Annotated in this window: 67 protein-coding genes and 2 pseudogenes; 40 read left to right on the forward strand and 29 right to left on the reverse strand. The window is 41.7% G+C overall.

The window, feature by feature from the left end; genetic code table 11:
- Both V7L05_RS18640 and V7L05_RS18645 read left to right on the forward strand, forming a co-directional pair.
- Positions 1-526, forward strand: a 526-nt coding sequence (locus V7L05_RS18640) for an SDR family oxidoreductase (protein WP_335166138.1), incomplete at its 5' end; no start/stop codon positions are given.
- Positions 527-609: 83 nt separating this feature from the next.
- Positions 610-834, forward strand: a complete 225-nt coding sequence (locus V7L05_RS18645) for a hypothetical protein (protein ID WP_335166140.1) — start codon at positions 610-612, stop codon at positions 832-834.
- A 10-nt stretch (positions 835-844) separates the two neighbouring features.
- Here the strand turns inward: V7L05_RS18645 and V7L05_RS18650 are convergent, their stop codons facing one another.
- The 4 genes from V7L05_RS18650 to V7L05_RS18665 form a co-directional block, all read right to left on the reverse strand.
- On the reverse strand, positions 845-1276 hold the full coding sequence (locus tag V7L05_RS18650; RefSeq protein WP_335166142.1) for a hypothetical protein: 432 nt from the start codon (positions 1274-1276) through the stop codon (positions 845-847).
- Between the two features lie 87 nt (positions 1277-1363).
- A complete protein-coding gene (locus V7L05_RS18655) occupies positions 1364-1489 on the reverse strand; it encodes a hypothetical protein (RefSeq protein ID WP_335166143.1) in 126 nt (41 codons plus the stop codon).
- A 98-nt stretch (positions 1490-1587) separates the two neighbouring features.
- Positions 1588-1869 (reverse strand): hypothetical protein, encoded by a 282-nt coding sequence (locus V7L05_RS18660; protein WP_335166145.1) that lies wholly within the window; start codon positions 1867-1869, stop codon positions 1588-1590.
- Between the two features lie 118 nt (positions 1870-1987).
- Positions 1988-2395, reverse strand: coding sequence for a hypothetical protein (locus tag V7L05_RS18665; RefSeq protein WP_335166147.1), 408 nt, complete (start codon positions 2393-2395; stop codon positions 1988-1990).
- Between the two features lie 107 nt (positions 2396-2502).
- Here V7L05_RS18665 and V7L05_RS18670 point away from each other — a divergent pair.
- Positions 2503-2841, forward strand: a pseudogene (locus tag V7L05_RS18670) (IS4 family transposase); the annotation flags it as partial.
- Positions 2842-2855: 14 nt separating this feature from the next.
- Positions 2856-3512 carry a hypothetical protein gene (locus V7L05_RS18675; RefSeq protein ID WP_335166149.1) on the forward strand — a complete coding sequence of 219 codons (657 nt, stop codon included), beginning with the start codon at positions 2856-2858 and terminating at the stop codon, positions 3510-3512.
- A 258-nt stretch (positions 3513-3770) separates the two neighbouring features.
- Here the strand turns inward: V7L05_RS18675 and V7L05_RS18680 are convergent.
- Positions 3771-4163: pseudogene (locus V7L05_RS18680) on the reverse strand (transposase); the annotation flags it as partial.
- Between the two features lie 486 nt (positions 4164-4649).
- Here V7L05_RS18680 and V7L05_RS18685 point away from each other — a divergent pair.
- The 3 genes from V7L05_RS18685 (at position 4650) to V7L05_RS18695 (ending at position 7491) form a co-directional block, all read left to right on the forward strand.
- Entirely contained in the window at positions 4650-4871 is a 222-nt protein-coding gene (locus tag V7L05_RS18685; protein WP_099103953.1) for a hypothetical protein, read from the forward strand.
- Positions 4872-5368: 497 nt separating this feature from the next.
- A complete protein-coding gene (locus tag V7L05_RS18690) occupies positions 5369-5656 on the forward strand; it encodes a hypothetical protein (RefSeq protein ID WP_335166151.1) in 288 nt (95 codons plus the stop codon).
- Between the two features lie 740 nt (positions 5657-6396).
- A complete protein-coding gene (locus tag V7L05_RS18695) occupies positions 6397-7491 on the forward strand; it encodes a phosphotransacetylase family protein (protein ID WP_335166152.1) in 1095 nt (364 codons plus the stop codon).
- A gap of 301 nt (positions 7492-7792) precedes the next feature.
- On the opposite strand, the gene V7L05_RS18700 is transcribed toward V7L05_RS18695, so the two are convergent.
- A complete protein-coding gene (locus tag V7L05_RS18700; protein WP_335166154.1) occupies positions 7793-8314 on the reverse strand; it encodes a DUF4188 domain-containing protein in 522 nt (173 codons plus the stop codon).
- A 99-nt stretch (positions 8315-8413) separates the two neighbouring features.
- On the opposite strand from V7L05_RS18700, the gene V7L05_RS18705 reads away from it, so the two are divergent.
- The 4 genes from V7L05_RS18705 to V7L05_RS18720 all read left to right on the forward strand — a co-directional run bounded on the left by V7L05_RS18705 (position 8414) and on the right by V7L05_RS18720 (position 10640).
- The gene (locus tag V7L05_RS18705) at positions 8414-8950 is read left to right on the forward strand and encodes a PadR family transcriptional regulator (RefSeq protein ID WP_335166156.1); all 537 of its coding nucleotides are present in this window, start codon (positions 8414-8416) and stop codon (positions 8948-8950) included.
- Positions 8951-9031: 81 nt separating this feature from the next.
- Positions 9032-9535 carry a DNA recombination-mediator protein A gene (locus V7L05_RS18710; protein WP_335166157.1) on the forward strand — a complete coding sequence of 168 codons (504 nt, stop codon included), beginning with the start codon at positions 9032-9034 and terminating at the stop codon, positions 9533-9535.
- A gap of 73 nt (positions 9536-9608) precedes the next feature.
- Positions 9609-10007, forward strand: coding sequence for an MAPEG family protein (locus tag V7L05_RS18715; protein WP_335166159.1), 399 nt, complete (start codon positions 9609-9611; stop codon positions 10005-10007).
- Between the two features lie 141 nt (positions 10008-10148).
- Positions 10149-10640 (forward strand): YajQ family cyclic di-GMP-binding protein, encoded by a 492-nt coding sequence (locus tag V7L05_RS18720; RefSeq protein WP_335166161.1) that lies wholly within the window; start codon positions 10149-10151, stop codon positions 10638-10640.
- Positions 10641-10814: 174 nt separating this feature from the next.
- On the opposite strand, the gene V7L05_RS18725 is transcribed toward V7L05_RS18720, so the two are convergent.
- Genes V7L05_RS18725 through V7L05_RS18735 form a run of 3 tightly spaced genes read right to left on the reverse strand, consistent with a single transcriptional unit; the run spans position 10815 to position 12004 of the window.
- The gene (locus tag V7L05_RS18725) at positions 10815-11372 is read right to left on the reverse strand and encodes a glutathione S-transferase family protein (protein WP_335166163.1); all 558 of its coding nucleotides are present in this window, start codon (positions 11370-11372) and stop codon (positions 10815-10817) included.
- A gap of 6 nt (positions 11373-11378) precedes the next feature.
- The gene (locus tag V7L05_RS18730; protein WP_335166164.1) at positions 11379-11843 is read right to left on the reverse strand and encodes a hypothetical protein; all 465 of its coding nucleotides are present in this window, start codon (positions 11841-11843) and stop codon (positions 11379-11381) included.
- Positions 11844-11854: 11 nt separating this feature from the next.
- On the reverse strand, positions 11855-12004 hold the full coding sequence (locus tag V7L05_RS18735; RefSeq protein ID WP_335166166.1) for a hypothetical protein: 150 nt from the start codon (positions 12002-12004) through the stop codon (positions 11855-11857).
- 382 nt (positions 12005-12386) lie between these two features.
- On the opposite strand from V7L05_RS18735, the gene V7L05_RS18740 reads away from it, so the two are divergent.
- Complete coding sequence (locus V7L05_RS18740) at positions 12387-13112, forward strand: tetratricopeptide repeat protein (RefSeq protein ID WP_335166167.1); 726 nt, start codon at positions 12387-12389, stop codon at positions 13110-13112.
- Between the two features lie 183 nt (positions 13113-13295).
- Here V7L05_RS18740 and V7L05_RS18745 read toward each other — a convergent pair whose 3' ends face one another.
- Both V7L05_RS18745 and psaM read right to left on the reverse strand, forming a co-directional pair.
- Positions 13296-13706: a hypothetical protein gene (locus tag V7L05_RS18745; RefSeq protein ID WP_334946309.1), complete on the reverse strand. Its 411-nt coding sequence runs from the start codon at positions 13704-13706 to the stop codon at positions 13296-13298.
- A 341-nt stretch (positions 13707-14047) separates the two neighbouring features.
- A complete protein-coding gene (gene psaM / locus V7L05_RS18750; RefSeq protein ID WP_040630342.1) occupies positions 14048-14137 on the reverse strand; it encodes a photosystem I reaction center subunit XII in 90 nt (29 codons plus the stop codon).
- A 188-nt stretch (positions 14138-14325) separates the two neighbouring features.
- Between psaM and V7L05_RS18755 the strand changes: the two genes are divergently transcribed.
- Positions 14326-15588, forward strand: a complete 1263-nt coding sequence (locus V7L05_RS18755) for an FGGY-family carbohydrate kinase (protein WP_335166169.1) — start codon at positions 14326-14328, stop codon at positions 15586-15588.
- 262 nt (positions 15589-15850) lie between these two features.
- On the opposite strand, the gene V7L05_RS18760 is transcribed toward V7L05_RS18755, so the two are convergent.
- From V7L05_RS18760 to V7L05_RS18775, 4 genes are all read right to left on the reverse strand, one after another.
- Positions 15851-15988 carry a hypothetical protein gene (locus tag V7L05_RS18760; protein WP_335166171.1) on the reverse strand — a complete coding sequence of 46 codons (138 nt, stop codon included), beginning with the start codon at positions 15986-15988 and terminating at the stop codon, positions 15851-15853.
- Between the two features lie 22 nt (positions 15989-16010).
- Positions 16011-16445 (reverse strand): nuclease domain-containing protein, encoded by a 435-nt coding sequence (locus V7L05_RS18765; RefSeq protein WP_335166306.1) that lies wholly within the window; start codon positions 16443-16445, stop codon positions 16011-16013.
- Positions 16403-17422, reverse strand: a complete 1020-nt coding sequence (locus V7L05_RS18770; RefSeq protein WP_335166173.1) for a DUF2357 domain-containing protein — start codon at positions 17420-17422, stop codon at positions 16403-16405. The genes V7L05_RS18765 and V7L05_RS18770 overlap by 43 nt, the downstream gene beginning before the upstream one ends.
- Positions 17423-17565: 143 nt before the next feature.
- Positions 17566-18222 (reverse strand): hypothetical protein, encoded by a 657-nt coding sequence (locus V7L05_RS18775; RefSeq protein WP_335166175.1) that lies wholly within the window; start codon positions 18220-18222, stop codon positions 17566-17568.
- 360 nt (positions 18223-18582) lie between these two features.
- Between V7L05_RS18775 and V7L05_RS18780 the strand changes: the two genes are divergently transcribed.
- A complete protein-coding gene (locus tag V7L05_RS18780) occupies positions 18583-19323 on the forward strand; it encodes a dienelactone hydrolase family protein (protein WP_335166307.1) in 741 nt (246 codons plus the stop codon).
- Between the two features lie 66 nt (positions 19324-19389).
- On the opposite strand, the gene leuD is transcribed toward V7L05_RS18780, so the two are convergent.
- From leuD to V7L05_RS18805, 5 genes are all read right to left on the reverse strand, one after another.
- Positions 19390-19998, reverse strand: coding sequence for a 3-isopropylmalate dehydratase small subunit (leuD, locus tag V7L05_RS18785; RefSeq protein ID WP_335166177.1), 609 nt, complete (start codon positions 19996-19998; stop codon positions 19390-19392).
- A 94-nt stretch (positions 19999-20092) separates the two neighbouring features.
- On the reverse strand, positions 20093-21496 hold the full coding sequence (leuC, locus tag V7L05_RS18790) for a 3-isopropylmalate dehydratase large subunit (protein ID WP_335166179.1): 1404 nt from the start codon (positions 21494-21496) through the stop codon (positions 20093-20095).
- Between the two features lie 271 nt (positions 21497-21767).
- A complete protein-coding gene (locus V7L05_RS18795; RefSeq protein ID WP_335166180.1) occupies positions 21768-22772 on the reverse strand; it encodes a pentapeptide repeat-containing protein in 1005 nt (334 codons plus the stop codon).
- Between the two features lie 101 nt (positions 22773-22873).
- Positions 22874-24349 carry a pentapeptide repeat-containing protein gene (locus tag V7L05_RS18800; RefSeq protein ID WP_335166182.1) on the reverse strand — a complete coding sequence of 492 codons (1476 nt, stop codon included), beginning with the start codon at positions 24347-24349 and terminating at the stop codon, positions 22874-22876.
- Between the two features lie 280 nt (positions 24350-24629).
- Positions 24630-25340 carry a pentapeptide repeat-containing protein gene (locus tag V7L05_RS18805; RefSeq protein WP_335166184.1) on the reverse strand — a complete coding sequence of 237 codons (711 nt, stop codon included), beginning with the start codon at positions 25338-25340 and terminating at the stop codon, positions 24630-24632.
- Positions 25341-25464: 124 nt separating this feature from the next.
- On the opposite strand from V7L05_RS18805, the gene V7L05_RS18810 reads away from it, so the two are divergent.
- Both V7L05_RS18810 and V7L05_RS18815 read left to right on the forward strand, forming a co-directional pair.
- The gene (locus V7L05_RS18810) at positions 25465-26655 is read left to right on the forward strand and encodes an FAD-dependent oxidoreductase (protein WP_335166186.1); all 1191 of its coding nucleotides are present in this window, start codon (positions 25465-25467) and stop codon (positions 26653-26655) included.
- 23 nt (positions 26656-26678) lie between these two features.
- Positions 26679-26861 (forward strand): histidine kinase, encoded by a 183-nt coding sequence (locus V7L05_RS18815; protein ID WP_335166187.1) that lies wholly within the window; start codon positions 26679-26681, stop codon positions 26859-26861.
- Here the strand turns inward: V7L05_RS18815 and V7L05_RS18820 are convergent.
- Positions 26854-28674 carry a tetratricopeptide repeat protein gene (locus V7L05_RS18820; protein WP_335166189.1) on the reverse strand — a complete coding sequence of 607 codons (1821 nt, stop codon included), beginning with the start codon at positions 28672-28674 and terminating at the stop codon, positions 26854-26856. The genes V7L05_RS18815 and V7L05_RS18820 overlap by 8 nt on opposite strands.
- A 512-nt stretch (positions 28675-29186) precedes the next feature.
- On the reverse strand, positions 29187-29489 hold the full coding sequence (locus V7L05_RS18825; RefSeq protein WP_335166191.1) for a virulence protein: 303 nt from the start codon (positions 29487-29489) through the stop codon (positions 29187-29189).
- A 95-nt stretch (positions 29490-29584) separates the two neighbouring features.
- Between V7L05_RS18825 and V7L05_RS18830 the strand changes: the two genes are divergently transcribed.
- The 17 genes from V7L05_RS18830 (at position 29585) to V7L05_RS18910 (ending at position 44706) form a co-directional block, all read left to right on the forward strand.
- Positions 29585-30262: a hypothetical protein gene (locus V7L05_RS18830; protein ID WP_335166193.1), complete on the forward strand. Its 678-nt coding sequence runs from the start codon at positions 29585-29587 to the stop codon at positions 30260-30262.
- A gap of 193 nt (positions 30263-30455) precedes the next feature.
- Positions 30456-30710: a SemiSWEET transporter gene (locus V7L05_RS18835; RefSeq protein ID WP_335166195.1), complete on the forward strand. Its 255-nt coding sequence runs from the start codon at positions 30456-30458 to the stop codon at positions 30708-30710.
- A gap of 21 nt (positions 30711-30731) precedes the next feature.
- A complete protein-coding gene (locus tag V7L05_RS18840; RefSeq protein WP_335166197.1) occupies positions 30732-32387 on the forward strand; it encodes a B12-binding domain-containing radical SAM protein in 1656 nt (551 codons plus the stop codon).
- Between the two features lie 110 nt (positions 32388-32497).
- On the forward strand, positions 32498-32686 hold the full coding sequence (locus V7L05_RS18845) for a CPXCG motif-containing cysteine-rich protein (RefSeq protein WP_012411100.1): 189 nt from the start codon (positions 32498-32500) through the stop codon (positions 32684-32686).
- 20 nt (positions 32687-32706) lie between these two features.
- Positions 32707-33156: an SRPBCC family protein gene (locus V7L05_RS18850; RefSeq protein ID WP_335166199.1), complete on the forward strand. Its 450-nt coding sequence runs from the start codon at positions 32707-32709 to the stop codon at positions 33154-33156.
- A gap of 291 nt (positions 33157-33447) precedes the next feature.
- Positions 33448-33651, forward strand: coding sequence for a chlorophyll a/b-binding protein (locus tag V7L05_RS18855; RefSeq protein WP_335166201.1), 204 nt, complete (start codon positions 33448-33450; stop codon positions 33649-33651).
- Between the two features lie 313 nt (positions 33652-33964).
- Positions 33965-34726 carry a beta-carotene ketolase CrtW gene (crtW, locus tag V7L05_RS18860; protein WP_335166202.1) on the forward strand — a complete coding sequence of 254 codons (762 nt, stop codon included), beginning with the start codon at positions 33965-33967 and terminating at the stop codon, positions 34724-34726.
- A gap of 96 nt (positions 34727-34822) precedes the next feature.
- Positions 34823-35803, forward strand: a complete 981-nt coding sequence (cofG, locus tag V7L05_RS18865; RefSeq protein ID WP_335166203.1) for a 7,8-didemethyl-8-hydroxy-5-deazariboflavin synthase subunit CofG — start codon at positions 34823-34825, stop codon at positions 35801-35803.
- A 128-nt stretch (positions 35804-35931) separates the two neighbouring features.
- On the forward strand, positions 35932-37257 hold the full coding sequence (locus V7L05_RS18870) for an ATP-binding protein (protein ID WP_335166205.1): 1326 nt from the start codon (positions 35932-35934) through the stop codon (positions 37255-37257).
- Positions 37254-38513, forward strand: a complete 1260-nt coding sequence (locus V7L05_RS18875; protein WP_335166207.1) for a tetratricopeptide repeat protein — start codon at positions 37254-37256, stop codon at positions 38511-38513. The genes V7L05_RS18870 and V7L05_RS18875 overlap by 4 nt, the downstream gene beginning before the upstream one ends.
- Before the next feature lie 128 nt (positions 38514-38641).
- On the forward strand, positions 38642-38980 hold the full coding sequence (locus V7L05_RS18880) for a DUF2281 domain-containing protein (protein WP_335166208.1): 339 nt from the start codon (positions 38642-38644) through the stop codon (positions 38978-38980).
- Positions 38973-39338 carry a type II toxin-antitoxin system PemK/MazF family toxin gene (locus V7L05_RS18885; protein WP_335166210.1) on the forward strand — a complete coding sequence of 122 codons (366 nt, stop codon included), beginning with the start codon at positions 38973-38975 and terminating at the stop codon, positions 39336-39338. The genes V7L05_RS18880 and V7L05_RS18885 overlap by 8 nt, the downstream gene beginning before the upstream one ends.
- Positions 39339-39430: 92 nt before the next feature.
- A complete protein-coding gene (locus tag V7L05_RS18890; protein ID WP_335166212.1) occupies positions 39431-39652 on the forward strand; it encodes a hypothetical protein in 222 nt (73 codons plus the stop codon).
- On the forward strand, positions 39630-39959 hold the full coding sequence (locus tag V7L05_RS18895; protein WP_335166214.1) for a type II toxin-antitoxin system PemK/MazF family toxin: 330 nt from the start codon (positions 39630-39632) through the stop codon (positions 39957-39959). Before V7L05_RS18890 ends, V7L05_RS18895 begins: the two co-directional genes overlap by 23 nt.
- Positions 39960-40118: 159 nt before the next feature.
- Positions 40119-41864, forward strand: a complete 1746-nt coding sequence (gene hflX / locus V7L05_RS18900; protein WP_335166308.1) for a GTPase HflX — start codon at positions 40119-40121, stop codon at positions 41862-41864.
- 404 nt (positions 41865-42268) lie between these two features.
- Positions 42269-43180, forward strand: coding sequence for a hypothetical protein (locus V7L05_RS18905; protein ID WP_335166216.1), 912 nt, complete (start codon positions 42269-42271; stop codon positions 43178-43180).
- Between the two features lie 536 nt (positions 43181-43716).
- Entirely contained in the window at positions 43717-44706 is a 990-nt protein-coding gene (locus V7L05_RS18910; RefSeq protein ID WP_335166218.1) for a hypothetical protein, read from the forward strand.
- 375 nt (positions 44707-45081) lie between these two features.
- Here the strand turns inward: V7L05_RS18910 and ychF are convergent, their stop codons facing one another.
- The 3 genes from ychF to yidD all read right to left on the reverse strand — a co-directional run bounded on the left by ychF (position 45082) and on the right by yidD (position 46883).
- Entirely contained in the window at positions 45082-46173 is a 1092-nt protein-coding gene (ychF, locus tag V7L05_RS18915) for a redox-regulated ATPase YchF (RefSeq protein WP_335166219.1), read from the reverse strand.
- A 63-nt stretch (positions 46174-46236) separates the two neighbouring features.
- Positions 46237-46458, reverse strand: a complete 222-nt coding sequence (locus V7L05_RS18920; RefSeq protein ID WP_335166221.1) for a hypothetical protein — start codon at positions 46456-46458, stop codon at positions 46237-46239.
- A gap of 188 nt (positions 46459-46646) precedes the next feature.
- Positions 46647-46883 carry a membrane protein insertion efficiency factor YidD gene (yidD, locus tag V7L05_RS18925; protein ID WP_335166222.1) on the reverse strand — a complete coding sequence of 79 codons (237 nt, stop codon included), beginning with the start codon at positions 46881-46883 and terminating at the stop codon, positions 46647-46649.
- 61 nt (positions 46884-46944) lie between these two features.
- Between yidD and V7L05_RS18930 the strand changes: the two genes are divergently transcribed.
- Positions 46945-47646, forward strand: a complete 702-nt coding sequence (locus V7L05_RS18930) for a diacylglycerol/polyprenol kinase family protein (protein ID WP_335166223.1) — start codon at positions 46945-46947, stop codon at positions 47644-47646.
- A 281-nt stretch (positions 47647-47927) separates the two neighbouring features.
- On the opposite strand, the gene V7L05_RS18935 is transcribed toward V7L05_RS18930, so the two are convergent.
- Both V7L05_RS18935 and V7L05_RS18940 read right to left on the reverse strand, forming a co-directional pair.
- Positions 47928-48146 carry a hypothetical protein gene (locus V7L05_RS18935; protein ID WP_335166224.1) on the reverse strand — a complete coding sequence of 73 codons (219 nt, stop codon included), beginning with the start codon at positions 48144-48146 and terminating at the stop codon, positions 47928-47930.
- A gap of 141 nt (positions 48147-48287) precedes the next feature.
- Positions 48288-48659, reverse strand: a complete 372-nt coding sequence (locus tag V7L05_RS18940; protein WP_335166225.1) for a hypothetical protein — start codon at positions 48657-48659, stop codon at positions 48288-48290.
- Positions 48660-48787: 128 nt separating this feature from the next.
- Between V7L05_RS18940 and V7L05_RS18945 the strand changes: the two genes are divergently transcribed.
- The gene (locus V7L05_RS18945; protein ID WP_335166226.1) at positions 48788-48970 is read left to right on the forward strand and encodes a hypothetical protein; all 183 of its coding nucleotides are present in this window, start codon (positions 48788-48790) and stop codon (positions 48968-48970) included.
- A gap of 722 nt (positions 48971-49692) precedes the next feature.
- Here the strand turns inward: V7L05_RS18945 and V7L05_RS18950 are convergent.
- Positions 49693-50616 carry an alpha/beta fold hydrolase gene (locus V7L05_RS18950; protein WP_335166227.1) on the reverse strand — a complete coding sequence of 308 codons (924 nt, stop codon included), beginning with the start codon at positions 50614-50616 and terminating at the stop codon, positions 49693-49695.
- A gap of 227 nt (positions 50617-50843) precedes the next feature.
- Here V7L05_RS18950 and V7L05_RS18955 point away from each other — a divergent pair, with 227 nt between their 5' ends.
- The 4 genes from V7L05_RS18955 to V7L05_RS18970 all read left to right on the forward strand — a co-directional run bounded on the left by V7L05_RS18955 (position 50844) and on the right by V7L05_RS18970 (position 53992).
- A complete protein-coding gene (locus V7L05_RS18955) occupies positions 50844-51398 on the forward strand; it encodes a thioredoxin family protein (protein ID WP_335166228.1) in 555 nt (184 codons plus the stop codon).
- 71 nt (positions 51399-51469) lie between these two features.
- On the forward strand, positions 51470-52198 hold the full coding sequence (gene pyrH / locus V7L05_RS18960; protein WP_335166229.1) for a UMP kinase: 729 nt from the start codon (positions 51470-51472) through the stop codon (positions 52196-52198).
- Positions 52185-52733 (forward strand): ribosome recycling factor, encoded by a 549-nt coding sequence (gene frr / locus V7L05_RS18965; protein ID WP_334789537.1) that lies wholly within the window; start codon positions 52185-52187, stop codon positions 52731-52733. Before pyrH ends, frr begins: the two co-directional genes overlap by 14 nt.
- Before the next feature lie 137 nt (positions 52734-52870).
- A complete protein-coding gene (locus V7L05_RS18970; protein WP_335166230.1) occupies positions 52871-53992 on the forward strand; it encodes a geranylgeranyl reductase family protein in 1122 nt (373 codons plus the stop codon).
- A 684-nt stretch (positions 53993-54676) separates the two neighbouring features.
- On the opposite strand, the gene V7L05_RS18975 is transcribed toward V7L05_RS18970, so the two are convergent.
- Positions 54677-55303, reverse strand: a complete 627-nt coding sequence (locus V7L05_RS18975; RefSeq protein ID WP_335166231.1) for a hypothetical protein — start codon at positions 55301-55303, stop codon at positions 54677-54679.
- Between the two features lie 797 nt (positions 55304-56100).
- Here V7L05_RS18975 and cutA point away from each other — a divergent pair.
- Positions 56101-56409, forward strand: coding sequence for a divalent-cation tolerance protein CutA (gene cutA, locus V7L05_RS18980; RefSeq protein ID WP_335166232.1), 309 nt, complete (start codon positions 56101-56103; stop codon positions 56407-56409).
- Positions 56410-56472 lie beyond the last annotated feature (63 nt).

A 56472-nucleotide genomic window follows, 5' to 3' on the forward strand; every position in this document is an offset into this window, starting at 1 on the left:
TAGTCATGTTGCTCTCTTGGTGCTGTCTATTATCTATTCACAGCGTATACCGAGAGAGCTTTTTTACAACCTCACAGACTTTTCAAACACCCTCTCAGATGCTATTGATAAAATACGCCAAAAGTTTAGTGCGCCCAACGATTTCACATCTGTAGACGTGGCAAATGAACAGCTTGTAGAAAAATGGGCCCAAGACGTACTTCAAAAATATGAACCGCCAGATATAGTAATTAATAATGCGGCAATTACTAATTATCCAGCACCTTTGTGGGAAATACCATCCGAAGAATTTTCTGATTTAATAGATATCAATATCAAAGGAGTAGCGAATATAATTCGCCATTTCGTACCAGCAATGGTGAAAAAGAAACGGGGTATTATTGTTAACTTTAGTTCTGGCTGGGGACGTTCTACTTCACCCCCAAGTTGCACCATACTGCGCTTCCAAGTGGGCAATAGAAGGATTAACCTCAAGTCGCAAGTGACAAGTCGCAAGTCGCAAGTAAGTTTTGTAACGGGGATTTAGACCCCGCCACAAAACTTGCGGCTTGATAGAAGCCGGGGACTTAAACTGAACCGTTTGAGAGTTCTTCACTTGCGACTTGCGACTTGCGACTTGCGACTTTATTAACTCGTTCTTTGGCACAAGAATTGCCGAATGGTATGGCAGCGATACCCCTCAATCCAGGTATTATTCATACTGATATGCTTTCTATTAGCTTTGGAGAAGAAGCTGCTAATTATACACCCGTGTCTGATTGGGTATTGAAAGCTGTTCCGTTTATTCTCAATTTAAAACCCAAACATAACGGTATTCCCTTGACTGTACATTAAAGAGTGAATCTCAATTGCGTAGGCGTAGCCCGTCGTAGACATCGTTGCCATTAGGAGCCGACAGTTGAATCACCTCAGAAAAACGTGAATATTTAACCGCATCGGTAGGGGGATAATCCGCCGACACTGCAAGTAACCCAATTTTTATATCCTCGAAATAAATCACACCCCCAATACGTCCTTCAACTTGGAAAGGTCCATGAAATAAACGATAGTTTGGAATGTAGATCAGGAAAAAGCCAGTAATCTTGATTGCACTGCCAAACATCTGCTGACAAGTTTTGTGGAGTACAGCATCTAGGTATTGATTATCGGCAGGTTCACCCAGGTCAGTAAATTCTGGATGATCCGCAAAATGATCCATATAAAATGACCAGATATGGGACAAGTCTGCAACGTCCGTCAGTTTTTGCTTAAGTGACTGTAATCGGTCGATATTCATATTGTGGATATTGAGGAGATGGGGCAAACAGACAGTACTGTTAAAAAATTATCAATTATTTTTGCGTTAATGGGGGGTAAAGAATTGTCACCAAAGGGTTCTACTAAATGGTGAGGGAATCAACTGAGCAGTCTGATTCCATTTGCGAAGAAACTCATCTTCTAAACCTTGAGGAACAGAGAAGACATTGATCAGTACTACAGGTGAATCCATAAAGGCTGTTCTTTAAACTCTGTCATGCTAGACGATAGCATTCTCAAACAGAAGCTGGGATGTACCTATAGTAGGATTATACAAGTTTTAGATGCTGCTCACCGAGAAAAATCATCAACCCTCAACTCGCGCCAAACATCAGACGGTTGCCACCCAGAGTTACCCACAGAGCGGAGGGGGTGATAGTGTTCAGAAATGTATTCGGATTCGGAAACGTAGTCTTCAATGTACACAGGTGGATTTGGTTCAATTACTGGTTCAGGAATATTTTGGCTCTCAGGAATCTCAATGGGTTCAATCGGTGGTGGGGTTACTTCTGTTTTCTTGCGAACTGGATTAGAGGTTTTTTTGATGAGTCGTTTCATATCTATAGGAATCATTCGGCTTTCCACAAAGAACGGATATCCCAGAATACAAGAACTTATCAGCGAATCAGAGGCATTTTGCCAGAAAGTTGTATGGCTATTGGGTAGTGTAACCGAAAGTTAAAGATAATTTTTAGAGATTGCTCAGACGGGCTAACATCCCTAAACCTAAACCAAAGATTAAGGTAAGTCTCAAAATTAGCACAGTGTGCAACTGACTAAAAAATGGAAGTAATTGATTTTTGACTGCGACGGAACTAAAAGCACCAGCCCAAGCGATACTTAGTACTACCAATAAAACTACATATAATGTTATTCCTCCACTAAAAGTTAAAAGTAAAATTCCAGTTACACCGTGGCTTAATATGTAACACCAACCTAAAGTTTTAGCCCAACTGATAACGCCAAAAATTTTCCAAGCAAAACTACTAGTCAATGTTAAAGTCAAAAATATTAAAGTAACTCTGGATAAAGTAAAGGCACTGCCCTGCTGTAAAGCCTCATCCCAAACTGCTGTCCAAGCAAATAACCAGCCTAACATTCTTGAGGGGGGACAAAATACCCTGAAATAGATATAGGGCAACGAGTGTAGCAATTTGTGGTAAAACAAAAAGAGCATTTATTCGCAACAAGCTCTATTTAATGATAATATTACCTGAATTCTACGAAACAAACCTCAAGCGAGAATTGGGACGTGCAGAATATTTATTACTAAAAATCCTGATGAATTTATTACAATCTATTAAAACTGTTAGCATTGAAGCACTGGCTACTGCTTTACCTATCCCCATATTTTTTGAAAGTAGAATAAAGAAAGTTCAAAGATTTTTGTCTTTAAATTACATAAATATTGAAGAAATTTGGTTCCCAATTATTAAAAGCTGGTTAGAGATATATTTTCCCTTAAATGAAGTTATTTATTTAGTAATTGACCGGACTAATTGGGGGTGTATTAATCTGTTAATAATTAGTGTGGTTTGGGATAAAATCTTAATTTGTCAATGGCTGTAACCAATAAATTCAAGTATGCTGAATTTATCAGGCTACTAGTGCAGATTCCACAGGAGATAGCTTTGTTCAATATCAACTTTTATTTTTGTATCTGGTTAAAACAACGTTATACAGTCATTGGAGTTTTATTGCTTGCTATGTCTATTACAGCTTGCAACAACTCTGCTACATCACAACTAGCATCTGCCAATCGCCCAACGCTGGCAAATCTTTCGGACAGGTCTAATCCATCTTCTCCACCCAGCTCTGGCACACAAAATCCTGTAAATAACCAGTCCCAAGAACAACAAGCAGTCCAACTCATTCATGATTATTACGATGCCATCGCTCGCCAAGACTATAAACAAGCTTACTTGGCTTGGGATGGAGATGGTACTGCCAGTAAGCAATCATTTGAGGAATTTCAGCAGGGTTTTGCTAACATCGTATCCATTGTTGAAGAAGTCGGAAAACCGAGTTCTTTAGAAGGGGCAGCAGGCTCGCTATATATTGAAATTCCCGTTACTGTCACTTCTGTTAGTAGCAATGGAACTCCACAGCGTTTTCGTGGTAGCTATAAGCTGCGACGAGTCAATAACGTTTCTGGCTCAACTCCAAACCAACGTAGATGGCATATCTACTCGGACAATATTTCTCTTGAGCAGTAATTGGTTCTAGAAAAATTCGGAATCATCCTGAATGCTCTGTTACTTCCTTTTAACTGATTATAGATTTTTCAGGAATTTGGTGTTGGAGTTGTGAATCTATATAAATAATGCTTCAACACTATATCCAAATGACATTCATTTCTCTACATGCAAGATGGGAGAATAAAGAAATTGGGGTGCAGACCGTGAATAACAATAATCGGTGGTTTTCGTGGTTGAGTTGGGGTCTAGTACAGTACGGCGGAAATAAGCAGACCATTAAATAGCCAACACTTTGCCCTTATAAGTCCACTTAAAAGGTTTAGCCATTGTTTGATTAAAGTAGTCAATAAACTTGAGAATTCGATTTTTCAAATCATCCTGACTGACGAAACTGGCTCTTCTGAGTAACTTGCGAACCAAAATACTGAACCAAACCTCAATTTGATTAAGCCATGAAGAATGTTTAGGTGTGTAATGAAAGACAATTCGGTGTGCTGGGTTACTCAAAAAAGTAGTGCGGGATTTAATTGATTTAAGGATACCACTTTCTCCCTTAATACCCAGGTCAATATTCAAACCTTCTTTCTCTGCAACTAAACTCACTAGGGACTCAGACTGATGAGTGTTCAGGCAGTCCATAATTAGATGCCATTTGGATTTATTGGTGTGCTGCTTGCAGTGCCTGCGGCTTCAGAGTAAGTCTTTATTATTTTTTCTCGCTTTTTCGATGGAGTAAGGTTTCATTTTACCCGTTCATGCACTACTATGACTGTACCTCATTTACCTGCAATCTGCTGTATATAGAGGGCATCAACGACAGCAGAGTGTAAACTAGCCCTTGTCCCGCGCCTAAGAATTGAAACCATTTTTCTTGCTTTTCTATATGCTTTTCACGCCCTTTTTTCTCATATTTCTGCTCATGAATGCAAATCCAGGTACTTTTTCAAATTGGCGATCGCCTGTACCGTGGTAATTTACGTAATCTTAACATTTATATGGTTACATCAATTGCTTTTACTACTTAAATACTTTTTCGCTTTTGGTGTCACTTTTTTACGCTCCTATTTGTGTATTAGTGGTTTATCCCGATAGGTGCAAGATATAAGGAGACGCAATAATTGTAATAAAGGCATTTTATTCATTTGGAGGGGAATTATGTCAGCAAGAGTAGAGCGGCAGAATACTATCACTAGAAAGAATCTTGTTTCTAGCTTGATAATTGGGTTAATTGTTGGACTATTGGCTGGTCTTCCCTTGGGTTGGATAGCTCATCGGTTCTATGCTGAACGACGGTTAACTGATGTGTTAGTTTGTCGGGAAAAGAATCGGAACTTGCCGGAAGTTCAACTTCAGTCTCTTTGCGGGTCAAGATTCTAAAGTAAATCGCCAATAATCAATACCTGTCCATTCTCAGTATGTAGGGCAGACGGACACAGGTAGCGTTAAAGGTGCGAAGTCTGTCTTGCAGTCTAGGCTGGCAACCGGAAAGCGAAAACTAGCAAGTATAGTACGGTTGGTTGAGTGCTTTCTACGTCAGTATGTAGGACTATTAGCAAAGTAGCAACTCAAATATTTAGGTTCTTCAGTACGTATTATGCTGAACTTTTAATTAAAGTCAGTAGACCGAAAATTTCTGCGATCGCTCTGTGATGGATACCTGCACACTTTATTGTTGCCTAAAAAACTGTACTTTTTGATACGCTTTTTGAAAAACTCATTTGTAAATACAACATAAGTAAAACTAATATATTAGCCAAAAAGTTAAGGGTAGCTCTCGCAGCAGAAGTATGTTCTGGTGCTGTGTCTTGGAATTTTTGTAAAGTATTGGAGTGAAGAAGCAAAATTTTTGACTTAAAAGATTATTTAGTTTGACTATGACTGCAAATATGCCAGTTCTAACTGATAGTAAAACCTTGAACGAAGTAGTGAACTGTTTAACCGAAAACATTCCAATTCAGACTCAGGGCAAGTGTGAACAACAAAATATTTTTGAAATTTTAATTAGGGCAGCTACCCAAAGAGATAGCATAGAAAACACGAGTAAAGTATTAAAAAATGTTCCCACAAGTAACGATATTCGTTATCATTTAGAAAAATATTCCGACCTGAACTCTCTGGAATTAGATCTATTAAAAATCCTACCATTCGGCTTTTATTTGTAGCTTTGGCGTTTTTAATTATTAATATTTGGATTTATCTAGTATGGCATTATCTTAGCCGTTTAAAAAGAAGCTCTAGACAAGTTCTTTCTCATCTATTTACTCTCAAACAAATGCTTGAATTTTTACGTCAAACAGTAGACCGCAACTATGGGGTAGCCTGCGAAGTTTGTTTACCATCTGGCTGATTTTGGTTGATTTTTGGGGCTTATCTATAAGCGAATCTTATTACTCAACTCTCACAATCACCTTTTGTACATTTCCCAAAAACGGTATTATACACTACCATTTTTTCGGGAACTGTAACAGCTAGAAATCTAGAAGGCATTGAACGTAGTTTTAACAGACAATCTTTTTGATTCTAAAACCCAAAAAATTGGTCTAATCTGAAAACCTACCCATAAAAGGCTCCCCTGCTTATTTAGCTCCCGTGTACACACAAGTCGGAAAACCTGATCCAAATTGACTCTATAACCCACAGATTAAAACCTCACCCAAGATTACCCAAGAGTAAATCTTTCCCTCTCCGTGAGTTTGGAGAGGGACAGGTTTTGCATAACCAATCTTTGAGGTTTTTCAAGATTTTTGGGTAATTCGATGACTTGTGTGTACACCGTAGGCTTATTTAGAGGGTAATTGTGGGAAACCTTAATTTGTGAGAGCGAGAGGCTTTTGCCAGAAGGAACTAGAATTAGGAAACACCTAGCTGGGTTCTTCTGACTTTTGAAATTAGGAGTGCATGTGTGCCAAAATCCCCTAAATATTTGCTGATTGGATCAACCGAGACTTACAGCGGTAAATCTGCAACTGTTCTGGGTTTGTCTGATCAGCTACAGCAAAAAGGACTGGATATTACCTACGGTAAACCCCTCGGTACGTGTTTGAATTCGTCTAGTGGAACCGTAATTGAAGAAGATGTCCAGTTCATCGCTCTTAGCCTCAAATTGCCGGAAAACCGTGTTGCACCTACAATGCTGGCTTTGGATGAACTCAATGTGCAAAAGCGCTTACGAGGGGAAGACAAAACTGATTATCAGCAGTCCCTAATACAGCAATATTTACATAAGTCCCAAGGAGATTTGGTGTTACTGGAGGGGCCTGGTGATTTGTCCGAAGGCAATTTGTTTGACTTGTCTTTGCTGCAAATGGCTGAAGTATTAGATGCTGGAGTGCTGTTAGTAACCCGCTATAAATCCTTGCTTTCGGTTGAGGGGCTATTGGCTGCGAAAGGGCGTGTGGGCGATCGCTTGATTGGAGTTGTGATCAATGATATCCCACTCACCCAACTAGAAGCCGTTGACATTCTCTTGCGCCCATTTTTGGAACAGCAGGGGATTCCAGTGCTAGCAATGTTGCCAAATAGCGATTTGCTCCGCAGCGTCAGTGTTGGCGAACTAGTCAAGCAGTTAAAAGCTGATGTTCTCTGTCGCAACGATCGCCTAGATTTGTTGGTCGAGAGTTTAGCAATTGGAGCGATGAATGTCAACTCAGCCGTGAAATATTTCCGCAAACGTCGGAATATGGCAGTAGTAACAGGAGGCGATCGGGTGGAAATTCAGCAAGCGGCTTTGGAAACTTCTACCCAGTGTTTAATTCTCACCGGGCAACTACCACCCCCACCGTTCATTCTCAGTCGCGCTGAAGAACTAGAAATCCCCATTTTATCTGTTGACTTAGACACCCTCACCACTGTAGAAATTGTTAACCGCACTTTCGGGCAAGTCCGCCTCCACGAGCCAATTAAGGTTCAGTGCATTCGCCAGTTAATGTCTGAGCATTTTGACATTGACCGCCTGTTATCTAAACTGGATTTAACTCCCGCAGCCGCATTGTCTTAGATTCATCAATCTAAACAATTAAGAGCATCTATGTTCAGTTATCAAACAGAATTCAGGAGGAGCCAGTGCGGGAACAGGGGTTTCCCCAGGTGGAGCAACTGGCGTTCAGGAGTCAGAATACAGGAAAGGTATTCTGTACGACTGGTGAGCCAGCGCGAAGTGCGGGTCTGAATCCCCCACTGATAGCGTTCGCGCTTGCGTCTCGTAGAGAAGCGGTAGTGAGTCATCTCCCAAGGGGAGACGCTTTAGCGCAATGGGTGTCTTGATTCTGAATTCTGAATTCTGAATTCTGCATTCTTCTTCAACAGTTAGGAGGCTGTATTGCTGGTGAGGGTACAGCTGGTTCGCCGTCACCTCCCAGGCGACGGCGTGCTGTTTCCTTTCGTCCCATAGCTGGGACGTGCTTAGTTGCAGCAGCTAATCCAAAGACAGGCATATTCCCGTAAATCGCCTCATACTTTCCCGGTTCGATTAAATAAGTTTCGTGCCAAATGCCAACACTGCCATCAGCACCAATGGCTTGATTAAACCTTTGCCAAGCTTTTAGATGTGCATCAGCTGGATTTCTGGCAAAATGCTCCAAATCCTCGAACGATCGCCAATACTGAATCAGTCCCACTCCTCGCCAGTAAACAAAAGTTTCTCCCCCTAAAAACCCTTTTTCAGGATTCTGGTAAAGGCTTCGTAGCATAGGCGACATCGCCGTTGCAGTCGGAATCCATTTGGAGAAAGCGAATAATTTATTAATTCGCATCCCAATCAAAAACACAACAAAGGGTTCATTAATCTCGGCTGTAAATCTTCCTGGTATTACTTGAGGCATCTATTACTCACTCCTTGTTGTTTCAGTTTATTATGCAATTAGTTGCATATAATATCTTTATGCAATTAGTTGCATATGTCAAGTAGTGAATTAAAAATTATGGCATTAGCGCACGCAATATTAGCTGCTCTGGTTGATGCCCCTTGTAGTGGGTATGATTTAGCAAAACGATTCGATGGCTCTGTAGGCTTTTTCTGGTCAGCAAGTCACCAGCAGATTTATCGAGAGTTGTCAAAGCTAGAAGATCAAGGATGGATCAGTGCCGAGTCGATTGTCCAAACAGGACGCCCAGATAAAAGGCTCTACACCGTTACAGACTTGGGAGAACAGCAGCTCAAAGAGTGGATTGCTCAACCTTGTGAACCCACACCGATTAAAGATGATTTGCTGGTGAAAATTTTTGCTGGTCATATTGCTTCTAACCAAATGATCTTGGCAGAGCTTGAGCTTCACCAAAAAGCCCACTTAGAAAAATTATCTACATACAAGGATTTAGAACAAGAATGCTTTCAGAATCCGCAAGAACTCCCAGAATCAGCAAAATTTCAGTATTTGACTCTGCTGAATGGCATTACTTATGAAACACATTGGCTAGCTTGGTGTGACCAAGTAATCCAAACAATCAAAAAATTGTAGGAATGTCTAACTCAGGTTTGCCTCGCACCTACACGCTGTTTGGTAAAATATGTAGGTTGTTTAATTGGATTATCTCCATCTTTGACCCAATCAACAGACCTTATTAACCTCGATACATTAGCGCAAGAACTGGCGACAATACAGCAAACGGGTTCTAAAAGAATTGCCTTGCTGGGTTCTCGTCACGTCCCGATTACGCATCAGAGTCTTATTGAAATGATGACATATGCCCTAGTTTTATCGGGTAATCGAATCATTACTTCTGGTGCTATAGGTACAAATTCAGCTGCCATCAAGGGAGCAACCCGGGCTGATCCGAATTTGTTAACGGTGATTCTACCCCAAAGCCTGGAACGCCAGCCCTTGGAATCACGCCAGCAACTAGAACAGGTAATGCATTTAGTGGAAAATACCAATAATGATAATCTGTCCCTTGCTGAAGCTAGTTACCTGTGCAACAAGGAAATTGTCTCTCGTTGCCAGCAACTGATTTGCTTTGCGTTTCACGACAGTAGGACTTTGTTACAAACTTGTCAAGATGCGGAAGAACAAAGAAAAGTAGTGACTCTCTTCTACTTTGATTAGTCATTTGTCATTTGTCATTTGTCCTTTGTATTTGACTGATGACTGATGACTAATAACCAATGACTAATAAGTAATGATAATTTTTTTGTACTCGATCGCTGCTGCTGCCATTCTAATTTATGTGCCATTTTTGCTGGTAGCTTATGCCCGTATGCGTATGGGGTATGAAACATTTTCTACTCCTCGCGCTATGTTTGATAAATTGCCACCTTATGCCCAACGCGCGACTTGGGCACATCAGAACACCTTTGAAGCGTTTATGATATTTGCCGCAGCCGCATTGATGGCATATGTAACTGGTGTAAATTCTTCTATAGCACAAGTAGCTGCGATCGCCTTTGTAGTAGCCCGTTTGCTATACTCAATTTTTTATATTTTGAATATACCCCTTTTGCGAACTCTCATGTTTGGCATTGGCACCGTTAGCTCTGCCACTCTCATCTTCTTGAGCATCATCCAAGCTACTAGTTAATTGGGGAGTGGGGAAGGTGGGGTCCCCTCTGGGGATAAGGGGTAATGGAGAGTGGGGAGTGGGGACTAATACCCAATCCCCAATCTAGAATCGTTCGACTGAGCGTAGCCGAAGTCCAAAATCTAAAATCCAAAATGTTTTATGGCTTCTACTTTTTCTTTTGACATTGTGAGCGACTTTGACCAACAAGAGTTGGTTAATGCTGTCGATCAAGTTATACGAGACATCAAAGGTCGTTATGACCTCAAAGACACTCAAACTACTGTCGAGTTAGTCGAACAAAGCATTAATGTCAGCACCGACAGCGAGTTTACCTTAAATTCTATACACGACATCCTGCGCGAAAAAGCTGCCAAGCGTAATCTCTCCCAGAAAATCTTTGATTTTGGCAAAGTTGAATCAGCCAGTGGTAATCGCGTGCGTCAAGAAATCAAACTCAAAAAAGGCATTAGTCAGGAAATCGCCAAACAAATTTCCAAATTGATTCGTGACGAATTCAAAAAGGTACAAGCCTCAATTCAAGGGGATGCTGTGCGGGTTTCTGCCAAATCTAAAGATGACTTACAAGTTGTCATGCAGCGACTGAAACAAGAAGACTACCCTGTGGCTTTACAATTTACAAATTATCGCTAACAAATTCGTAATTCGTAGTTATAGCGTTTACTAATCACATGAGGCACATCATAGCCCCCTCTCGAAGAGCGGGGAGGGGGTTGGGGGTGGGGTTCTTGTATCTCACAAGGGCCGAGAACCGCTATAAGAATTCAATTACGACTTCCGACTTCCGACTTCCGACTTCCGACTTTTTTAAGTTTTTCCGCCAATACTTTTTTGAAATGCCGGACGCTCAGATAACTGCTTCATATAGTTCAACACGGCTGGGTAGGAACTAAGGTCTACCTTCAGGATCATAGGAATGTAATTCAGAATAGACCCCACTGCCACATCAGCAACAGTGAACTCATTGCCAAGTAAAAAAGGTTGCCTACTGAAAATTTCATTTAACGGAGTCAACAAGCGGGGCATTTCGCGCTCCCGATTCTCCTCTCCCAAAATCCCTGGAGCAAGGGTAGCATTGGCAAACAACACCCATTGGGAAAATACACCACGTTCCTCTGGTGAAAGTGGGCTTTTACTATACTTATCGGCAAGATATAGCAAAATTGCCCCAGATTCCCAAAGTATAAAATCCCCATCAACAATGGCTGGAACTTTACCAAATGGGTTAATTGCCAAATATGCAGGCTCGAGGTGTTCACCCGCCTGCATATCGAGTTTGACGAATTCGTAAGGAACTTTTATTTCCTCTAAATACCAGTAAACAATTGAGGCTCGACTACGAAGGCTACCGTAAAGTTTTAGCATAATTACTTAAAGAACTTTGTGAGTGTGAGAATGCTGTTTAACGTTGTCTTCTTTGGTAACAACTCTAGCGGCATTTAATACCCGCTTGCGCTCAATGGAATATTTAAAATCAGTGTAGTTTGTACCTAAGGGAATCAGGGATTTTGCAGATTGACGACGCTTGTAGGTACGAGCTGCTGCAAATGCCCGTGGCACAAATTCCTCTCCAAACTGAGCCGACTCTGGGAAGCCATCTGGCATCAGTTGTGAATCGCCATCCAGCAGAGTTCCCAAAGTTGTTGCATGAGCCAGCTTATAGGAGGTAGGAATGCCCTTTAAAAGCGCTTCCAAAGCCGCAGAGGGAATCGGTTCTATAACTTCGATTTGATAAACTTCTCCATCTTCTTTGACGAAGCAGGTTGCCAAGCCGATAACAATGTAATCATCGGTTGCTAAATCAGGGGCATTGGGATAGGAACTTGCGGTTGTCATCGGAAAATTTCTCAAAAGTTAAAAATTAAATCTAGAGATTGGGGCATTGGGCATTGGGCATGGGGCATGGGGCATTGGGCATTGGTTATTTTCCTCATCTCCCTCATCTCCCTTATCTCCCTCATCTCCCTTGTCCCCTTTCTCATCTGGCTTGTTGGCATTCTACCAATTTGTCGCTCTCACTACTTGACTAGTACAACACGGTGTAAATAAACCACACATTCCAAATCAATGAAACGCTTACGCTGTATACCTGTTTGAATTTTGAATTTTGAATTTTGAATTCCGCCTTGCGGTACTAATCTTTGAGATTGACTCTGCTATTTCTGGAATTCACCTTGGGGATGAAGTATTTATGATTAGGTTTGAGGATCAATTGTTTGTTTAGGGCGTAGATTTCTACTGGTGCGACTAGGTGAAGTTCTCTCTTAAGATGGCTTTCATGTAACCCTAAATACCTTAAGAATAGAGGCAGTGGTAAAACCACTAGCGAGAAAAAACTATAATTCGATTTTACAAAGCAGGTATTTCAGGCAGGGAAAGATGAATATTCACTCATTTTTAGCTGACGATGACCAGCAAAGCAAGCAAGACAAGTATGTATTAAATAGTATAAGTAAAGCCCAAGAACATCGGAAAAACGATCGCAGTAAATCTACTTTAGGGGATAGCTACTTACGCTCTTTTGCTTTGAGGTTGGCTCAACAAGGAGATTATACTGAAGCGATCGCCACCTTAACCCAACTAATTTCCCGCCATCCCCACAATGCCGTTGATTACAACAATCGAGGGCTGATTTATTTCCAAAGTGGTGAAGTGCGAAAAGCGTTTTGTGACTATAACACCGCCCTCAAACTTAATCCTAATTTGGCTAGTGCTTATAATAATCGGGCAAATTACTACGCTGCTTGTGGAGAATTAGCAGCAGCACTTGCCGACTACGATCAAGCGATTGATTTCAATCCTTGCCATATCCGGGCATGGATTAATCGAGGCATTACCTGGCGTGACTTGGGGCAATATTATGAGGCAATTGAGGATTTTGAGATCGCATTGCTTTTCGGTCAACTAGAAAGTCATATCTGGGCTGAACGCGGCAGGACTTACCATCTTTGGGGTGACTGGAATTATGCGATCGCTGATTATCGTCGCGCCCTCACTCAACTGCCCTCTCTCGACAACAGTAAGGATAATACTGGTTATCGCTTGCGTTTACAACTCGAAAATTGGCTAAACGAGTTGCTATCTGATCAGCGTCCTAGTTGGTAGATTCTTCATTTTGAATTGGAGCAAAGCGACGCTGTATCATTAATAACTAATAGATGATAACTACATAGCTATTCAAGAATTAGCTATTAACCATTATTTATTAGCAATAATATAAATTAACACCCGGTTTATATGTAGCCAAAATCACAAGAAACCTAAATAATCCCAAATTTGCTATTTGTCTTAGGGTGATGATTCTGTTTGTTCATCTTCTCGGCGGTCTTGATTCATCAACACCACCCGACGCTGGCTGGGATCAAATCGGTATCCTTGTTGTTGCATAATAGTTTTAGTTTGCTGAGGATCGAAGTTACGGCTAAATTCCGTCTGCAAAGCATTGACATGTCCTTCCATCAGCTTGACATCAGTACTAATTTCTCGCAACTTTTCTTGCTGTAACCACTGATAAGACAAAAGTTGTGCGAAGGCAGATGCTGCAACAGCTGTAATCACAAGATTAACCGCTATTTTGGCTGTGCTTTCCAGTGCCATCACCTGGTAAGAACGTTGACGAAGATGCCGCTTTGGTCGAGAAATGACCCGGCGTTTTTGTATAGGTTGTAACGGTGGTCTGGACGGTTGAATCGCGTTCATGATGCTAAAATTTAACCTCGCTTAGTGAAGGGAAGCACTATCAAGAGTGCTGAGTTGCGAGTGCTGTTAGCGGATAGCTAAGGTTTAGCCCCTGCTGAGTGAGATTTTCCAGCACTCAGCACTCGGAACTAACTTAGCACTCAGCACTCCTGAATGCTTGATTTAGCTGTCATATTACTTCATTTTGTTGAAATAGCTACAAGTGTTGTATTAGTTAAAAAATAACCTGGCTTACGCAAGTGCAAGCTTTCTAACTACTTATGACATAAAGCCACAAGGTCTGGAAATTGCACCCCGTACTGCCAGGATTATTAGCTTTTTAACTGTGTCACATCGTAGCGTTATTTGTAAAGTTCTGTGGCTAATCGCCAAGCTAGAACTCCTGGGATCAGCGCCACAACTAGAGCGATGTAGACTTGAGTATCTGAGATGGAAGATATCTGAGCGATGTACAGAGTATCTAAGATAGGCATGGCTGAAAACCTCCTAACCTGAATAGATTTTGAACAGTTCGTTTACTACTTTTCCTTGTTTTGCCAAGATTGGGGAATATCTTGTTACAAGATGCAACAAAAGCAGTTATTAATCAGTAGTGATTATTATAAAAATTCATAAAAATATGGATTTATATCTGGGTATCGACTTCGGCACATCTGGCGCACGCGGCGTGGTGATTGACGAGGAAACATCTTCTATCCGGGCTGAGGTGCGATATCCCTTTCAGGACTCACCAGCCCCTGTGATGCCCAAAATTTGGCAGGAGGCTTTGTTTGTGCTGGTGGAACAAATACCTGAAGAATTGCGGCGAGAAATTAAAGCGATCGCAATTAATGGTACTTCTTCCACAGTCTTGCTGGTCGATGCTGCTGGCAATCCAACAGATGCACCATTGCTGTACAACGATGCGCGGGGATCATTGATGCTAGAGCATTTGAGAAGTATCGCACCACCTAATCATACCGTGTTGAGTACCACCTCCAGCCTAGCTAAACTTTTGTGGATGAGACAATTACCTACTTTTAATGAAGCTAGATATTTCCTGCATCAAGCAGATTGGCTGGCGTTTCTCCTACATGGTCAGTTGGGTATTAGCGATTACCATAATGCTTTAAAGCTGGGTTATGACGTGGAAGAGTTGAAATACCCAGAATGGTTAGAAAATTTGCAAATACCGATTCAGCTACCCAAAGTTTTACCACCTGGGACTCCCATTGCCCAATTGCGCCCTGAAATTGCGGATAAGTTCGGTTTCCGCCGCGATTGTCTCTTATGTGCTGGTACAACTGATAGTATTGCTGCTTTTCTCGCCAGTGGAGCAAAATTACCTGGTGAAGCCGTGACTTCCCTTGGTTCAACGTTGGTACTAAAGTTGTTAAGTCGTACCCGTGTAGAGGATGCCAGATATGGGATTTACAGCCATCGGTTGGGTGATTTGTGGCTGACTGGTGGTGCTTCTAATACTGGGGGTGCAGTACTTAAGCAATTTTTCACAAATGCTGAGTTAGAAAGCCTTAGCCGTGAGATTGATGGATCAATTGCCAGCGAGTTAGATTATTATCCGTTGTTGAAGGTAGGCGATCGCTTTCCGATTAATGATCCCAATTTACCCCCACGTTTAGAACCACGCCCAGATCATCCAGGGGAATTTCTGCATGGGTTGTTAGAAAGTATTGCCCGCATAGAAGCGCGAGGGTATGAATTATTACAGCAAATGGGCGCAGACAAGTTGACTCGTGTTTATACTGCTGGCGGTGGCGCGGCGAATGACACTTGGACTGCAATTAGGGCGCGTCATTTGCAGGTTCCTGTAGTCGCGTCAGTGTATACGGAAGCTGCTTATGGGACGGCGTTGTTGGCAATGGGGTATGGAAAAAAGGGATGAATAAGAGTAATTGTCTAACTATCTTTTCGTAGATATCTTGAAAATCAGTATCTATCCCAGTGACAATCGATATATCTCGGTCGATACTTGGATAATTAGATACCGGTTCATCATTCTGGGCAGCTATTCGGGGATGGGTGCTTCGCAGCAAGCGAATGTCATCTATCCCCTTTACTAATTATCGATGTGAGTTTTAACTAGTTTACCGTCGCTAAGGTAACGGGTGTATTGAGGCGAATATAACAAACTTTCACCGGGGATATTAAGCGATCGCAGTGATCGTAAAAGAAAGGCAAATTGTGGGTTGAAAGTAACCGGATAGTAGAAAAACTTCGGGTATTTTGTAGATAATCTGATTTATGCCATGAATGCCATTTGCCGGGTTCCTCAAGTCGGACATCAGAAGTCCAGATGGTTCATTGTCAGGAAACTTCGAGGGCTTTATTTAGCACGCGATGCAGATGCTCCTGTAGGATACTTTCAGCCCCAGGATAAGCTGGAAGAGCCTCAATTTCAGCGTTGGAATGAGATACATAGGAGCCAGGGTAAATAATCGCAGCATAATTAACTACTTGCCTACCTTCTCTGTTTTGGATAGCGTCATGGTAAGTGTGCATCTTCTGAATATCAGCAGTTTTAGGTTTTCCTTCGTTGCTGGTGTTTTCCAGTGGCTCACTCTCAAGTTTGTACTTGGGATCAAATAAATAAACTTGTTGAGAGCCATTAGCTAGTTTGATCTCTACTGCTACATCAGGAATTAATGTAACGCTGGCGCTTTGCAGTTCTCCATCTTTGCCATAGCTTCGTTCAGGAATTAACTTAATTTTTGTCTTGTGTGCGGGTGAATTAAAACTAATGCTGGTTGTCCATTGGGTAAAATTCTGACGTAGACTCCCGTTTTATCCCTAGCAACTAAACACTGGGTTTCAACTTGGTATCCTTTGTGTATGGCTACTTCCAGTAGCGTTGCAATTATCCACAAAGTTCCCCAAATTTGGTAAAGTTTGTAGAGATTCTCCAAAGGTGCATCAAGGTCTGAATCATCCAAACGCACAGCAGGACTTCTGATAAATTCCAGATAGCCTTCCAAAGCAGCATGGTAAAGTGGACGGTTTAACAAAACCATCGTAATTTGATTGGGCAAATATTTAGGCTGGCTGACCTCATCCAGAAAAGCTGCTTGTTGACGAGCCTTTTTTAATTGGTAAAATAGAGACTTAATCTCTTCCAAAGGCTTACCTTTACGGTCAGCTTCAACAGCTTGCCGAATTCGTCTAAGTCTCTGATTGACAAGCTCGAAAAATAACCTAACCAACTGGTTCTCGTAAACATCAACAGTATGCTCAACTCGGATATCCGGTACGCGAATCGGTTTTCCACTCACATCCAAGTTATGCCCTCGAAAAAAAGCTTGAACTAACCCACCAAGAGGAGGTCTGCGAACTTGATCTTGCCGAACCCAAATTTCATTAGTTTTAAGGATTTGATGAGGATTGCGAGCAAGTTGACTCAAAATCTCACTCAGTCCTGGTCTTTTGCCTGTGCCATTAATAGCCCGACGTAAGCGAACTAATTCCTGAGCTAAAGTAGTTTCGCCTAGTTGTGGTAATTTCAGACCAGCTAAAGCCCCGGTACGCTGTAAGCTTATCGCTACTGAGGTTGGCAGACGAGAATCGAGATCCTCTAGCATCTGAGCAAAAGCTTCACGACTAATTTTCTGAGGCCAAACCGCAATTGTCTGTTCCTCAATCTCATTTTGATACTCAAGTCGCAGTCGGTAGTAGCCAGGGTTTGAGCGAGGCCACTCAGCTAGTACTCGAAACTTTCCACTCAAATCCATTACCAAGAGTGGGAGTTTTTTATCTTGAAGCCAAAGCCGTATTTGTTGTAATTTTTCTTGAGGTACATGAACTTCCAGCCAAGCAGGTTGCCACTCACCTGGAGCCTCTATAATCTCGCCTTCGCGGCTAAGAAAACTCAGTTTAGAAGTAGGAGGTAAATCCCTTCAATTAACTGTTTTATCTCATTAGTTAGTTGTTGATAATCAAAATTTAATACTTCCTCTTTTCTAATATGTCTACTTATTTGAATACACTTAGTAGCGCTTTTTTGCCTAGATACAATTTTTAACCAATCAGCTAAACGATTAATTTTAGTAATCTCCTGGCTAGACTCAGAAAAGAGAGAACAATTATTAGATATCTTCGTATGCTGTAGCAGAATTTCTTTAATATTTATGTTATTTTGAACATTTTTAATAAATCTTTGTCTTTCGGTGCTTGTCTCAGAAATATATAGCCCAAACCAAAACCAATCTTGTACAATTCGTATAAAAAAACGAGCATTATTAAATTTCTTTTCCAGGTTTTTTGAAGATAAATTATATTCAAAGTAAGGATGATATAAGCTACTAGATAAATCAACTTTTGTATCAAGTTGTTTGATTATTTCACCCTTTAATTGAGCAAGAACAAACTCTAGTAATTTCTGAATAGGCCACTCAATATAGTTTTGAAAATCTTCTTTGTATTTTAAATAAAAATCTTTTTTACTTGAATTTTTCTTTAATTGTGCAAGAAGGTCAAAACTTTTTAATGAAAATGGGCATTCTGGAATTACAAAAACTTCTGTCATTTTGCCTGATAACGATAACTAAAATTATTATTGTGACATATTACACAAAAACTAACCACTTCACTACTTTAGAAATGCGATCGCACTCTTAACCTCTCTGTGTCCTCTGCGGTTCGTAAAAAATTTGTGAAAATGCGATCGCATTTTCATTCCGCTTCCCCTGCTAACCTTTGTAACGCTAATAAACAAAGAGGGATAGCCTACTGTCGCTAAGATAACGGGTGTATTAAGGCGATCACAACAAACTTTCATTGGCAGAAGAACGCCAAATTGTGGGTTAAAAGTAACCGGATGCTAGAGAAACTTCGGGTATTGTGTAGATGCGGATGAATGCCTTCGGCAATACACGGAGACAAAAAAGTGCAAATCACTAAGCGCAATATTGAATTAAGAGTAGATGACAGCTTAATGCGTGTTTATGTAGCGGCTCCCAAAGCAGCCGGAAAATACCCTGGTATTGTCTTCTACAGTGATATTTATCAGTTAGGTGATCCAATAATTCGTCTAGCTAACTACTTAGCAGGATATGGCTATGTAGTAGCAGCACCAGAAATTTTTCACCGAATTGAGCCAGTTGGTTTAGTGATTGAGCCTGACGATCTGGGACGGATGCGGGGTAATGACGATGCTCGTCGAACCTCGGTAGCTGATTATGATGCCGATTGCCTGGCTGTGATGGAATTTCTGAAAACAGAGAGTGCGGTTTCTCCAAATAAAATAGGCACTCTCGGCTTTTGTATTGGTGGACATTTAGCTTTCCGCGCCGCATTTAAAAGCGAAATTCGGGCTTGCGTTTGCTGTTATCCGACTGGTATTCCCAGTGGCAAACTGGGTAAAGAGGTTGCCGATACAATCGAGCGGGTAAATGAAATCAAAGGCGAGATGCTAATGGTATTTGGTACTCTTGATCCTCATATCCCAGATAGCGATCGCCAAACCATAATTAGAGCAATTGAAAATGCTAACATACCTCACAAAGTTTTCTTATATGAAGCAGAACACACTTTCATGCGCGACGACGGTTATCGTTATGATTCTAGTGCTACCGCCTCTGCTTGGTCTGAAATAGTAACTTTCTTGGGGCGCATATTTGCAAACTGAAAACTTCTTTTATTGCTTTCTTTCATAAAAGAGCATTCCCCGGCAGAGCCAGGGAACGAGAGAATGCTAACTTGCGGCAAAATTACCCCAACTCACGTAGGGTAATTTTGCAGCCGTTGCCCGAACTTGGTTAGCATTCGCCACCAACTGACCGCAAGCGTCCCAAGTCCCAGATATAAATGTGCTTCTGGTGCCTTGATCGATCGCAACTGGGGCTGTGTAATCACCAATTTGCACTTGTAAGGTTTCCAAATTCACTGTCACGGCGGCTTGGGGATTGGCAGCCACTAACTCTTGCAGTTGTTTAACAGTAACAGCATCGGCTGTCAGACAAGGTATGCCCATTGCTACACAGTTACCGAAAAAGATTTCTGCAAAGCTTTCACCAATTAAAGCTTGGATTCCCCGTTTAGCGATCGCTTGGGGTGCATGTTCTCGTGATGAGCCACAGCCAAAATTTCTATTGACTATTAAAATCTTCGCCCCTTGGTACTGGGGTTGGTCAAAGGGATGTTCACCTTTAAGTGCTGTCCGGTCATCAATAAACGCGCCTTCACCTAAGCCATCAAAGGTAATGGCTTTCAAATATCGCGCGGGAATGATGCGATCGGTATCTATATCATTACCCACTAAGGGTATACCATGCCCTGAAACTGTTTTAACTTCACTCACCATAATTTTTATAGAAAACGAACCGCAAAGGACGCAAAGGAAAGAAAGGAAGGAAGAAAGGAAAGTTTAAGAGATTTCTGTCTGCCATTAGGTGGGGTTACAGCAATTCGCGCACATCGGAGACTTCGCCTTTAATTGCAGCAGTGGCGACCATCGCCGGACTCATCAGCAATGTCCGACCGGAGGATGAACCCTGTCTTCCTTTAAAGTTGCGGTTAGAGGAGGAGGCACTGATTTGTCTTCCTTGTAGCTTATCGGGGTTCATGGCCAAGCACATGGAACATCCTGGTTCACGCCACTCAAATCCGGCTTCCTGAAAGATTTTATCCAGTCCTTCAGCTTCCGCCTCTTGCTTTACCCTTTCAGAACCAGGGACAACAAAGGCTTTGATTCCCTCTGCAACGTGGCGACCTTTGGCGATTTTCGCAGCTTCCCGTAAATCACTAATTCTACCGTTAGTGCAACTACCAATAAAGCAGACATCTATTTTGGTACCCTTGATGGGTTGACCAGGATATAAATCCATGTAGCGGTAAGCTTCTTCGGCAATAAATCGGTCTTCTTCCAGCAGTTCTTCCGGCTGAGGCACTGACTGGTTAACACCGATACCTTGACCGGGAGTAATTCCCCAGGTGACGGTAGGAGAAATTTCAGCAGCATCAAATACCACTACATCATCGTACTGGGCATCAGCATCGCTCTTGATGGATTCCCACCAAGCCACTGCTTGATCCCAATCTGCACCAATGGGTGCAAAATCTCTGCCTTTGAGATAATCGTAGGTGACTTGATCGGGATTGACGTAGCCGCATCTGGCACCGCCTTCGATCGCCATATTGCAGACAGTCATCCTCTCTTCCATATTCATTTGTGCAAATGTGGTACCTGCAAATTCGTAAGCATAGCCCACACCGCCTTTAACGCCAAGTGTGCGGATGATATGTAAAATTACATCTTTGGCGTAAACTCCAGGGTTGAGAGTGCCGTTAACTTCAATTTTGCGGACTTTTAGTTTGGAAAGGGCGAGAGTTTGGGAAGCGAGAACATCGCGGACTTGGCTAGTACCAATACCAAATGCGATCGCACCAAATGCCCCATGACTCGAAGTGTGGCTATCTCCACAAGCGATCGTCATTCCTGGCTGGGTCAGCCCAAGTTCTGGAGCGATGACATGAACTATACCCTGACTACCAGAACCAATATTGTAAAAAGTTATGTCATTTTCTTGACAGTTATTTTCGAGCGCCTGGATCATCTCTTCTGCCAAGCTATCGGCAAAGGGACGCGCCTGGTTTTCTGTGGGTACAATATGATCGACTGTAGCAACGGTACGCTCTGGAAAAAGTACTTTTAGACCCCTCTCGCGTAACATCGCAAAAGCCTGGGGACTGGTGACTTCATGAATTAGGTGAAGCCCGATAAATAGTTGCGTCAGCCCAGAGGGAAGTGTACCAACGGTGTGTAAGTCCCAAACTTTATCAAACAGGGTACCTTTGCTCATAGGTCAATCAATATTTAAAAAGTATAATCTTATATAGTATCAAAAAAGAGTTGAGCTTTTTGCAGATCACTTCATATTAGTTACATCTTTACAGTCTTATTGCTTCTGTGTGTTGTGATCATATATAGCTAAGACTTACGCACGAGTTACGGAATAACGAACCGCAGAGGCGCAGAGGACACAGAGAAATCAGAGTTTGAGAGATGTTTTGCGTAAGTCCCAATAGCGTAAAAACGGTAAAATGCGCCCAAATAACTCATTGATGCTTAATTTAACCTGATTGCTGCCAATGTGTCGGTGCTTCGATATAATCAGGTAGGCAAGTGGTGCGATCGGCAATTGCCCTTTCAATCTGGTATTGTTCTAGGTTTTTGGCCCCAGAAAGATTTGCCCCTTGTAAATTGGCTTCAACAAGGTTTGCCAGGTGCAGGTTTGCTCCTGGAAGAAATGACCCTTGTAGGTTTGCTTTATAAAGGTTTGCTTGTTGGAGCTTGGTTCCAGAAAGGTATGCTTTTTGCAGGTTGGCTTCGGAAAGGACTACTGACCGCAGGTTAGCGTTGTAGAATTCTGCATTTTGCAATCTAGCTTGCATGAGCAATGCTCCTTCCAAATTGCTTGAAATGAAGTCTGCTCTTTCCAAGTTTGCTTTAATGAGGTCTACCCCACTGATATCGATATTACTTAAATCCAGCCTTTGTTTTTCCTGCTCATTCTCGGTATTACGACGTCCGATAACGGTAAGGGCTGCTTGAATATCTGTGCGAATTTTTGGTGATTCCTGCTCCTCCTCTTTTTTCAAAGGTGCATTCTCTCGTACAAAAGCCGTAAGGACTTCCATGATTGTCCAGTGATCTTGAGTAGAATCTTTAGCAATTCGTTCTAGAATATAAATCGCACCTAATCGCGTTTCAATCTTTTCATTGCCAAGCAGTTCAATAGCTTTTGCAAAGCGTTCTGTGATTTGCTTGTCTTGTGCAGCTTCTGCATTTATTAAAGCAGCTTCAGCACTCTTATTTGCAGCCTCAGCACTTTTATCCATAGCTTCCCAACGCTTCGCAGCAAAGTAAGCATTGATAAACACTGCAATTCCGCCGAAAATTGTCGCAGTAGTTTTTAGCGCTTCAGTTTCATTTTTTAGTTGTTCATCTATTCGAGGTATAAACCAGACAACGTAAGCGACTATAACTAATGAAATAATAAATAATCCACTAAAGAAAATTAGAACTATAAACGAATTTCTGGGTGTGTCTGTGTTGTTATCAGACATAGCTTTCATCTTCCTCATCTCCAGAATTATTACGGAGACTTTTGGTAAAAACTATAGCATTAAGTGAAACTGGTAGAATGCGCCCAAATAACTAATGATGCTGAGATAACTTAACCAGACTGCCGCCAATGTGTCGGTGCTTCGATATAATCAGGTAGACGAGTGGTGCGATCGCCAATTGCCTCTCTAATCTGCTGCAACTCTAAGTTTTTCGCTCCTGTCAAAATTGTCCCTTCCAGTTTGACATCACTGAGGTTAGCTTCTGAAAAGTTAGCTCCCATGAGGTTAGCCTGAGTCAGGTTAGCTTGATAAAAGGTTGCCTTATGTAGGTTTGCTCCAATCAGGTTAGCTTGATACAAGTCAGCTTCCGTTAAACTGGCTTCTGAGAGGTTGGCAAAATAGACTTCTGTTTGCTGGAGTTTGGCTGCATTCAAGTTAGCCCCAGAAAGGTTGGCACCATTTAAATTAGCCCCTGAGAGGTTGGCACCAATCAAACCCGTCATGTGCAGATTGGCTTTACCCAGTTTTGCTCCTTGCAAGTTAGCTAAAAACAGCTTTGCCCCAGAGAGGTTGGCGACTTTCAAGGTCGCTTGTTGCAAGTTAGCTTTATAGAGGTTTGCTCCTTGGAGATTAGCTACACGCAGACTTGCTCCAGAGAGGTTGGCTGAACGCATGTTAGCCGCACAAAGGTTGGCGCGGTTGAGATTAGCCCAACAGAGGTTAGCTCCACATAAGCTAGCTTTTTGTAATTTGGTTTCATAGAGAATAGACTTAACGAGTTTAGCGCCGTTGAGGTTAGCCTCACTCAAGTCAGCTTCACGCAAGTCAGCCCCACTCAGGTCAGCCCCACGTAAGTCGGCTTGTTGCAGGTTAGCTTTGAGCAGGTCTGCCCCTCTAATGTCGGTATTACGTAAATCAAGTTTTTGCTCTTTTGGGTCTTCGAGTAAATTACGCCTGCCGATGACAGTTAGAGCTGCTTGAATATCAGTGCGTATTTTTGGCAATTCTTCATGGAGGTTTTGCTCCAACTGCTGTGTCGGACGCGACCCACCTCTACGCCTACTTGAGTAAACTGCTGTTGAGTATTCCGCCTTTTGCTGGTCTGCTTTTACGTGCTGGATAGGTGCATTCTCTCGCACAAAGGCAGTGAGAATTTCCATGATTGTCCAGTGTTCTTGGGGAAAATCCTGAGCAACTCTTTCTAATGCATAAATTGCGCCTGTCCGAGTTTCAACCTTTTCATGACCAAGCTGGCCAATTGCCCCCATAAAGCGCTCTGCAATCAATCTGTCTTGATTGACTTTTGTATTTTGAATGCCAATTTCCAGGTTTTTCTCAGCTGCGATCGCATTTTTCTGCATCGCTTGGGCACGCTTTGCTGCATAATAGGTATTAAACATTGCTGCCGATGCGAGAAAAACTATTGCAGTAGTTGTTAATGCTTGGTTTCTATACTGGATTTTTTCCTGGATTGACAATTGCTTAATATTAGACAATGCAAAGAAAATTACAGTCAATGAGAAGCCAAATAAAACTGTTATAGTTATCAACCAATTCAAGAGAGGGTCTGTCTTTTTAGAAGACATGGTAAAAATTTTCCTTACAACCTAGAATTATTACTTAGATGTTTTGGAAAAATAGTATAGCATTTAACAGAAAATTATAATAGGTGGCAAGACACTCGTTGAACTAGGGAATGACATCGAATATACTTGTACGTTACGACAAAAATAAATCACCCATCCCAAAAGAATACAACTCTTGGAGAGGCTGCGCCAACGGCAGAGCTACGTAACCATGAAAGCCTTACACTGTATACCTGTTTGAATTTTGAATGAGTGAATTCCGCCTTGCGGTACTAGTGTTTTACTCAGAGAATTTGGCTTCCCTGAGATTTGCTCCATCGAGTCTGGCATCATTCAGAATTGCCCCATGCAACCCAGCTAGATATAAACTTGCACGATGCAGGTTAGCTCCAGAGAGGTTAGCTCCTTTTAAGTTGGCTGCACTAAGGATTGTCCCTTCTAGATTGGCTAGATATAAGTTAGCTCCTTCTAGGTTGGCTGCACTGAGAATCGCCCCAGACAGATTAGCTTCTCTGAGGTTAGCGCCAGCAAGATTAGCTTGATAGAGATTTGTCTGTTCTAGGTTCGCCCTATTTAGGTTTGCCCCCCTGATGTCCGTGTGACTCAAATCAAGCTGCTCATTTTCTGGGTCTTTGTTTACATCTCTTCTAGCGATAACGGTAAGGGCTGCTTGAACATCTGCACGAACTTTTGGTCTGAGGTTGCTCGTTAATTCCTCTTGGGGCATATAAAGAGCATTTTTTCGGACAAAAGTAGTCAGAATGTCCATGATTATCCAGTGGTAATGTGGATGATTTTGAGTAATTTGCTCTAAATCATTAATTACAGCTAGACTGGTTTCTATTGTCTTATTCCCTAGTTGTTCAATTGCTATTCTTAAACGTTGTTTTGGCGACTGATGCTGAATTTGATGAAATTTTTCCTGGAAAGCATATATCCTAAGACATATTTTTGATAATTGACTGTTGTTTGTCGGTGAAATATTTTTCATAGCATAAAAAGCATCAATAACAATTCAAAATTAAAAAACTTCGGGGACAGTCTTATCCTATGGTCGCCGCTACGCGAACATCAAAAATATCACAACTCAAATAGAATTGCTATTAAGTACTTCAATGCAGCAAAACTTACAGCCGAAAGTTAAAGACCTAGTGCTGATTGGTGGCGGTCATAGCCATGCGATTGTCCTGAGAATGTTTGGGATAAAGCCTTTAGCTGGAGTCCGTTTGACGTTGATTACCGCAGCCAAAAAGACAGCCTACTCTGGAATGTTACCAGGACATATTGCCGGATTTTACAGCCACGATGAATGTCATATTGACTTGCGACCTTTAGCGAATTTTGCTCAAGCACAGTTATATATTGACAGAGTAGTTGCCCTAGACTTGAAAAACAACAAAATTCTTTGTGCTAACGGACTTGTGGTAGATTTTGATTTGCTGTCTATTGATATTGGCAGCACTCCGGCCACACTGTCTGTATCAGGTGCGGCAGAATATGCGATCGCAGCTAAACCAGTATCGCAGCTATTGGAACATTGGGATGAACTAATTGAAGCTGTAGGTAAAAATCCTCAAGAATTAATTAGGATTGCGATCGCAGGCGGTGGTGCTGGCGGTGTAGAATTGGCGCTATCGATGCAATCTCATTTACATCGGATTTTGCATCAAACTCAACAATCAATTGAAAATCTAGAAATTCATTTATTTCAGCGTGGACAAGAACTGATGCCCAATTACCATTCATCAGTGCGGCATCAAATCCAGCAAATTTTAACTGAGCGAGGTATTAAACTTCATCTTGGGGAAACTGTGTGTAATCTCGCACCTATAACACACAGGGAAACTAAAGAAATATTTGAAATTAAATGTGAATCTGGTTTGACAGTAGAGTGTAATAAAATTTTTTGGGTAACACAAGCTTCAGCACCCGAATGGTTAAAAATCGCTGGATTAGGAACTGATGAGCAAGGCTTTATTTTGGTAGAGGACACGTTGCAATCTCAAACGCACCCGCAGGTATTTGCTGCTGGTGATATTGCCACAATGGTAAATTATCCGCGTCCGAAAGCTGGGGTGTTTGCTGTCAGACAAGGTAAACCTTTATTTGAGAATTTGCAGCGAATTTTATTAGGTAAGTCGCTCAAACCTTATAGACCACAGAAACAATATTTGAGTTTAATTGGTACAGGAGACGGACGAGCTATTGCAACACGAGGTATCATCACTTTACCACCTCACAAACTCTTGTGGCGTTACAAAAATTGGATTGACCGCAGTTTCATGGAACGCTTTCGCTTTGAATAAATAAGGTAGGGGAGACAAGGGAAGTGGTGAGTGAGGGAGATGAGGGAGATGAGGGAGACGAGGAGAATAACCAATGCCCCATGCCCCATGCCCCATGCCCCATGCCCCATGCCCCATCCCCAATGCCCCATGCCCCATCCCCCATGCCCAATGCCCAATGCCCAATGCCCCATGCCCCATGCCCCATGCCCCATGCCCTCATTTAAGCTGTTCAATTAGCTCAATAATTTGTTGATAATACTGGATATTTCCTTCTTTGTAATACAAGTCTGCGGATTTCTGGAAATCGGCAATTGCTCTTTGAGAGTCTCCCAGATTTTGGTAGACATCTGCCCGAAGGATGTAAGCTAAAGCCCAATTAGGCTGACGCTGTAAGGCTTGGTTTAAGTCTGCCAGCGCTCCTTGTAAGTCTTTTAATAAAGAACGGCTACGACCCCGATTGTACCAGTCTTCAGTAAAGCTGGGGTCGATCGCGATCGCTCGACTGTAATCTTCTATTGCTCCTTGATAATCTTCTAGGGCATAGCGAGCATTGGCGCGATCGCTGTAAAATGCAGCAGATTGGGGATTTATTTGCAAAGCTTGGGTATAATCTGCGATCGCACTTTCATATTCTTCTAAAGCATAGCGGGTAGAACCTCGGTTGTAATATGCTTCAATTAAATTGGGATTAATTTCTAATGCTTGATTATAATCTGCGATCGCCCCGTGTTCATCTCCTAAAAGACGACGAGCATTTCCGCGATTGCAGTACGCTTGCGAAAAATCAGGAACAAGTTCTATTGCTTGGGTGTTATCATCAATTGCTCCCTGTAAATCTTGCAGGGCTTCGCGGGCAATACCCCGACCATAATAAGCTGCGGCTAAGTTATCATTAATCTGTAATGCTCGATCATAATCTTTAATTGCTTCTTTATGATCACCTAAAGAACGACGAGCCGCCGCGCGATCGCAATATCCTTCTGCTAAATTAGGATTGAGTTGTAATAGGCGATTGCTATCTTCAATTGCACCTTGATAATCTCCCAATCGGCGACGAGCATTCGCCCGAAAACCGTATACTAAAGCTAGTGTCGGATTTTCTTGTAACGCCTGGTCATAATCTGCGATCGCACCCTGATAATCTTCAAGAGTACTACGAACAAGACCCCGCTCACAATAGGCTTGCACATCATCAGGATTCAATTTTAATGCTTGGTTAAAATCTTCAATTGCTCGGTGATATTCTTTGAGATAAGACAGAACCAGACCCCGATTGTAGTATGCTCCGGCAAAGTTGGGATTGATTTCTATTGCGCGGTTGAAATTAGCGATCGCACTTTGATAATCTGCTAAAGCGTAGTGGGCATTACCTCGGTTATGATAAGCCTCCGCTAAGTTAGGATCTAATTGTAATGCTTGGTTATGATCAGCGATCGCTTCGTGATAATTTCCTAAGATTTGATGAATATTACCCCGATTGCTGTAAGCTGCGGCAAAATGGGGATGCCATTGTAAAGCTTGTTGTAAATCCGCGATCGCTCCTTGATGATCGCCGTGTTCAAAACGAGCGACACCCCGATTATGATAAGCATTGGCGATATCAATATTGATATTATCAGCTAATTGGGTACTCATTTCTATTGTTTGGATATAATCTGCGATCGCTTTGTCGTAGTCTTCCAAAGCAAAGTAAGCATTACCCCGGCTGTGGTAAGATTGGGCTAAATTGGGATCTATTTGTAATGCTTGGTTATGATCAGCGATCGCTCCTTCATAGTCGGCTAAAAAGTAACGTGCATTACCTCGGTTGCAGTAGGCTAAAGCAAAATTGGGATTGATTTCTATGGCGCGATTGAAGTTTGCGATCGCACCATGATAATCTTTGAGTTGACCACTGAGAATAATTCCTCGATTATGGTAAGCTTCAGCATAGTTAGCATTGAGCTTGATTGCTTGGGTATAAGCTGCGAACGCACCTTGATAATCCCCTTGCAAACTGTGGTTTAATCCTTGGTTTAAGAAGTCTTCAGCATTCATATAATTTTTTGGGATTTCGACATTCCCTAGCTTTCAGGCAACAGGATTTTTCACGATATGTTTTGAAAATAGTTCCAGCTAATATTATGACTCTTGTTAAGATTTTAATTCCTGATTTTTTGTCAGCTTTCAGAAAATATTTTTCCTCGTTTTTCCTCGTTCACAGTCTCAGACTGGGAATGCATTCGTCGAGGCTCTGCCTCAAGGTCTAACTATTTATTCTTCTGCGGTGGATAAGCTAACCGGCATTTTTTATGGGTATTGCTATAGTAGCGGATAACATATTTAACTAAGTGCGATCGCATCTGCTATCAACATGGCTAAAGAGTCAGAAAATCGGTTAAAACACTTCAGTAAATCGCAAAGTTTTTTCAAAGGCGATCGCTAACCCAGATGAGTAACGCTGGCATCCCACTGAGAGTTATTCAGGAGAATAATAAATTTTTTAAACATAAAAAATCCCTACCGTTCAGTGGCAGGAATTGAAGCTCCATTAAAATTGTTGACCGTCGTCAGTTTTCACCGGGTAAGTTTACTTGAACTGCGGGTAATAGGTCGTTATTTTCTTCAATCCTTAGCATTCTGATATCTCTTACTGCTACAGGAAACCATACTAATTGTTTAGCTAAATCTTGAACTGCTAGCACACAAGTAACAGCATTTACATTTTCATTTCCAAAGTAAACGCTACCTTGCTGTCTAGTAAAACCGTGTGAAGTCAATACTTTTTTAATCTCACCATAAGCATTGTTATATGGGTCGCCATCGGACTGTCGTAGCAGTTCAATATCCATATCAAAAGCAATTGCGTACACTCTGGTATTCCTATCTGGGAAATTGTTATTGCTTATTGTAGGGTATGAACTGACGTTTAATTTACTGTTCTTACCTACTAAATTACGTGTTGTTTTTGTGTACATATTTTTACTGTAAATACTGTTTAACTCAATTCTACCGAGATAATCCCATAAATGACAATTCCCCACAGCGATCGCTACAGCGAATCAAAGGGTTATGCGGTTTGTGGTGGTTAGGGTGGGCTAAGTCGCTAGTCTTGATCGTCACAATTATTCATCTATCAGGATTTGGTGCTAACCCAAAAGATGACTACCTGCCTGGAATATACTTCATGCCAGAATATTTGCGTACCGCGATAGTAGCAATTCATCAGTTGCCATCTATCTCAGAAACCTTATGGCTGAGAATCATCGGTAGAGGGAACGTTCAAAAGCAAGTAATTGACGAACTAGAAGCGCTTACTCCTGATAATCCTTTCCGAAAAGCAGCGTTAGAATTGCTATACAACTTGCAACAAAACTTACAAGTTACTCAAAATCAAGACGAGGAAGATAGGGAATTACTTATGCGATTAGCACCACTTTACCAACAAGACCGAGAACAGGCTAAACAACAAGGAATTCAGCAGGGAGAACCCTTAGTGGTGGAAAACTTGCTTAAAGTTCGCTTTGGTGAAATAGATAATGAACTTCAAGCAATTATTGAACCTTTATTAGCGTTATCACCAGAGGAGTTTACGCCTTTACTATTGCAGTTATCCCGTGAAGAATTAATTAATCGGTTTTGCTAGTTTCAATCACATATCGTTTAATAATTAAGATAAAGCTGAAATGATAAGGGAAAGGAGTTTAACTTTTTCCCTTTTTGTTTTATCCATTTTCTACCTCACGTTATAATGTAAAATCGAAGACATTAAACAGTATTAAAAAAATCAGGTTATAAATTTTTAACAAATAAAAAATTTATTTTATAGGTTTATCTAAATGGATTTTCTGACAATTCTCGGATTAGCTGCCGCCACACTAACCACAATCTCTTTTTTGCCACAGATGTTTAAAACGTGGCAAACAAAATCAGCAAAAGATGTTTCTTTGTTGACGCTCATTACATTCATAACTGGTGTTTTTTTGTGGCTAGTTTATGGAATATATCTACAATCCTTACCGATTATTCTTGCGAACGGCGTGACATTTATTTTTAACTTGATTATTCTATGGCTTAAAATTAGATATAGATAAACTTGCCTCTAAAAAACACCTGTGACATCATCTGTATTTACCTCTGAACGCCTCCTTTTCACCCCCGCCACCCCAGATACAAACGCTATCCCCATAATCTTTGCCTTTCCCAATGAATATAGCGTAGGTATCACTAGCCTTGGCTATCAGGTAGTTTGGGCAACCTTGGCAATGCGTGATGATGTGCAAGTGAGTCGCCTGTTTACAGATACTCACGAACAACTCCCCAGAACGCCGGAAATTGTCGGATTTTCGATTTCCTGGGAACTAGATTATGTGAATATTTTAAACCTGCTGGAATCTTTAGAAATTCCCATTCTGGCAACTTCTCGTGATGATTCTCATTCAATAATTTTTGGTGGTGGCCCAGTTCTCACAGCAAATCCCGAACCTTTTGCAGCTTTTTTTGATGTAATTTTACTGGGAGATGGCGAAAACCTGCTGGGGAATTTCATTGAAGCGTACAAAGAAGTAAGAAATGCCTCAAGACAAACTCAACTAAAAAGACTTGCACAAGTCCCAGGAATTTATATTCCCAGTTTATATGAAGTTGAATATCACAGCCTAGATGGTGCAGTAAAGTCAATTAAACCAATCTCTCCCGAAATTCCCGCAGTGGTGCAAAAGCAGACTTATCGGGGAAATACTCTATCGGCATCGACTGTAGTCACCGAAAAAGCCGCATGGGAAAATATTTACATGGTGGAAGTGGTGAGAAGTTGTCCAGAAATGTGCCGTTTTTGTTTGGCGAGTTATCTCACACTGCCTTTTAGAACAGCGAGTCTTGAAGATTCATTAATTCCAGCGATCGCCAGAGGTTTAGAAGTCACAAATCGGTTAGGATTATTGGGGGCTTCAGTAACTCAGCATCCAGAATTTGAGACTTTGCTAGATTATATCAGTCAGCCAAAGTACGATGATGTCCGTCTCAGTATTGCCTCAGTGCGAACCAATACCGTAACAGTGCAGTTAGCAGAAACTTTGACAAAACGAGACACGCGATCGCTTACAATTGCTATAGAAAGTGGTTCCGAGAAAATTCGGCAAATCATCAACAAAAAGCTGCATAATGATGAAATCATCCAAGCTGCAATAAATGCCAAAGCTGGCGGATTAAAAAGCTTGAAACTCTACGGAATGGCAGGAATTCCCGGTGAGGAACCAGAGGATTTAGAGCAAACCGTGGCGATGATGCGTAATATCAAAAAAGCTGCGCCGGGATTGCGCTTAACATTTGGATGCAGCACCTTTGTACCCAAAGCACACACACCATTTCAATGGTTTGGGGTGAATCGTCAAGCCGAAAAGCGGTTGCAGTTTTTGCAAAAACAGCTAAAACCGCAGGGGATAGAATTTCGCCCAGAAAGCTATAATTGGTCAATTATACAGGCTTTGTTATCGAGAGGCGATCGTAGACTCTCGCAACTTCTCCAACTTACTCGTGACTTTGGCGACTCCTTGGGTAGCTACAAACGTGCTTTCAAACAACTCAAAGGACAAATCCCCGACTTAGATTTTTACGTCCACGCCGAATGGTCAACAGAACAAGTATTACCCTGGAGCCACTTGCAAGGGCCTCTGCCACAGTCTACACTACTAAAGCATTTGGCTGATGCTAAAAGTTATATCAATCCATCCCCCAAGGAACTACAGCCATTACTGGGAGGGACTCGATAATAGGGGAGTGGGGACACAGCAGTAGGCGAGGATAAGGGAGAAATAAATAACCAATGCCCAATCCCCCATGCCCCATCCCCAATACCATAGAATTCATCGCTGAAAACTTGATGCAAAACACAGCTGAGTATTACTGCGCCTATTGCGGCGAACCGAACTTAACTTTTATTGATTTGAGTGCTGGAGGACAGCAATCTTACGTTGAAGATTGTCAAGTTTGCTGTAACCCAAATATTTTGTATGTGCGGGTTGATGAAGATACTCTAGATATCGAGATTGATACCGAATCCGAAAGTTGAATTTTTAGGTTTTTCTTTCCATGCTGCAATTTAAACATTCCTCAGTAATTAATGCCCCACCAGAAGTAGTTTGGAAATTTCACGAAAGGTCAGATATTTTGCAACTGCTGAATCCACCTTGGCAGCCAGTCCAAGTGGTTCGTCGTGAAGGGGGGCTTAACGTGGGCGCTATCACAGAATTTCGTCTGTTTCTCGGCCCATTACCCCTAACTTGGTTAGCGCGTCATACTGAATATGAAAAATATCGCCTGTTTACCGACGAACAGATATCTGGCCCTTTTGAATCTTGGGTACATCGACATGAATTTGAACCGGAAAATGGCAAAACTAAGCTGACTGATGCTATTTCCTTCTCTATGCCTGGTGGAGGAACAGTTGAATTTGTCAGTGGTTGGTTAGTGCAAGTGCAACTAGAAGCGATGTTTCGCTATCGTCACTATGTCACTAAACGGGAGTGCGAGTCATGGTAAGCTAATGATCCTTACTTTTTCCAGGATGATTCACTTTTAGTAAGCGGCTCCAGCCCTTTAACTTATCTAGCAAAAATTGGGCAATAACACTCATAAAACCTTCTAACTTTCGTTAGATTTTTTTTTGATATCTGAAGTACTATTTCGCTAATTTGAAAGTAATTCCTGGCAATCTTGAAAATCTCATACTTTAGACTTGTTTACACTTTAGTACTACAGACGGATAGATAGCTCTAATTTATTGGTTAAACATGATAAGAAACATAATTTAATTCTTCAGGAAAATCAACAATGGGACTTTACCCAACTGATGCAATAGAAAACGCATATAATCACAAGCATCATAATACTTTAGAGTTGGGGTTTACTCTTGAGTCCGAATTTTGGAACGGTCGTTTAGCTATGGTCGGTTTTGTCGCTTACCTAATTTGGCATCTCAACGGCTACAGCGTCATGCGGGAATTACTCCACTTCATATCCTACTCTTCCCGCTAATTATGTCACCATCCTTTTCGCCAGCTTCGGCTGTTTAGAAAGTACTATATGGAAAACACTAGTTTCCATAATTACTATCTTTCATAGTGTCATCACGTATATTGTTCAACGTCTCAACCGAAAATATTTGTTACTATCGGCTGGTATGTGTAATAATAATTAAAGTATCTTAATACTTCTAAACATTTTAAAGTATTGGCACTATCCAATGCGAAACACTGACCACTAAAAGAGTTTTCTGGCTGGTGGTTAGCACTTTTTGTGGTGACTATATTTTAGGAATTTTCACCTGAATATTAGGCGGAGTAAAAGCGTGATTCAATTAGAACAACCACACAGTCATCAACCAAAACAGACCCCAGTAGTGAAAAGTAAATCTCAGTTTAAGGGACTTTTCATTGCTATTGTCATTGTTAGCGCATGGGTTATTAGCCTGAGTTTATTACTTTCCCTTGACATCTCCAAGTTAAAATTGTGGATGTTATCGCCTGTTATACTATGGCAAACATTTTTATATACGGGATTATTTATTACCTCTCATGATGCCATGCATGGGGTAGTGTTTCCCCAGAATACTAAGATTAATCATCTTATTGGGACATTAACCCTAGCTTTTTATGGTCTTTTACCATATAAAAAATTATTGAAAAAACATTGGCTGCATCACCATAATCCAGCAACTCAAATAGACCCAGATTTCCATAATGGTAAACACAAAAATTTCTTTGCTTGGTATTTTCATTTTATGAAGGGTTACTGGAGTTGGGGACAAATAATTGCTCTGACTCTTATCTATCACTTTGCTAATCAGATCCTTCATATACCCCATGCTAATCTAACAACGTTTTGGGTGCTTCCCTCGCTTTTAAGTTCATTTCAATTATTTTATTTTGGTACTTTCCTCCCTCATAGCGAACCCATAGGAGGTTATATTCAGCCTCATTGTTCTCAAACGATTCCCCGTCCAATTTGGTGGTCATTTATCACATGCTATCATTTCGGGTATCATGAAGAACATCACGAATATCCTCATATTACTTGGTGGCAGTTACCAGAAATTTACAAAGCAAAATAGTTGTTGTTTATCTAATATAATCGTAGCAAGTGTCACACGGTAATCTATATAGTTTGAGATAGTTTGAGCAAGGCATTCTTTTAGATTATCCTGCTTATGCGAATTAATAATTCTCGTCTTGTCACCTATAGCCCTGCTTATACAATCGTTCCCACTTACGAGTGCTTTAATCGTTGTAGTTATTGCAACTTTCGCAGTGAACCGGGTAAAAGTCCCTGGATGAGTCTTTCAGATGCAGACAGTATTTTAAAAGCACTTCAAAGCGAAAAAGTCTGTGAAATCCTCATACTCAGTGGTGAAGTGCATCCCCATTCGCCAAGGCGTGAGGCGTGGTTTGAGCGAATTTATGATTTGTGTGAATTAGCGCTTGCAATGGGGTTTTTACCGCACACAAACGCGGGGCCACTGAGTTTTGAGGAAATGCAAAAGCTCAAGGGTGTAAATGTTTCGATGGGGCTGATGTTGGAACAGTTAACGCCAACATTGTTAAATAGTGTACATCGGCACGCACCGAGTAAATTACCAGAAGTCCGTTTACAACAATTGCAATGGGCGGGAGAGTTGCAGATTCCCTTTACAACGGGGTTGCTGTTGGGAATTGGGGAAACTGTAGATGATTGGTGGGAAACTTTGGAAGCTATATCTGACTTGCACCAACATTACCATCACATCCAAGAAGTTATCCTGCAACCTCATAGTCCAGGACATCAGCAAACCTTTGATGCACCACCTTTTGACCCCCATCAGTTACCGGAAGTCATTTTTAGGGCGCGTCAGATTTTACCGCCAGATATTACGATTCAAATTCCGCCGAATTTAGTTAAAGATGACCAATGGTTACTCGCTTGTATCGCAGCTGGTGCGCGAGATTTGGGCGGAATTGGGCCAAAAGATGAGGTGAATCCCGATTATCCTCATGTTCAAGAACAGGCATTAAGAGAAATTTTACAGCCTGCGGGGTGGGAATTGGTGCCGCGATCGCCAGTTTATCCCCAATTTGATAGCTGGTTGTCGGGCGAATTACAAACAGCAGTCAAACGCTGGCGCAAGACTCTAACCCCACTTTCTCTTTTGTAAGAATAATGAATCTTTGAACTGGATGAATCCACCTTTGAACTCCGTTAACGAGTCTTTGAACTGGATGCATCTACCTCTATTCTCTATAATCTCAATTATTATGAGCATTATTGCTATATTTTTTACCTATGGTTAATAGTACTGACTTACTCGCAAACCTCTACAACGCCTTTAACCCCTTTGAACCCTTACCCGCAGGTGATCCCAAATATGTAGATTGTCAGGATGTGCGGGGAGATGCGGATATTCTAAAAGAGTTGGGAAATCGGATGCGATTGGCAAATACAAATACTTGCCAATTGTATTCTGGTCATCGGGGTGGGGGAAAGTCTACAGAACTACGCCGATTAAAGAGCTATTTAGAAAATCGGCAATTTTATGTTGTGTATTTTGAGGCTGATGAAGAGGATATCGATTCTGAAGATGCTCAATATACAGATATTCTCCTCGCCTGTACCCGCCGTTTGCTCAAAGATTTAAAAGGAATTGCCAGTCCTCGTCCGATACTCGACTGGTTGAAAGATCGTTGGGTAGATTTAAAAGATTTGGCGCTGACTCCCATAGAGTTTGAGAAGATGGCTGTAGAAGTGCAGCTTGCTCAATTCGCCAAGTTGACCGCAAATTTAAGAGCTGTTCCTGAATTACGCCAGAAGATTCGTCAAAAAATTGATCCTCACACCGTCACTTTAATTCAGGTGTTAAATGAGTTTCTGGTGGATGCAAAACAGCACTTACCTAATGGCGACAATAAACTGGCGGTAATTGTCGATAATTTAGACCGGATGGTGTTAGTTAAAGACGGCGATCGCACCAACTATGAGGAAGTCTTTTTAGACCGCAGCGAACAACTCCAAGCTTTAGATTGCCATTTGATTTACACTGTTCCCATTTCAATGGTCTATTCTACCAGGGCAACAGACCTCAGAGATATTTACGGCGACCCCCAAATTTTGCCGATGATTATGGTAAACACTCTCAAGGGGGAAGTTTACCAGCCAGGACTCAAGAAAGTTAAAGAAGTTATTAACAAGCGAGTTCGCCAAATTGCACCCGAACTATCACTAGAGAAAGAAATTTTTGATAGTCCCGAAACCTTAGACAGACTTTGTTTAATGAGTGGAGGTCATGTGAGGAATTTGCTATTGTTAACTCAAGATGCCATTGGACGCAGTGAGGAGTTACCTGTTTCAGAAAAGGCGGTGCGACGAGCAATTACTCAAGCCAGAGATACTTATCGCCGCACTGTGGAAAATCATCAATGGTGTCTGTTAGCGGAAGTATCTCGTTCTAAGCGCATTATTAATGCTGACTTGTATCGGAGTTTGATGTATAACCGATGTCTTTTAGAATACCGCTATTTTGATGATGAGCAAGAGATGCTGCCTTGGTATGATATTCATCCATTGATTCAAGGAATTCCAGAATTTAAAGAAGCCGTAGCGAAACTTTCATGAACCCAAATTTAAGTGATTGGGATGATGATTTACCCCCAGAAGCAGAAGAAGCTTATCAAGACTTGCTTCGCGCACTGAAGCGAAAATCAGGATTTGGTTTGTTTTTTGTCCAATGTACACCTGGGGAAGCAGACAAGTTCATTGTCAAACTTCCCCAGCAGATTCCGCAGAAGAAGATTGCTGTTTTGCGCTTGGTTGAGGCAATTGATAATTTATATCAGCCAGTAGCAGAGTTTGTTAAAGACAAGCAAGTTGATATTTTATTGATTACAGGTCTGGAATATTCTTTATACAAATATGAAAAAAGAAGTTTTGGTGCAATTACCGAAGGAAAATTTAGTAATTTAACCAGTGTACCGCATATTTTAAATCACTTAAACCAACAGCGAGAACGCTTTAGAGATGATTTTGCAATTAGCTTTGTTTTTCTTTTGCGTTCATTTTCGATAAACTATTTAATTCATCGCGCTCCAGATTTTTTTGATTGGCGTTCTGGGGTGTTTGAATTACCCACAACACCAGAATTAGTAGAACAAGAATCAAATCGCCTACTAGATGAAGCTAGTTGTCAGAAAGATTTAAAACTCAGTCATGAGAAAAAGATAGAGAAAGTACTAGAAATTCAAGACCTTCTATCAGAAAAACATCAAACGGAAATTGTTAGAGCATCATTACTATTTGAACTCGGAAATTTATTATTTGCTGCTAATGAATATGAAGCAGCACTCAGCAGTTATGAGAAAGTTATTGAGTTAAAAATTTATAACTACTCGACTTGGTACAAAAAAGGTGAAGCACTACGAATATTAGGACGCTATGAAGAGGCGATTACTAATTATGACGAAGTTCTTGTGTTCAATCCTGATGACTATTGGGCTTGGTATCATCGTGGGCTATCTTTTAGCGAACTAGGTCGTTATGAGGAGGCAATAAACTCTTATGACCAAGCACTAAAAATTAATAATAAAGATATTGAAAGTTGGGGCAATCGTGGCATGGCATTTTATTACTTAGGCATCTATGAACAAGCGATTGCCAGCTATGATAAAGCTATTGAAATGAAGCCTGAATGCTGCGGTGGAGTTTACTACTATAAGGCTTGCTGTTTCGCCAAGCAAGACATTATTAAATTCGCAATTGAAAATCTACAACGTGCAATTGCTATCAGTTATGAAAAATATAAAAATAGAGCAAAAATCGACTCTAATTTTGATGGTATCCGGCAAGATGAGCGATTTAAAGCTTTAATTCAATAACCGCTATAAAGACTAAACTAATGTAGTGATCGCCTTCACCGTTGTACTGAAAATAGTAACTGAAATGAAAAGCGATATCTATGAATGAAAAATTAAAAAGTTAACCTATCTTGAAGAAAGAAAATCAAATGTCAGAAACAATCAACATTGAACAAGCTGTATTAGATCATCTGCGAATTCTATCGAATGACAAGCAACAAGAAGTCCTAGATTTTGTTGAGTTTCTTGTAAAAAAAACAGCCAATCACCAGGAGTTAAACACTGAAGATTCAGATTCTAGTATCTCATCAAATGTCCAACAGCAAAAACGGCTATCTCTCCGAGAAATTGCCCGACTACCTGTAGCAGAACGTCACAAAATAATAGAACCTTTTATCGCCGCCATAGCCGAAGATTTTTTGAATGACCCAGAATTAACAGAGTTTGCCGTTCTGGATGGTGAAGACTGGGAAACTGAGAATGACTAATCCTAAAAAAGGTGAGATTTGGCTAGTGCAACTTGATCCAACCAGAGGACAAGAAATTCAGAAGACTCGCCCTGCTGTTGTGATTAGTTCTGATATCTTTATTTCTATACCAATGCGGATTATTATTCCTGTGGCAACATGGCAACCTAAATTCCAAAATCGCCTTTTCATGATTCCCATCCAGCAAACTAATGAAAATGGCTTAGACTCAAACTCAGCAGGCAATGTTTTGCAAGTTCGTAGTGTAACAACTGAGCGATTTGTCCAGTGTTTAGGAAAAGTTTCAGCAGCCGTTATGCAAGAATTGCTAGATGGTTTAATTATCTGTATTGATTATGCACCTGAAAGCAACGACTGAAAAAGAGCATCTTTGAGAAAAATACAATTCAGATGCAGCGATCGCCCCTAAATAAAATTACACTAGAATTATGAAAATCCTAACCAACAGTTATGCAAAATGAATTGACTACTCTGACTTATGAAATTGAACTAAAACCAGGGGAGAAATTGAATCTCCCAGAATCAATACTGCAAAATATAACTACAGGACGCTGGGTAATCACCATCCAACAAAAAGCGGAAGAATCCCAAAGCACCCGCAACCATGACGCTTTTTTGAACGGCTACGCACCAGAAGACGAAGGACTTTATGACGACTATCCAAGCAGGTGAGTTTTGGGTAGCAGATATTTCATTCACTAGTGGTGGCGGTTCCAAAAAGCGCCCCGTACTTGTGTTGTGGATAGATGCAAATGATGTTGTAATAGCAGTAGTCACATCTGCAAAACCACGCACACAAACTGATGTACCTCTAAATGATTGGGCTGCAAGTGGCTTGCGTGTTGCTTCAACCGTCCGTCTGTCTCGATTGGATAGCCTAGAACAGTTTTTATTGCTGGCTAAAATAGGGCAAATTTCCGAATCAGATGCAAAGCGTTTAAAAGAAGTATGGGATTTGCATATCAAGCCTCAATTTTAAGCAACTGAAATTAAATGCGATCACGCATAGGTTCAAATAAATACCCACCGCGAACAAATTCATAACGCATCCCTCAAAGGAGAGAGATAGCAGCCTAAACCCTGTTGTAAAATAGACATATAAGGATTCGGGGGGCCATTTAACTGGTCATAAACGCCTATAGAAACTATTTTTGGAAATCTCCAAGGTCTGAAATCCAGCCAGCTGAAGCAACTACAGCGGCTGTATCACCAGCGCATACCAGGCGATCGCATCACCACGCCTGACTTTTCCCAGCGTCTGGCAGCAATTAGCACAGAAGTCAATCAGCCTGTGTGCGCCTACATCAACCGTCGCGGACAAGTGATTCGCGTCGGGGTAGGCACACCGCGTCAAACGCAAATTCCACCCCTGGAATTACCCCGTTACGGTGCAGAACGACTCAGTGGTATTCGTTGTATTGCCACCCATCTCAAGCCAGAACCGCCCAATGAATCCGCGCTCACGGCTATGGCACTGCAACGCTTAGATGCCCTCGTTGTCCTAAATATTACCGGAACGGGATTTACACGGCGGGGAGGCGGTGCGACTGGGTATGTCAAAGAAGCTTATCTAGCTCATCTGACACCCCAAGAGTCTCGCACCCTGATTACTAGTCCTGCTGCTCTTAAGGTAGAGCAAAGCCAAATCCAATCCCCAAGTTGGAATATATCACCACCTCTGGGCTTGGATGATCTGGTAGAGCAAGATTTAGTAGACTTGGTGGAAAATCTGGAAGCGGAATTCCAGCGCGAATTTATCGCCCAGGAAGTCGATGCTGACCACGATCGCGTGCTGATTGTGGGGGTGATGACCAGTGAGATAACTCCCCTACAATTCCAAGATACCCTAGTGGAATTGGCACGTTTAGTTGATACTGCTGGGGGAGACGTATTACAGACAATACAACAAAAGCGATCGCGCGTTCATCCCCAAACCGTAGTTGGCGAAGGTAAGGTGCAAGAAATTGCCCTAACTGCCCAAACACTAGGAGTTAATCTCGTTGTCTTCGACCGCGACCTCTCACCCTCCCAAGTTCGCAACTTAGAAATGCAAATTGGTATCCGGGTGGTTGACCGCACCGAAGTTATTTTGGATATCTTTGCCCAACGCGCTCAGTCGCGTGCCGGTAAGTTGCAAGTAGAACTAGCACAGCTAGAATATATGCAGCCGCGACTGGCTGGCAGGGGTCGCACAATGTCCCGATTGGGTGGTGGTATTGGGACTCGTGGCCCTGGTGAAACAAAACTGGAAACTGAACGCCGTGCCATTGGGCAGCGAATTTCCCGACTGCAAAAAGAAGTGAACCAGTTGCAGGCACATCGTTCGCGGTTACGACAGCGACGACAGCATCGGGAAGTTCCCTCAGTGGCTTTGGTTGGATATACCAACGCTGGCAAGTCCACTTTGCTGAATGCTCTCACGAATGCAGAAGTTTATACAGCCGACCAGTTATTTGCTACTCTCGATCCCACCACGCGCCGCCTGGTGATTCCTTATGGCGAAACAAATGAACATCAGGAAATTCTGATTACAGATACGGTAGGGTTTATACACGAACTGCCTGCATCGTTAATGGATGCCTTCCGCGCCACCTTGGAGGAAGTCACAGAAGCCGATGCCCTACTACATTTAGTAGATTTATCTCACCCAGCTTGGTTGCGTCATATTCGCTCAGTCAGAGAAATCTTGGCGCAAATGCCAATAACTCCTGGGCCGGCGCTGGTTATTTTTAACAAGATTGATCAAGCCGATAGTGCGACACTGGCTGTAGCTAGGGAAGAATTTCCCTTAGCGGTGTTTATTTCTGCGAGTCAGCGCTTGGGATTAGAAACCCTACGTCAGCGTCTGGCCCAGCTAATTGAATACGCCGTTGACTGTGGTTAAAACTTGAGTAGCAAATTCAGCGTTAGCATCTTATATTAGTGTCCTAAATTTTTAACTTTGGGGAAGGCTAAATCGTCTTCCCCTCTTCATTTTATTTTCATAAAATCTCGTGGTATGTGTGAAAAACCATCAGCTTTTATCGTGAATTCAATTACCAATCTTTTATATAAATTGATTGATTAATGAAAATTATTTAAAACCCACATTCCACACTTCAATTAGTAGTATAAATAAAATAAATTTAATCAAAATCCAAAATCATAATTTTGATACGTAAGTAACCTGATAGCTCTGAGTAAAAAAGGCTGCTTTGTTGATGCGGGTGCGAATTGCCTAGATTTGATATGATTGAGCATCCGCTAACACACTTCTCTTACCGATACTCACAGCTTGGCTAAATCAATATGCCTCGGTTTCTCAGGTTAATCATCAATATAGTAGTCTTGGGTGGATTATTACTCATATCCCTGCAAGTTTTGGCCCAAGATTGGCGTCCGGTTCGCGGTGGTATCCCTTTCGGTATCAGTGGTATAGCTTTGATAGAGCCGCAAAGCAATTCCTTAGATTTTCTAATTGTCCATGACAACAAACAAAAAAACCAAGGTCGTTTAGCAATCATCAGCATTAAGGGTAAGAACCAACCTGAATATTTCCCATTGAACTGGCCAAATAACATAGAATTGCCCATCGACTTAGAAGCTTTAACATCTGTTCCAGAGAAAACAAAATTTTCTTTTATCGCTTTAAGTAGTTCTGGAAAAGCTTATTACATCAGGTTAAATCCTGCCAATAAGACCATCTCGGTTCTTAAGGAATTCAATCTCCCAGGAATTATTCAAGGAAATAATTTTGAAGCATTTGGATTACAAAATATAGACGGCAAATTAGTTGCTATTTGGGCACATCGAGGTGAAGGAAAACAACCAGCAACTATTTTTTGGGGAGTGTTTGACTTGGCTAAATATCAAATTACTCTCGCAGGTTCTGCCAATCTGAAAGCACCGTTTCCATCAGGCAACGTTCGCCATATTTCAGATATTAAAGTAGACCCCGTAGGAATTGTGTACATCACCTCAGCAAGTGATGCCGGAGATGATGGGCCATTTCAGTCAGCTGTATATGTCGCTGGTTACTTGGGTTTGCATGGTAACAAAATTGCATGGCAACAAAATCCTCAACTTGTTCCCTTCTACCGCTCTAACTACCACAAAATTGAAGGGATAGAACTTGTTCCCGGTGCGGAAGGCGGTGTGGTTGTTGGTACAGATGACGAGAATTTGGGTTCTTATGTATACATTGTGGGTGGAAGTAGCTGAACAGTAGGGCAGTTATCGTAGCAGGTGCGCGATGCCTGCGGCGGACTACGCTTACGCATTTCTACTTTAAGCTTAGAACGACTGGAAGTATTGGCCTTGTTGGCGCTTTATCATCAATGGCAGACCTCACAGCTTGCCTGGAGCAAGAGGAAGCATCTTAGGTGGTTTATTTGCGATCGCCTCGCATCTGAAGCTTGCATATATTGAAGTTTTTATCAAGTTATTTATGGCGATCGCAGTATTTTTACAATTCATAATAGTGGAGTGCCTTATAACACTTGGGGTTTGCGTCGATATAGCAGTCTGCTTTTATTTTTGTTCGCGCAGCGTGGCGTAGCCATACTTATTTGCGTAGACAGGGAGTGGGGAAGAAGCCTTTTCGGGGTGTACTGATTTTTTTCAAAAATCAAATACGAGTCCTATATATCGCAAAGTGTTGAACCCAGTTTAATTTTTATCTCAATTCCATTAGTCTCAGACTGAAGGTTCTATAGTAAACAAGTAAAAAAATATCTGTTTTTAAGATTTTTTATATTATGAAAAAGTGGCTCGTTTTTATTACAATTGCATTTTTATGTTTCTATTCAACTTATCTTGTTAATGCGTCTAATTACGCCTTATTATCTTCAGATAATAGTTGTAATTTACGATTGATGAAAAAGGGAGAAGGGTGTTTTCTTTACAAAGTGAAATATGCTAATTTTTCTATTCCTATTTACTACTATTTACCTGATACATTGCAGGAAAACACTAAAGTTTTATTTGCTATGCACGGTGAAAAACGTAATGCTCAAGATTATCGAAATGATTGGAGAAAGATTTATAAATACAACAGTGACCAGCATACGAATTTTATTTTACTTGCTCCCCAGTTTGAACAAAAGTGGTTTCCAAAAGCTGTAGGGTATAATCTTGGCAATATGTTTACAGAAGATTTAAAGATTTTAAATCCTCGAAACCGATGGGCATTTAGTGAAATTGAAAATATCTTTACTTTTGTCAAAATAACCACGAAAGTAAAGGCTAATAATTACTATCTCTATGGTCACTCTGCGGGCGCACAGTTCGTGCATCGAATGGTCATCTTTATGCCCCATGCACATATTCAAAAAGCTGTGGCTGCTGAGGCAGGTTCGTATACAATACCCGATGAAAATAGGGAATATCCCTGCGGTCTGAAGAAACTAACTGGAGAGCCACTATCATCTGTAGATTTGAAAAAAACATTTACCATACCAATGACAATAATTTTAGGTACAAAAGATAATAAAGTTCTACCTCCTGAACATGATTCTTATGCTTGTGATACACAGCAAGGTTCTAATCGTTTAGCTCGTGGACAATATTTCTACACTCATGTTAAAAGTATTGCTCATAATAGAAAAGAAGATTTTAATTGGACTCTCAAACAAGTTACAGCTACTCACATTGTTGCAAATACGAATCCTCCGATTGAAGATCCTATGTTAGTGTCATGTGCCGCTTTGGAGTTTTTTCCTAAATTGACCTTCGTTAATTGCAAATAGTTATTCAGCTTATGTAGGAAATTTTTGATTTATCTTTTTATCAAGAACTGCTGCGATCTCTCCGACGGGCTGTGACGCTCGAACGCGAACAGCGTGTCGCAGACAAGACTCGCTATCGGTGACGCGCTTAGAGCAAGGGTTTAAAACCCCCCACTGTTGCGTCAGCTGCCCGCAGGGTACGGGACTGGCTGTGGCTCCAAATCATTCGCGGCCAAAACAAGATAGCTGATTTGCTCTTCCTGCCTCCTTCAATTCTGCACACTGTCAAATTTTGAATTTAGAATTGCTGGAGCGATGTCTACGGCGGGCAAAGCCTACGCAACTTGGTGTAGGTTGACCATTATCTGATAGATAACGGTCACTGATTAATTACCCCTACACATTAAATCGGAACAACATTACATCCCCTTCCTGCACAACATACTCTTTCCCTTCACTGCGAACCAACCCTTTCTCCTTCGCAGCATTCATCGAACCAGTTGTTACCAAATCTTTATAAGCGACAGTTTCGGCGCGAATAAATCCCCGTTCAAAATCACTGTGGATTACACCAGCAGCTTGAGGTGCAGACATTCCCGCATTAATTGTCCAAGCACGGGTTTCTTTGGGGCCGCAGGTGAAATATGTCCGCAAGCCTAAAAGCAAGTAAGTTGCACGAATCAATGATTTCAAACCGCCTTCTTCCACACCTAAAGAAGCGAGGAAATCAGCTTTATCTTCTTCTGGTAATTCCACTAATTCCGCTTCAACTTGGGCTGAAACGATTACAACTTGGGCATTTTCTGTCGCTGCAATTTGCCGCACTTTTTCTACAAAATCATTACCAGTTGCCAACTCATCCTCAGATACATTAGCGGCGTAGATAATCGGTTTATAAGTGAGCAGTTCCAGTCCTTTAATAATTTCTGTTTCTTCTTCATTCAAGCTCACCTGACGCACCGATTTACCTTCATTTAAAGCCGCAGCTAATTTTTCCAAAACTGAGACTTCAAACTGTGCATCTTTGCTGGTACGAGCTTGTTTGCGAGTGCGGTCAATTCGCCGCTCAATTTGTGCTAAATCTGATAAACCCAGTTCTATATTAATGATTTCAATATCTCGCGCCGGGTCAACAGAACCAGCAACGTGGATAATATCGTCATTTTCAAAACAACGTACCACATGGACGATCGCATCAACTTCCCGGATGTGGGACAGGAATTGATTTCCTAGTCCCTCACCCTGACTTGCACCTTTAACTAAACCAGCAATATCGACAAATTCAACCCGCGCCGGGATAACTTGTGCTGAACTGGCAATCTTAGCAAGAACATTTAACCGTTCATCCGGTACTGCGACAACGCCGACATTCGGTTCAATCGTGCAAAAAGGGAAGTTAGCTGCTTCTGCTTTGGCATTAGCAACTACAGCATTAAATAAAGTAGATTTTCCGACGTTGGGAAGTCCGACAATTCCGGCTCTTAGCATTTTGGATTTTAGATTTGGGATTTTGGATTACATTACCAAGGTAATTCAAACAACCAAGGTAATTCAAACAGGTTCCGGTATGGTTTGGGGAATTGGTTCTGGAACTGTTTGAGGAATCGGCCCTGGAACCGTCTGAGGAATGGGAGTAGGTACTGGTTCTGGTACAGGCCCCGGTAAAGGTTGGGGAATCCCTGGCCCCGGTACAGGGTCGGGACTCGGTAGCGGGTTCGGGCCAGGAGTAGGAATTTGTGGTTCTGGTATAGAAATCGCAGTGGGATTAATCATGGTAAGTCTAAATTAAATTATTCAACCTTCCCAAACTAGATGACAACCTCAGCCGTTGACATCTCCCCAAAAGACTATACCCATCTACATCCCCTTCTAGCGGTGGTATGAACCTTCACCCACACACTTGCAGCATAGAGATATAGGGCAGCTATTCTTCCCAATGCCCAATGCCCCAGTCCTATAAACTACTGCTCCTTTATCTTTTCTACCACCTCTGGCACTGGATCGTAACCACCTGGATGAAACGGATGACAGCGCAAAATCCGCCGAGTTGCCATCCACCCACCACGCAACACACCAAATCGTTCAATCGCTTGAATAGCATACATCGAACAAGTTGGTTGAAAGCGACAAGTCGGGAGAAACAACGGCGAGATAAACATTCGGTAGCCCCGAATCAGCCAAATCAATAATAATTTCATTGCAGTTACCCAAATCTTATAAATTAGTAACAGGGGTAAAAATTTTCATTTTGTTGCATCTTTGTTAACTACATTTTCTGACTTCACCTCAATTCCGGTTTTATGGCTGCAAATTGCGTTGGCTGCAATCTGGGTGTTACTCATCCTCCTGATTGCATGGGTGGTAAACCGCTTCGCCGACAAGCCAGAAATCGTGCGGAAGATAGTTCATATTGGAACTGGTAATGTGATTTTAATCGCTTGGTGGCTCGATATTCCCGCCAGTGTAGGGATTACAGCTTCTATTTTAGCGAGTGCAATCACCTTATTATCCTACCGATTGCCCATTCTTCCTGGTATTAATAGCGTTGGACGCCAAAGTTTAGGGACATTTTTTTACTCTGTCAGTTTCGGTATTTTAGTCGCTTGGTTCTGGTATTTACAACAACCCCAGTACGCAGCACTAGGAATTTTGATTATGACTTGGGGAGATGGATTAGCAGCCTTAATTGGGCAACGCTTTGGTACACACAAGTATAAAGTTTTTGGGACGCAAAAAAGTTGGGAAGGCTCTCTAACGATGATGCTCGTTAGCTATGTCGTCAGTAGCTTGATTTTAGTTAGAACTCAAGGAAACAGTTGGCAAACTTGGGCGATATCGCTGATAGTGGCAGTTATTGCTACTGCTTTAGAAGCTGTTTCATTTTTGGGTATTGACAATTTAACAGTTCCCTTGGGCAGTGCAGCCCTTGCTTTCTTTTTAATTCACTTAGTCTTGAATTAGTAATCTTTTTGAATGCTATTCCTAATTGAGCAAATAAGAGATAATGCCAAAAATTCATCGTTAGGAATAAGAATTAAATAACATACAATTTATGTCTTTGGCTTACCTCACCCTCAATCCCTCTCCTTATAAAGGAGAGGGAAGCTAGATACAAGATGAAGTTTTGCATTTTATTTAATTCACGTTCCTTAGTTAATAAATATAGCGCTTCTGAGTTGAGTCCAATACGGGTAAGCAATTTTGTAGTAAAGACTTTAGTCTTTACTACAAACTCTTCATTACTAACTTGACAAAGTACTTTGAATTTCATCCCAAGACTCAGTGCCATTAATGCGTATATCTTCCCTAGCTTCTTTAATGGCTTTTAAGTCTTCTTCGTCGTCTACATCATCGATTCTTTTTAAGAGTGCGTGAATTTCATCTAAAGTACTGTCATAAGCTTGATGTAGCAGTACGTTGATATCTTTAATTAACTGTTCTCTTTCGTGTGCTGGTTTCATTTTTAATCATTCGAGCATGGTTTGACTTTTTCTGCCACCGTCTCTAGTTTCGCCTAGACGTAGAGAAATAAACATAAAAAAATCCCCACGCTTAGGATGTTGGGGACTAGGTGCGTTAAGGTCGTAAACTGACTTACTGGTTTAGCAGCCCAATCGCCATTCAAGGTGTATCTTAGCTCTATGCAAGTTAAGCAAGCTCTCTTGGTCGTATCTGTCAGGGTAGCTCATAGCCTTCTTGCCCTCCATTGTTAGCTTAATCAGCGCCGCTTGCTCATCAGTGGGTGAGTTCATCTCATCTATCACCCCTTCAAGGAATTGAGTAACGCTAAAGCCTGAGGACTTCAACCCTCTTCCTTGTCTTAGTTGCGCGAGTGCTATCTGTGGGAATGCCATCAAGGTAACAATCCAACTAGTCTTATACCCTCCATTGCCAGTAGGCTTCAATCCGTAACGCCTACATAAGTCTCTCAACTCAGCAGTGGTTTTGATTTCGAGTTCTGACCTTGTGAACATAAAATAGAGTTACCCATTTGTAAAAGTGGTATCGGTGAGTTACAAGTTTTCCAGGCAAGTACTCACCGATTAAAAAGTGTAACTCGTTGTTAACGTCGACTTAAAGCTATATTTACGTTTATACATAAATGGCTAAAGCTAAGGGTAAACCTGAAAATTTTGGAAACCAACCAAGCAAGGAATTAACCGAACAATTAAACTTCCGTGTCACCAAGGAAATGAAGGAAGAGGTAAAGGCTAAAGACGACCCTCCTGAGTTTTGTCGTCAAGCTATCCAAAAAGCACTAAATGAAGATAAGGAGAGTAGTTAAAAGTTCTTGGACGTAAATCAGAGGTAATATTATTTGGAAAATGACTGCTGAAGAATGGTTTCGTTAGTATCAAGCTATATTTACATCTCCCAACAATGCCTAATCCTAAAGGGAACCCTCAAAATTTTGAACCAGCCCAACCAAAGGGAGATAAGCCATTAACTGACCAATTAAGTTTTAGAGTCTCTAAGGAAATGAAGGAAGAGGTAAAGGCTAAAGACGACCCTCCTGAGTTTTGTCGCCAAGCTATCCAAAAAAGACATCTCCGAAAACTGCCCAAGTATCTCTGTGACTAACTTATAGGGTGCGATCGCCAGTGAGAGCAATCAGCTAGTTTCGACGAGAGAATAGGAGTTTGAGATGTTTGTTGTTAATAATCAGACAAAAAAACGTGGCTATGTGCATTCATTTTCTCTCAGGTAAACGCGTATATTTCTGCTGGTAATACAAGTGCCCCAATTCGGAATCTTACTAAAGCACTAGATGAAGATAAGGAGAAGTCAACTTAACGTGAAAAAGGCGGTTAGAAACCGCATCTACACAAGCAAAACCCACCTCCGTGGGTTAATAACCCTTGATTTATTAGTCCACGGAGGTGGATTTTGTTTGTATAGCCGCGTACTCCTACGGAGAAGCAAGCTACGCGTCAGCGTGCCGGAAGCTCTATTCCATTCGCCCTGGCTCTAAGTTGACACTTTATTAATAATTAATAAGTCAAACTTTTAATTTAATTTAGGTGGGATGCGATCGCTATACTGAGATAAAATCCAATCGAGTAAAATCGGATTGACTAACTCCGGCGCTTCATCCTGGGGACAATGCCCCACTCCCTCTAAAGGAATAAACTTTTCTACTTGCGGAAAGTTAGCTAATTCTCTACCTAACTTGATTGGTTCCCACGGATCAGCCGTTCCCCACAAGATAATCGCCGGACAGGATAACACTGGTAAAAGTTCTTCTGGTAGTGGCCCTGTAGAATAAGAAGTAAAGGCCAGAAACACAGCCCCAGCCCCCGGATCACTTGCTGGTGAAGTGAGAATATCTACCAACTCATCTGTCACCATCTCAGGATTCGAGTATGCTTGCAGGAGAATTTTCCGCACCGTTTTCGGTTTGGCGAGTTGATTGAAAAAGAAATCACCAACTGGTTTAATAGATAACAGGCGTTGCAACAAAGGCGCTCCAAAACGACGACTCCAAGGTAAAGTTACCCGTTTGCGATCGTGCAACAGCCGTAAAGAACAGTTGAGCAAAGCAACTCCCAAAGCAATATCTGGGTTGGTTACTGCTGCTTGCATGGCTACAATACAGCCAATAGAATTTCCGACTAAAAAAGCTGGCTCACCGACAACTTCCCGGCAAAAATCTGCCACTTGCTGTCCCCAGGTTTCTAGTGTGTAGGTAATTTTTTCACCAGGTTGAGGTTTTGCGGAAGCGCCAAAACCAATCAAATCGATCGCATAAACCCGGCAATTTTCCGCTAATACGGGAATATTTTTCTGCCAATGCCACCAAGAAGCGCCAAATCCATGCACCAGCACAACAGCAGGCCCAGTGGTTCCTTGGGTTTGATAGCAGATCGGGAAATCTTGCCAAATCCAGGTTTTTGTAGAGTTAAGTGCTGTTTTTGAACTTGATGTTGTCATGGTAAATTTGATGATAACTTCTGTAATGTTAGTAATATTTTTGCTATTTTTAGATGTGAGTGAATTAGCATTAGTGCTAGATTCAGTAGTTTCACAATTTACGACAGCCAATGCAAGTCTATAAGATTGTTGAATATGAGGCATCGGCTAAGGGGTGGTTTGCAACTGGAAACTGACGCTGAATTTCACAATATTTTTCTTGTTCCTAGTTCTGCGAGCCAGAAAACATGAATCTATTAGAAACAATTGATACTCCTGTTGGGAGTTACGCACCAGATTTTGAATTGCCAGGAATTGATGATCAAGTACACCATCTCAGGCGTTATCTTGAGAAGTTCCGAGCAGTCGGTGTCATTTCCATGTGTAACCACTGTCCTTATGTAGACTGGTATCTAGGCAGGTTAAAAAACATTCAAGCCGAATTTGCCCCAGCAGGCTTTACACTAATTGGCGTGAATGGTAGTAATGGCGATCGCGACACTAGGTCAACCTTGGAAAATATGAAAGCTTTTGCCCGGGGTCACGACTTGAATTTCCCTTACCTGTGGGACTCCACGCAAGATGTTACCCGCAGTTTTGGTGCGATACAAACACCAACGGCCTTTCTCATCGACACTAATGGTATAGTACGCTACAAAGGTCAAATTGACGATCATCCCCAAGACCCATCATCGGGGGGAGAGGATTATTTGAGAACTGCGATCGCTTCTCTGCTTCAAGGTGAAAAAATCGATATACCACAAACAGAAGCAATAGGTACTACATTGATTTGGCGTAACTAGACATAGATAGTCCCTGTAACTGCTATCTTAAATTGGAGGCAATTGCAACTTTTTTGATAAAGCGTAACTTCATGGGAACGAATTACCGACGGGTTTTACTCAAACTGAGCGGTGAAGCCTTAATGGGCAACATGGGCTATGGCATTGATCCAGAAGTGGTCAAAGGAATAGCACAAGAATTAGCAGAGGTAATCGCCACTGGCACTGAAATCGCCATCGTTGTTGGCGGCGGCAATATTTTTCGTGGCGTCAAAGCAGCGTCGGCGGGGATGGACAGGGCAACCGCTGACTACATAGGGATGATTGCCACGGTAATGAATGCCATGACGCTGCAAGATTCGCTGGAACGTATAGGGGTGCAGACGCGGGTGCAAACTGCGATCGCTATGCAAGAATTAGCAGAACCGTATATCCGTCGTCGCGCCATCCGCCATCTTGAAAAAGGACGGGTGGTAATTTTTGGTGCTGGTTCTGGAAATCCCTTCTTTACTACAGATACGACTGCGGCATTAAGAGCCGCAGAAATTGATGCGGAGGTGATTTTTAAAGCCACCAAAGTAGACGGAGTATATGATGCTGATCCTCATATTTATCCTGACGCCAAGCGTTACAATAGCCTTACTTACGCACATGTTTTAACCAAAGATTTGCGGGTGATGGATAGTACTGCGATCGCCTTGTGTAAAGAAAATAATATCCCAATTCTAGTATTTGACCTAACGGTGCGAGGTAACATCCACCGAGCAGTCATGGGAGAATCCATCGGTACCCTTGTGGGAGGTTCTTGTGAAATTAGCTGAAGCTGAGAGTACGATGCAAAAGACCGTTGAGGCGACTCAACGAGCTTTTAACACAATTCGCACTGGTCGCGCCAATGCGAGTCTATTAGATAAGGTATCGGTAGATTATTACGGTTCGCCGACGTCGTTGAAATCACTGGCAAACATTAGCACGCCGGATGCTACGACAATCTTAATTCAACCCTACGATCGCAGCAGTTTAAATATAGTCGAAAAAGCGATTTCTTTATCTGATGTCGGTTTAACCCCCAGTAATGACGGTTCCGTAATTCGGCTGAATATTCCGCCCCTAACGAGCGATCGCCGTAAAGAATTTGTCAAAATGGCATCTAAGTATGCTGAAGAAGGTCGTGTTGCTATTCGCAACATCCGCCGCGATGCCATAGATGCCATTCGCAAACAGGAAAAAAACGCCGAAATTCCTGAAGATGAAGCACGAGATCAGCAAGACAAACTGCAAAAACTCACAAACAAATACAATGCCAGAATAGACGAATTGCTGGCAGAAAAAGAAAAAGACATCACGACTGTTTAAAGTCTAAAGTCTGAAATATAAAGGCTGAAGGATGATGGATAAATTCTTCAGCCTTTATCCTTTCTTAAGTATCTAACAAAAATTGATCAAGTACCTCAATAGAAAATAAACTAATTCAGGAGCAAAAATTCAGCCATATGTATGACTGCATCATTGTCGGTGCTGGGCCTGCTGGTGGAACAGCTGCATATCATTTAGCCAAGCAAGGTCGCTCAGTATTAGTGTTAGAGAAAGAATCCCTGCCAAGATACAAACCTTGTGGCGGTGGTGTATCTCCAGCGATCGCTCAATGGTTTGACTTTGATTTTAGCCCAGTGATTTCTGTCAAAGCCGACTCCGTTCGCTTTACCTGGAAATTGGGCGACCCCGTGGAAGCAAAAATCGCCACAAAAGAACCAGTCTGGATGGTGCGACGAGATATTTTTGACCATTTCCTAGTGCAGCAAGCACAGAAGCAAGGGGCTGAACTACGAGATAATACTGAAGTTATTGGTATTGAGTTTCAAAGCGACTATTGGCAAGTTAACACAGCCAATGGGCCCGTTACAGGTCGCTACTTAATCGCGGCTGATGGTGCCAAAGGACTAATGGCAAAATGGCTAGGCTTCAAAGAACGTAAACGCCGTTTAGCAGGAGCTTTGGAAGCAGAAGTTCTCACAACTGTCAAGGATAAATCGACAATTCATTTCGAGTTTGGCTTGGTGAAAAATGGCTATATTTGGAACTTCCCAAAAGCTGATGGTTATTCCATTGGTGTCGGTACGTTTATCGGCGGCGAACCCCAAGATTTTAAAAAGATTTTAGATGAGTATGCGCGATCGTTTAATGTAGATATCAAAACTAGCAAGCAGTATGGTTATCCCCTTTGCTTGTGGGATGGCAACCAAAAGTTGCATACTCAAAATGCAGTTTTGGCTGGGGAAGCTGCTTGTGTAGTTGATCCCATGACAGCAGAAGGCATTCGTCCTGCAATTTTTAGCGGTTTGATTGCAGCAGGAGCCATTAATCAGGCACTTTCTGGTGACACTAACGCTTTAGAAAAATATAGTGAAGCCATTAATGAACAATGGGGTACTGAGATGGCTTGGGCGCAAAAATTAGGTGGAGCATTCTATCGCTTTCCTGGCATTGGCTACAAAGTTGGTGTTAAGCGCCCCTCCGGTGCCCAAATCATGGGTAAGATTCTATGTGGAGAACTGCGTTATGGCGACGTTGCCAGTCGCGCCCTCAAGCGTTTAATCCCTGGTTTTGGAGGTTAAGTATTAGGGATTAGGTTAGATAAAACGGGGATTCTTGGGTCAAAAGGGAGCTAGTGCTTAACCCTTCGCCAAGCATCGTAAAAGATGTAGCTTGCGCGTAGGCGCAGCCCAACCTAGGCATCGCGTCATAAGTCATACCATTTCTTTGTGAGGCTGCGCCAAACCCTTTTAATGGGACTTAGACAAAAAACACCGATAAAAAAGCCTCAAATCTATATACAGAGAGACTTTGACATCGTTTTGCTTGGTTGATTGATATATCTGGGTTTGAGCCGTTTTTGAGCATTTGGTGTATTTCCCTTACCCTGCATGGGTTTGAGGCTTGTTTATCCCAAAAAAATGTTTAAGTCCTGTTAACTTCTTTCTTTCTTCCTTTCTTTGTGTCCTTTGCGACGGCAGTCGCTCATGGGGGAGACCCCCAAGACCGCGCTGCCTCTCCTTTGCGGTTCGTTTTTCTTTCTTGTACTTAAATATGGTTTAGCGCATCTTCATACAGAATTGATATCACAAGGATGACAGGGTGTAAAGGTGTAAGGGAGTAGGGGTTGCACGGTTAAGAATTAGATTTGAATCAAGATCCAAACAAGTCGATCCGCGTTATGGTTTTCCCCTACACCCCCATACCCCTACACAAGCGCCCTAGCAAGGGTTTCATGTTTACAAGCGTGCCATTCCGCTATACCTTTAGTTTTTACTAACAACGATTTTAGCGATGTAGTCTTCGCTCAAGATTCTCTGTCCGCTCTTTGGGTAAGGCAAAACCTCTCTCAATGTCACTGTATATTTGTCAAAAGATTGAGTTGCTGAAGCATCATTTCCTGGTAAAAGGGTTAGCATTAATGTTGAAAACTTCCTGCCATTTTTGATGATGTCTAATCCAATAGTCACTCGCCCTGCCCAAATACAAGTTACCTTAGTTGGGCATCTAGAGTCCTCGATAACTTTTGAAAATTTGATTTCAATGCCTTCAGTTCTCAGGTCAGCTATCTGTCCATACTTCAGATAAAATTGCTTATTGAAAGTCGTTCCAACTCTCGCCATCAACTGTTGATGATTACCTTGAGCAATTGATTGGACTTCTATTCTTGAAGGTTTGATATTTGATAAGAGTCCTAAGCTTGTCAGACAATTGACTCCACCAAGACCGGTATTAATCGCGCCGCATGATAAATATACAGAACTTGGAGCCACCGCAGTCGGAACCTGTTGTTGTGCTTGTGCTGGTTGAGCAAATACAGTCGCTGTAATAGTTTTCACTACTAGAGTCAAAGTCAATCCGCTCACAACGATGAAACCAGGAAAGTTATTCATATATGTGTTTGATTTTCCTTGTTTAACTTTTACAAATTCTTTGGATATACACGAATGGCACGCTTGAAAAGCGTAAACCCCTGAGATTACTGGATGAAAGGGTATAGGGTGTGGGGTGTAGGAAAGAAAGAAGATGTTAACTCATCCCCCGGCTTGAAGCCGGGGGCAAATCGAAGTCATTAGTCATTAGTCATTTGTCATTAGTACCAATGACAAATGACTAATGACTAATGACTAAATCGGCGGGCGGCTATTCCTCCCATCCCTTGAAGGGATGGGATTACCGCCGATTTTCGTTGAACTCTAGGATGCACTAAAATTCAATTTTCTTAAACACTACACCCTACCCCCAACAAATAGCCAGCAAGAAGGTTTCACATGAGTCTTCGTACCATTCGGATATACACTTGTCTTATCTGCTGATTTTTAGCTATTTATGCAGAGACAGAAAAATCATCGGTTTGATCCCTTGTCAGATCAGGCGGGAACAGTGCCAAATTCGGTTTTTTGTTATGCTCTTCTTTAAGATTTAGGCATTCTAAAACTTGGTGTCTCAAAATTACTTACTTTAGTAGGTAAGCCCCAAACTTCAAAGCAATAGTCACGACTGCTGCCCCAATCGATAGAACGGAGTCAATATACTGGCATAACGAGATAAAATAAGTTTACTTTTGTAGATGAGGGACATCTGTGGAAGCTCTGGATACTCATAATGTAGCCCCGTAAGCAAGCAATAGTAGCCAAGCTAGAGGGATTAGGGCGTGTTTTCTCACTCGAATTGTAAGTCGTAAACTTTTATGAAACTCTATTACGTAACTTTAAATAATACAGATGAAGCACGTAAAATTGGTCGGGCATTACTGGAATGTAAGTTAGCAGTTTGTGTCAATTGGTTCCCGATTACTTGTGCTTATAGTTGGCAAGGAGAAATTACTGAAGAACCAGAAGTTGTTTTAATTATCAAAACTCAAGATGGTTATGCTTTAGAAATAGAAAAAGTTATTCAAGAGTATATTACTTATACTAATTTGATGGCAGAAATTTCTCTGACAGCAGTTAATCAAGGTTTTGTCAATTGGTTGAATGCAGAAGTTTCACCACGCTAACAATAGAAATTACCTAAGAAGACAGCAAAAATAGAGGTATAAAGCATTTTCTTTGGATGCAAC

The organism is Nostoc sp. (assembly GCF_036917755.1).
Taxonomy (GTDB): domain Bacteria; phylum Cyanobacteriota; class Cyanobacteriia; order Cyanobacteriales; family Nostocaceae; genus Nostoc.

Coding starts and splice junctions, on each gene's coding strand:
- V7L05_RS18650 (WP_335166142.1), bottom strand. CDS start 1,276: ATGAATATCGACCGATTACAGTCACTTAAGCAAAAACTGACGGACGTT.
- V7L05_RS18655 (WP_335166143.1), bottom strand. CDS start 1,489: ATGGATTCACCTGTAGTACTGATCAATGTCTTCTCTGTTCCTCAAGGT.
- V7L05_RS18660 (WP_335166145.1), bottom strand. CDS start 1,869: ATGATTCCTATAGATATGAAACGACTCATCAAAAAAACCTCTAATCCA.
- V7L05_RS18665 (WP_335166147.1), bottom strand. CDS start 2,395: ATGTTAGGCTGGTTATTTGCTTGGACAGCAGTTTGGGATGAGGCTTTA.
- V7L05_RS18675 (WP_335166149.1), top strand. CDS start 2,856: ATGGCTGTAACCAATAAATTCAAGTATGCTGAATTTATCAGGCTACTA.
- V7L05_RS18685 (WP_099103953.1), top strand. CDS start 4,650: ATGTCAGCAAGAGTAGAGCGGCAGAATACTATCACTAGAAAGAATCTT.
- V7L05_RS18690 (WP_335166151.1), top strand. CDS start 5,369: ATGACTGCAAATATGCCAGTTCTAACTGATAGTAAAACCTTGAACGAA.
- V7L05_RS18700 (WP_335166154.1), bottom strand. CDS start 8,314: ATGCCTCAAGTAATACCAGGAAGATTTACAGCCGAGATTAATGAACCC.
- V7L05_RS18705 (WP_335166156.1), top strand. CDS start 8,414: ATGGCATTAGCGCACGCAATATTAGCTGCTCTGGTTGATGCCCCTTGT.
- V7L05_RS18715 (WP_335166159.1), top strand. CDS start 9,609: ATGATAATTTTTTTGTACTCGATCGCTGCTGCTGCCATTCTAATTTAT.
- V7L05_RS18720 (WP_335166161.1), top strand. CDS start 10,149: ATGGCTTCTACTTTTTCTTTTGACATTGTGAGCGACTTTGACCAACAA.
- V7L05_RS18725 (WP_335166163.1), bottom strand. CDS start 11,372: ATGCTAAAACTTTACGGTAGCCTTCGTAGTCGAGCCTCAATTGTTTAC.
- V7L05_RS18730 (WP_335166164.1), bottom strand. CDS start 11,843: ATGACAACCGCAAGTTCCTATCCCAATGCCCCTGATTTAGCAACCGAT.
- V7L05_RS18735 (WP_335166166.1), bottom strand. CDS start 12,004: ATGCCAACAAGCCAGATGAGAAAGGGGACAAGGGAGATGAGGGAGATA.
- V7L05_RS18740 (WP_335166167.1), top strand. CDS start 12,387: ATGAATATTCACTCATTTTTAGCTGACGATGACCAGCAAAGCAAGCAA.
- V7L05_RS18745 (WP_334946309.1), bottom strand. CDS start 13,706: ATGAACGCGATTCAACCGTCCAGACCACCGTTACAACCTATACAAAAA.
- V7L05_RS18755 (WP_335166169.1), top strand. CDS start 14,326: ATGGATTTATATCTGGGTATCGACTTCGGCACATCTGGCGCACGCGGC.
- V7L05_RS18760 (WP_335166171.1), bottom strand. CDS start 15,988: ATGTCCGACTTGAGGAACCCGGCAAATGGCATTCATGGCATAAATCAG.
- V7L05_RS18775 (WP_335166175.1), bottom strand. CDS start 18,222: ATGACAGAAGTTTTTGTAATTCCAGAATGCCCATTTTCATTAAAAAGT.
- leuD (WP_335166177.1), bottom strand. CDS start 19,998: ATGGTGAGTGAAGTTAAAACAGTTTCAGGGCATGGTATACCCTTAGTG.
- leuC (WP_335166179.1), bottom strand. CDS start 21,496: ATGAGCAAAGGTACCCTGTTTGATAAAGTTTGGGACTTACACACCGTT.
- V7L05_RS18795 (WP_335166180.1), bottom strand. CDS start 22,772: ATGAAAGCTATGTCTGATAACAACACAGACACACCCAGAAATTCGTTT.
- V7L05_RS18800 (WP_335166182.1), bottom strand. CDS start 24,349: ATGTCTTCTAAAAAGACAGACCCTCTCTTGAATTGGTTGATAACTATA.
- V7L05_RS18805 (WP_335166184.1), bottom strand. CDS start 25,340: ATGAAAAATATTTCACCGACAAACAACAGTCAATTATCAAAAATATGT.
- V7L05_RS18810 (WP_335166186.1), top strand. CDS start 25,465: ATGCAGCAAAACTTACAGCCGAAAGTTAAAGACCTAGTGCTGATTGGT.
- V7L05_RS18820 (WP_335166189.1), bottom strand. CDS start 28,674: ATGAATGCTGAAGACTTCTTAAACCAAGGATTAAACCACAGTTTGCAA.
- V7L05_RS18835 (WP_335166195.1), top strand. CDS start 30,456: ATGGATTTTCTGACAATTCTCGGATTAGCTGCCGCCACACTAACCACA.
- V7L05_RS18845 (WP_012411100.1), top strand. CDS start 32,498: ATGCAAAACACAGCTGAGTATTACTGCGCCTATTGCGGCGAACCGAAC.
- V7L05_RS18850 (WP_335166199.1), top strand. CDS start 32,707: ATGCTGCAATTTAAACATTCCTCAGTAATTAATGCCCCACCAGAAGTA.
- V7L05_RS18855 (WP_335166201.1), top strand. CDS start 33,448: ATGGGACTTTACCCAACTGATGCAATAGAAAACGCATATAATCACAAG.
- cofG (WP_335166203.1), top strand. CDS start 34,823: ATGCGAATTAATAATTCTCGTCTTGTCACCTATAGCCCTGCTTATACA.
- V7L05_RS18870 (WP_335166205.1), top strand. CDS start 35,932: ATGGTTAATAGTACTGACTTACTCGCAAACCTCTACAACGCCTTTAAC.
- V7L05_RS18875 (WP_335166207.1), top strand. CDS start 37,254: ATGAACCCAAATTTAAGTGATTGGGATGATGATTTACCCCCAGAAGCA.
- V7L05_RS18880 (WP_335166208.1), top strand. CDS start 38,642: ATGTCAGAAACAATCAACATTGAACAAGCTGTATTAGATCATCTGCGA.
- V7L05_RS18885 (WP_335166210.1), top strand. CDS start 38,973: ATGACTAATCCTAAAAAAGGTGAGATTTGGCTAGTGCAACTTGATCCA.
- V7L05_RS18890 (WP_335166212.1), top strand. CDS start 39,431: ATGCAAAATGAATTGACTACTCTGACTTATGAAATTGAACTAAAACCA.
- V7L05_RS18895 (WP_335166214.1), top strand. CDS start 39,630: ATGACGACTATCCAAGCAGGTGAGTTTTGGGTAGCAGATATTTCATTC.
- V7L05_RS18905 (WP_335166216.1), top strand. CDS start 42,269: ATGCCTCGGTTTCTCAGGTTAATCATCAATATAGTAGTCTTGGGTGGA.
- V7L05_RS18910 (WP_335166218.1), top strand. CDS start 43,717: ATGAAAAAGTGGCTCGTTTTTATTACAATTGCATTTTTATGTTTCTAT.
- ychF (WP_335166219.1), bottom strand. CDS start 46,173: ATGCTAAGAGCCGGAATTGTCGGACTTCCCAACGTCGGAAAATCTACT.
- V7L05_RS18920 (WP_335166221.1), bottom strand. CDS start 46,458: ATGATTAATCCCACTGCGATTTCTATACCAGAACCACAAATTCCTACT.
- yidD (WP_335166222.1), bottom strand. CDS start 46,883: ATGAAATTATTATTGATTTGGCTGATTCGGGGCTACCGAATGTTTATC.
- V7L05_RS18935 (WP_335166224.1), bottom strand. CDS start 48,146: ATGAAACCAGCACACGAAAGAGAACAGTTAATTAAAGATATCAACGTA.
- V7L05_RS18940 (WP_335166225.1), bottom strand. CDS start 48,659: ATGTTCACAAGGTCAGAACTCGAAATCAAAACCACTGCTGAGTTGAGA.
- V7L05_RS18945 (WP_335166226.1), top strand. CDS start 48,788: ATGGCTAAAGCTAAGGGTAAACCTGAAAATTTTGGAAACCAACCAAGC.
- V7L05_RS18950 (WP_335166227.1), bottom strand. CDS start 50,616: ATGACAACATCAAGTTCAAAAACAGCACTTAACTCTACAAAAACCTGG.
- V7L05_RS18955 (WP_335166228.1), top strand. CDS start 50,844: ATGAATCTATTAGAAACAATTGATACTCCTGTTGGGAGTTACGCACCA.
- pyrH (WP_335166229.1), top strand. CDS start 51,470: ATGGGAACGAATTACCGACGGGTTTTACTCAAACTGAGCGGTGAAGCC.
- V7L05_RS18970 (WP_335166230.1), top strand. CDS start 52,871: ATGTATGACTGCATCATTGTCGGTGCTGGGCCTGCTGGTGGAACAGCT.
- V7L05_RS18975 (WP_335166231.1), bottom strand. CDS start 55,303: ATGAATAACTTTCCTGGTTTCATCGTTGTGAGCGGATTGACTTTGACT.
- cutA (WP_335166232.1), top strand. CDS start 56,101: ATGAAACTCTATTACGTAACTTTAAATAATACAGATGAAGCACGTAAA.